The 56,440-nt window shown below is 71.5% G+C and carries 48 protein-coding genes (1 of these 48 running past the window's edge); 26 read left to right on the forward strand and 22 right to left on the reverse strand.

The window, feature by feature from the left end:
* Nucleotides 1–109: 109 nt before the first annotated feature.
* Genes ACWDVB_RS11750 through ACWDVB_RS11760 form a run of 3 tightly spaced genes read right to left on the reverse strand, consistent with a single transcriptional unit; the run spans nt 110 to nt 2,610 of the window.
* Nucleotides 110–1,336, reverse strand: coding sequence for a beta-ketoacyl-[acyl-carrier-protein] synthase family protein (locus ACWDVB_RS11750; RefSeq protein WP_451514492.1), 1,227 nt, complete (start codon nt 1,334–1,336; stop codon nt 110–112).
* Entirely contained in the window at nt 1,333–1,590 is a 258-nt protein-coding gene (locus ACWDVB_RS11755; RefSeq protein WP_451514493.1) for an acyl carrier protein, read from the reverse strand. The genes ACWDVB_RS11750 and ACWDVB_RS11755 overlap by 4 nt, the downstream gene beginning before the upstream one ends.
* 42 nt (nt 1,591–1,632) lie before the next feature.
* The gene (locus tag ACWDVB_RS11760) at nt 1,633–2,610 is read right to left on the reverse strand and encodes a 3-oxoacyl-ACP synthase III family protein (protein ID WP_451514494.1); all 978 of its coding nucleotides are present in this window, start codon (nt 2,608–2,610) and stop codon (nt 1,633–1,635) included.
* Between the two features lie 301 nt (nt 2,611–2,911).
* Here ACWDVB_RS11760 and ACWDVB_RS11765 point away from each other — a divergent pair, with 301 nt between their 5' ends.
* From ACWDVB_RS11765 to ACWDVB_RS11775, 3 genes are read left to right on the forward strand one after another with little or no spacing between them, the layout of a single operon-like run.
* Entirely contained in the window at nt 2,912–3,808 is an 897-nt protein-coding gene (locus ACWDVB_RS11765; protein ID WP_451514495.1) for an SDR family oxidoreductase, read from the forward strand.
* Between the two features lie 57 nt (nt 3,809–3,865).
* Complete coding sequence (locus tag ACWDVB_RS11770; RefSeq protein WP_451514496.1) at nt 3,866–4,105, forward strand: acyl carrier protein; 240 nt, start codon at nt 3,866–3,868, stop codon at nt 4,103–4,105.
* Complete coding sequence (locus tag ACWDVB_RS11775) at nt 4,102–5,334, forward strand: beta-ketoacyl-[acyl-carrier-protein] synthase family protein (RefSeq protein ID WP_451514497.1); 1,233 nt, start codon at nt 4,102–4,104, stop codon at nt 5,332–5,334. The genes ACWDVB_RS11770 and ACWDVB_RS11775 overlap by 4 nt, the downstream gene beginning before the upstream one ends.
* Nucleotides 5,335–5,348: 14 nt before the next feature.
* Here the strand turns inward: ACWDVB_RS11775 and ACWDVB_RS11780 are convergent, their stop codons facing one another.
* Nucleotides 5,349–7,460 (reverse strand): MMPL family transporter, encoded by a 2,112-nt coding sequence (locus tag ACWDVB_RS11780; protein ID WP_451514498.1) that lies wholly within the window; start codon nt 7,458–7,460, stop codon nt 5,349–5,351.
* Between the two features lie 432 nt (nt 7,461–7,892).
* On the opposite strand from ACWDVB_RS11780, the gene ACWDVB_RS11785 reads away from it, so the two are divergent.
* Nucleotides 7,893–9,395 (forward strand): FAD/NAD(P)-binding protein, encoded by a 1,503-nt coding sequence (locus ACWDVB_RS11785; RefSeq protein ID WP_451514499.1) that lies wholly within the window; start codon nt 7,893–7,895, stop codon nt 9,393–9,395.
* On the opposite strand, the gene ACWDVB_RS11790 is transcribed toward ACWDVB_RS11785, so the two are convergent.
* Nucleotides 9,383–12,427 (reverse strand): bifunctional [glutamine synthetase] adenylyltransferase/[glutamine synthetase]-adenylyl-L-tyrosine phosphorylase, encoded by a 3,045-nt coding sequence (locus tag ACWDVB_RS11790; RefSeq protein WP_451514500.1) that lies wholly within the window; start codon nt 12,425–12,427, stop codon nt 9,383–9,385. The two genes, ACWDVB_RS11785 and ACWDVB_RS11790, sit on opposite strands and share 13 nt — an antisense overlap.
* Before the next feature lie 99 nt (nt 12,428–12,526).
* On the opposite strand from ACWDVB_RS11790, the gene ACWDVB_RS11795 reads away from it, so the two are divergent.
* The gene (locus tag ACWDVB_RS11795; RefSeq protein ID WP_451514501.1) at nt 12,527–12,958 is read left to right on the forward strand and encodes a VOC family protein; all 432 of its coding nucleotides are present in this window, start codon (nt 12,527–12,529) and stop codon (nt 12,956–12,958) included.
* A 96-nt stretch (nt 12,959–13,054) separates the two neighbouring features.
* Here ACWDVB_RS11795 and ACWDVB_RS11800 read toward each other — a convergent pair whose 3' ends face one another.
* A complete protein-coding gene (locus ACWDVB_RS11800; protein WP_451514502.1) occupies nt 13,055–14,416 on the reverse strand; it encodes a glutamine synthetase family protein in 1,362 nt (453 codons plus the stop codon).
* Between the two features lie 373 nt (nt 14,417–14,789).
* Between ACWDVB_RS11800 and ACWDVB_RS11805 the strand changes: the two genes are divergently transcribed.
* Together ACWDVB_RS11805 and ACWDVB_RS11810 are read left to right on the forward strand one after the other, a co-directional pair.
* On the forward strand, nt 14,790–15,452 hold the full coding sequence (locus ACWDVB_RS11805; protein ID WP_451514503.1) for a DUF3105 domain-containing protein: 663 nt from the start codon (nt 14,790–14,792) through the stop codon (nt 15,450–15,452).
* Entirely contained in the window at nt 15,449–16,093 is a 645-nt protein-coding gene (locus tag ACWDVB_RS11810) for a DUF305 domain-containing protein (protein WP_451514504.1), read from the forward strand. Before ACWDVB_RS11805 ends, ACWDVB_RS11810 begins: the two co-directional genes overlap by 4 nt.
* A 255-nt stretch (nt 16,094–16,348) precedes the next feature.
* On the opposite strand, the gene ACWDVB_RS11815 is transcribed toward ACWDVB_RS11810, so the two are convergent.
* Nucleotides 16,349–17,350, reverse strand: coding sequence for a hydroxyacid dehydrogenase (locus tag ACWDVB_RS11815; RefSeq protein WP_451514617.1), 1,002 nt, complete (start codon nt 17,348–17,350; stop codon nt 16,349–16,351).
* Nucleotides 17,351–17,703: 353 nt separating this feature from the next.
* Between ACWDVB_RS11815 and ACWDVB_RS11820 the strand changes: the two genes are divergently transcribed.
* The 4 genes from ACWDVB_RS11820 to ACWDVB_RS11835 all read left to right on the forward strand — a co-directional run bounded on the left by ACWDVB_RS11820 (nt 17,704) and on the right by ACWDVB_RS11835 (nt 22,415).
* Nucleotides 17,704–18,558, forward strand: a complete 855-nt coding sequence (locus tag ACWDVB_RS11820; protein WP_451514618.1) for an ABC transporter permease — start codon at nt 17,704–17,706, stop codon at nt 18,556–18,558.
* Between the two features lie 29 nt (nt 18,559–18,587).
* Nucleotides 18,588–19,451: a carbohydrate ABC transporter permease gene (locus tag ACWDVB_RS11825; protein WP_451514619.1), complete on the forward strand. Its 864-nt coding sequence runs from the start codon at nt 18,588–18,590 to the stop codon at nt 19,449–19,451.
* An 87-nt stretch (nt 19,452–19,538) separates the two neighbouring features.
* Nucleotides 19,539–21,176 (forward strand): extracellular solute-binding protein, encoded by a 1,638-nt coding sequence (locus ACWDVB_RS11830; RefSeq protein ID WP_451514505.1) that lies wholly within the window; start codon nt 19,539–19,541, stop codon nt 21,174–21,176.
* Nucleotides 21,177–21,356: 180 nt separating this feature from the next.
* On the forward strand, nt 21,357–22,415 hold the full coding sequence (locus ACWDVB_RS11835; RefSeq protein ID WP_451514506.1) for a LacI family DNA-binding transcriptional regulator: 1,059 nt from the start codon (nt 21,357–21,359) through the stop codon (nt 22,413–22,415).
* A gap of 512 nt (nt 22,416–22,927) precedes the next feature.
* Here ACWDVB_RS11835 and ACWDVB_RS11840 read toward each other — a convergent pair.
* Both ACWDVB_RS11840 and ACWDVB_RS11845 read right to left on the reverse strand, forming a co-directional pair.
* A complete protein-coding gene (locus ACWDVB_RS11840; RefSeq protein WP_451514620.1) occupies nt 22,928–23,731 on the reverse strand; it encodes an alpha/beta fold hydrolase in 804 nt (267 codons plus the stop codon).
* Nucleotides 23,728–24,465 carry a DUF998 domain-containing protein gene (locus tag ACWDVB_RS11845; protein ID WP_451514507.1) on the reverse strand — a complete coding sequence of 246 codons (738 nt, stop codon included), beginning with the start codon at nt 24,463–24,465 and terminating at the stop codon, nt 23,728–23,730. Before ACWDVB_RS11845 ends, ACWDVB_RS11840 begins: the two co-directional genes overlap by 4 nt.
* A gap of 191 nt (nt 24,466–24,656) precedes the next feature.
* On the opposite strand from ACWDVB_RS11845, the gene ACWDVB_RS11850 reads away from it, so the two are divergent.
* The 3 genes from ACWDVB_RS11850 to ACWDVB_RS11860 all read left to right on the forward strand — a co-directional run bounded on the left by ACWDVB_RS11850 (nt 24,657) and on the right by ACWDVB_RS11860 (nt 28,929).
* On the forward strand, nt 24,657–25,082 hold the full coding sequence (locus tag ACWDVB_RS11850; protein WP_451514508.1) for a DUF6153 family protein: 426 nt from the start codon (nt 24,657–24,659) through the stop codon (nt 25,080–25,082).
* Nucleotides 25,083–25,332: 250 nt separating this feature from the next.
* Nucleotides 25,333–27,036: a multicopper oxidase domain-containing protein gene (locus ACWDVB_RS11855; RefSeq protein ID WP_451514621.1), complete on the forward strand. Its 1,704-nt coding sequence runs from the start codon at nt 25,333–25,335 to the stop codon at nt 27,034–27,036.
* Nucleotides 27,037–27,153: 117 nt separating this feature from the next.
* Nucleotides 27,154–28,929 (forward strand): NAD+ synthase, encoded by a 1,776-nt coding sequence (locus ACWDVB_RS11860; protein ID WP_451514509.1) that lies wholly within the window; start codon nt 27,154–27,156, stop codon nt 28,927–28,929.
* A 91-nt stretch (nt 28,930–29,020) separates the two neighbouring features.
* Here the strand turns inward: ACWDVB_RS11860 and ACWDVB_RS11865 are convergent, their stop codons facing one another.
* The 5 genes from ACWDVB_RS11865 to ACWDVB_RS11885 all read right to left on the reverse strand — a co-directional run bounded on the left by ACWDVB_RS11865 (nt 29,021) and on the right by ACWDVB_RS11885 (nt 34,549).
* Nucleotides 29,021–30,238 (reverse strand): MFS transporter, encoded by a 1,218-nt coding sequence (locus tag ACWDVB_RS11865; RefSeq protein ID WP_451514510.1) that lies wholly within the window; start codon nt 30,236–30,238, stop codon nt 29,021–29,023.
* Nucleotides 30,239–30,371: 133 nt separating this feature from the next.
* Nucleotides 30,372–31,400, reverse strand: a complete 1,029-nt coding sequence (locus ACWDVB_RS11870) for an endonuclease/exonuclease/phosphatase family protein (protein WP_451514511.1) — start codon at nt 31,398–31,400, stop codon at nt 30,372–30,374.
* Between the two features lie 232 nt (nt 31,401–31,632).
* Nucleotides 31,633–32,172, reverse strand: a complete 540-nt coding sequence (locus ACWDVB_RS11875; RefSeq protein ID WP_451514512.1) for a DinB family protein — start codon at nt 32,170–32,172, stop codon at nt 31,633–31,635.
* Nucleotides 32,173–32,243: 71 nt separating this feature from the next.
* Complete coding sequence (locus ACWDVB_RS11880; protein WP_451514622.1) at nt 32,244–32,879, reverse strand: TetR/AcrR family transcriptional regulator; 636 nt, start codon at nt 32,877–32,879, stop codon at nt 32,244–32,246.
* Between the two features lie 71 nt (nt 32,880–32,950).
* Complete coding sequence (locus ACWDVB_RS11885; protein ID WP_451514513.1) at nt 32,951–34,549, reverse strand: MFS transporter; 1,599 nt, start codon at nt 34,547–34,549, stop codon at nt 32,951–32,953.
* 216 nt (nt 34,550–34,765) lie between these two features.
* Here ACWDVB_RS11885 and panB point away from each other — a divergent pair, with 216 nt between their 5' ends.
* The 3 genes from panB (at nt 34,766) to ACWDVB_RS11900 (ending at nt 38,174) form a co-directional block, all read left to right on the forward strand.
* On the forward strand, nt 34,766–35,647 hold the full coding sequence (gene panB, locus ACWDVB_RS11890) for a 3-methyl-2-oxobutanoate hydroxymethyltransferase (RefSeq protein WP_451514514.1): 882 nt from the start codon (nt 34,766–34,768) through the stop codon (nt 35,645–35,647).
* A 680-nt stretch (nt 35,648–36,327) separates the two neighbouring features.
* Nucleotides 36,328–37,347, forward strand: coding sequence for an ATP-binding cassette domain-containing protein (locus ACWDVB_RS11895; protein WP_451514515.1), 1,020 nt, complete (start codon nt 36,328–36,330; stop codon nt 37,345–37,347).
* Nucleotides 37,344–38,174: an ABC transporter permease gene (locus tag ACWDVB_RS11900; protein ID WP_451514516.1), complete on the forward strand. Its 831-nt coding sequence runs from the start codon at nt 37,344–37,346 to the stop codon at nt 38,172–38,174. Before ACWDVB_RS11895 ends, ACWDVB_RS11900 begins: the two co-directional genes overlap by 4 nt.
* A gap of 48 nt (nt 38,175–38,222) precedes the next feature.
* Here ACWDVB_RS11900 and ACWDVB_RS11905 read toward each other — a convergent pair whose 3' ends face one another.
* On the reverse strand, nt 38,223–41,504 hold the full coding sequence (locus tag ACWDVB_RS11905) for an ATP-binding protein (RefSeq protein ID WP_451514517.1): 3,282 nt from the start codon (nt 41,502–41,504) through the stop codon (nt 38,223–38,225).
* 198 nt (nt 41,505–41,702) lie between these two features.
* On the opposite strand from ACWDVB_RS11905, the gene ACWDVB_RS11910 reads away from it, so the two are divergent.
* Nucleotides 41,703–42,506 (forward strand): site-2 protease family protein, encoded by an 804-nt coding sequence (locus tag ACWDVB_RS11910; protein ID WP_451514518.1) that lies wholly within the window; start codon nt 41,703–41,705, stop codon nt 42,504–42,506.
* Here ACWDVB_RS11910 and ACWDVB_RS11915 read toward each other — a convergent pair.
* From ACWDVB_RS11915 to ACWDVB_RS11925, 3 genes are all read right to left on the reverse strand, one after another.
* Entirely contained in the window at nt 42,496–42,696 is a 201-nt protein-coding gene (locus ACWDVB_RS11915; RefSeq protein ID WP_451514519.1) for a hypothetical protein, read from the reverse strand. The two genes, ACWDVB_RS11910 and ACWDVB_RS11915, sit on opposite strands and share 11 nt — an antisense overlap.
* 111 nt (nt 42,697–42,807) lie before the next feature.
* A complete protein-coding gene (gene npdG / locus ACWDVB_RS11920) occupies nt 42,808–43,536 on the reverse strand; it encodes an NADPH-dependent F420 reductase (protein ID WP_451514520.1) in 729 nt (242 codons plus the stop codon).
* The gene (locus tag ACWDVB_RS11925; protein WP_451514521.1) at nt 43,533–44,648 is read right to left on the reverse strand and encodes a sialidase family protein; all 1,116 of its coding nucleotides are present in this window, start codon (nt 44,646–44,648) and stop codon (nt 43,533–43,535) included. The genes npdG and ACWDVB_RS11925 overlap by 4 nt, the downstream gene beginning before the upstream one ends.
* Before the next feature lie 79 nt (nt 44,649–44,727).
* Between ACWDVB_RS11925 and ACWDVB_RS11930 the strand changes: the two genes are divergently transcribed.
* On the forward strand, nt 44,728–45,330 hold the full coding sequence (locus ACWDVB_RS11930) for a hypothetical protein (RefSeq protein WP_451514522.1): 603 nt from the start codon (nt 44,728–44,730) through the stop codon (nt 45,328–45,330).
* Between the two features lie 24 nt (nt 45,331–45,354).
* On the opposite strand, the gene ACWDVB_RS11935 is transcribed toward ACWDVB_RS11930, so the two are convergent.
* Nucleotides 45,355–45,582 (reverse strand): hypothetical protein, encoded by a 228-nt coding sequence (locus ACWDVB_RS11935; protein WP_451514523.1) that lies wholly within the window; start codon nt 45,580–45,582, stop codon nt 45,355–45,357.
* Nucleotides 45,583–45,689: 107 nt separating this feature from the next.
* Here ACWDVB_RS11935 and map point away from each other — a divergent pair, with 107 nt between their 5' ends.
* Together map and ACWDVB_RS11945 are read left to right on the forward strand one after the other, a co-directional pair.
* Complete coding sequence (gene map, locus ACWDVB_RS11940) at nt 45,690–46,547, forward strand: type I methionyl aminopeptidase (RefSeq protein WP_451514524.1); 858 nt, start codon at nt 45,690–45,692, stop codon at nt 46,545–46,547.
* Nucleotides 46,548–46,751: 204 nt separating this feature from the next.
* Complete coding sequence (locus tag ACWDVB_RS11945; protein WP_451514525.1) at nt 46,752–47,438, forward strand: biliverdin-producing heme oxygenase; 687 nt, start codon at nt 46,752–46,754, stop codon at nt 47,436–47,438.
* Nucleotides 47,439–47,472: 34 nt separating this feature from the next.
* Here the strand turns inward: ACWDVB_RS11945 and ACWDVB_RS11950 are convergent, their stop codons facing one another.
* From ACWDVB_RS11950 to ACWDVB_RS11960, 3 genes are read right to left on the reverse strand one after another with little or no spacing between them, the layout of a single operon-like run.
* Nucleotides 47,473–48,168 (reverse strand): PhzF family phenazine biosynthesis protein, encoded by a 696-nt coding sequence (locus tag ACWDVB_RS11950; protein ID WP_451514526.1) that lies wholly within the window; start codon nt 48,166–48,168, stop codon nt 47,473–47,475.
* 15 nt (nt 48,169–48,183) lie between these two features.
* Nucleotides 48,184–49,686, reverse strand: a complete 1,503-nt coding sequence (locus tag ACWDVB_RS11955; RefSeq protein ID WP_451514527.1) for an HtaA domain-containing protein — start codon at nt 49,684–49,686, stop codon at nt 48,184–48,186.
* Nucleotides 49,687–49,735: 49 nt separating this feature from the next.
* Nucleotides 49,736–51,247, reverse strand: a complete 1,512-nt coding sequence (locus ACWDVB_RS11960; RefSeq protein WP_451514528.1) for an HtaA domain-containing protein — start codon at nt 51,245–51,247, stop codon at nt 49,736–49,738.
* A gap of 91 nt (nt 51,248–51,338) precedes the next feature.
* Between ACWDVB_RS11960 and ACWDVB_RS11965 the strand changes: the two genes are divergently transcribed.
* The 5 genes from ACWDVB_RS11965 to efeB all read left to right on the forward strand — a co-directional run.
* Nucleotides 51,339–52,388 (forward strand): heme/hemin ABC transporter substrate-binding protein, encoded by a 1,050-nt coding sequence (locus tag ACWDVB_RS11965; protein WP_451514529.1) that lies wholly within the window; start codon nt 51,339–51,341, stop codon nt 52,386–52,388.
* Between the two features lie 5 nt (nt 52,389–52,393).
* Complete coding sequence (locus tag ACWDVB_RS11970; protein WP_451514530.1) at nt 52,394–53,479, forward strand: FecCD family ABC transporter permease; 1,086 nt, start codon at nt 52,394–52,396, stop codon at nt 53,477–53,479.
* The gene (locus tag ACWDVB_RS11975; RefSeq protein WP_451514531.1) at nt 53,476–54,348 is read left to right on the forward strand and encodes a heme ABC transporter ATP-binding protein; all 873 of its coding nucleotides are present in this window, start codon (nt 53,476–53,478) and stop codon (nt 54,346–54,348) included. Before ACWDVB_RS11970 ends, ACWDVB_RS11975 begins: the two co-directional genes overlap by 4 nt.
* Nucleotides 54,349–54,544: 196 nt before the next feature.
* A complete protein-coding gene (gene efeO / locus ACWDVB_RS11980) occupies nt 54,545–55,711 on the forward strand; it encodes an iron uptake system protein EfeO (protein ID WP_451514623.1) in 1,167 nt (388 codons plus the stop codon).
* A 15-nt stretch (nt 55,712–55,726) separates the two neighbouring features.
* Nucleotides 55,727–56,440 carry the 5' portion of an iron uptake transporter deferrochelatase/peroxidase subunit gene (gene efeB, locus ACWDVB_RS11985; RefSeq protein WP_451514532.1) on the forward strand. Its footprint extends 537 nt past the window's final position, so only the first 714 of its 1,251 coding nucleotides appear in the window; its start codon is at nt 55,727–55,729; the stop codon falls past the right edge of the window.

The raw sequence follows: 56,440 nt of genomic DNA on the forward strand, positions 1-56,440 counted from the left end.
AAATATCGGGCGGGTTGCGATTTTATGATGGGTGGGGGCGAATGATGCAACCCCGGGCCACCCATGAGCGTCTAATGTGATATTCGGTGCGCTCGGGCCGATCTCACTGTCAGGCTCGCCGGAACGCTAAAACGGTGTTATGGCCGCCGAAACCGAAAGAATTACTCACCGCTGCGCCGACGGATTGTGCACGGGCGGCACCGATGACCAGGTCGACGTCCATCGAGGGATCGGCGGCGGCGAGATTCGCAAGGGGCGGCGCCAGCGACCGCTCGATCGTCAGCACGGTCAGCGCGGCCTCGACGGCGCCGGCGGCACCGAGCGAGTGCCCAAGGACGCCCTTGGCGGAGGTGACGCTCGGACCGTGCGGCAGCATCCGGCCGATCACTCCGGCCTCCACGGCATCGTTGAGGACGGTCGACGTGCCGTGGGCGTTGACATGGTCGATCTGCGACGCAGTGAGTCCCGCGCCGCGCAACGCGAGCCCCAGTGCCTCCTGCACACCGCGCCCTTCCGGGTGGGGCGCCGTCGGGTGGTGGGCGTCCGTGGTGGAGGCGCATCCGGCCACGACGGCCCGTGGTGTGGCTCCGCGGGCCCGGGCGTCCGCCTCACGTTCGAGGACGAGGACGGCCGCCGCCTCGGAGAGGACGAACCCGTCGCGGTCGGCGGCGAAGGGACGGGAAGCCGCCGCCGGGTCGTCACGGCGTGAAGACAGTGCGCCCATTCGGTGGAAGCCTGCCACCACGGTGGTGCAGTTGACCGCTTCGGCGCCGCCCGCCAGAACGATGTCGCACGCGTCGGCCAGCAGGAGGGCGCGCCCGGTGGCGATGGCGTCGGCGCCCGAGGCGCACGCCGTCGCCGTGGCCATGCTCGGCCCGCGTGCCCCGAGGGCGAGAGCGATCTCGGCGGCCGGCCCGTTCACCATCGTGCGCGGGATAAACACCGGCGAGATCTGCTCGACGCCGTGGTCCCGCAGGCCCAGGGCCGTCGCTTGCCAGGTGGCCGCACCGCCGAAGCTGCACCCCATGACGACGGCGACCCGAGGCCCGTCCCAGACCTCCGGGCGCAGAGCGGCGCTGTCCACCGCTTCCTGCACGGCCGTCAGGGCGAGGATCACATGACGGTCGAGCCGCCAGGCATTCCTCTTCGCGCCCAGCACACGCCGCGTGTCGAAGGGCGGTACGGAGCAGCAGAAGTCGACGGGGAGTCCCTGAAGGTCCGGCCTCGTGGCGGCGGTCGGCAACCCCCTTACGACCGCTTCCCAGGTCTGCTCCGTGCCCACCCCCGCCGGGGTGACCAGGCCGATGCCCGTGACGACGGTCTCGGGCCGGCTCATGGGGCGCCGTGCCGTCGGGAGACGGTCATCCGGTCCTCCAGCACGGCGGCGAGCTGTCTCGTGGACATGGTTGCCGGGACGTCCGCGTCCTGGCACCGCACTCCCAGACGCTGCCCCATGACCAAGGCGAGTTCCGCCCGCGCGAGGCTGTCCAGTTCCATGTCGCGGAAGGTCGCCTGCGGTGTCACACGCTCCTCGGGCACGTCGAAGTGGGCCGTCAAAACGGTGAAGAGCGTTTCATACGGGGGCGTCACGAACGTTCTCTCTCTCGATGGGAAAGCCGAATGAAAGCGGCCCTACAGCCGCACGAGCACGATGCCCAGACTGACGCCGCTGGCCGTGCCGATCAGCGGCACGACATCTCCGGCGCCGACCCGTCCTGACCGCATGGCCGCGGCCAGTTGGAGCGGCAGCGTGGCGGAGGCGGTGTTGCCGTGTTCGGCGATGGTGGTGACGAGCCTGTTCTCGGGAACGCCGGACCGGCCACAGAACAAGGGGATCAGTGAGGTGGCCGCGAGGTGCACGCAGCACAGCGGCGCGTCCCGGGGGTGATGGCCGACGCGGTCGTGCAGTTCGCTCACCACGGACGCGCCGAAGACATCGAAGGCTTCCACGAGTTTCGCGGTGTTCGCTGCCAGCCGCGGCCGACCGCCGCCCGCCTCATCGAGCGGCAGCACCACGGACGCCCAGGCAGCGGAGTTCGAGAGGAACTCCGCTGCCAGGATGCCGGGTTCGGGAGAAGCCTCCAGCAGCATCGCGGCCCCGGCATCCGACATGGTGTTCCCAGCGATCGCCTCAACGAATTCCCGGGGCCCGGCGATGCTCCTGCGGTTCAATCGGGTCAGCTCCTCGCCGGTGCAGACGAGGACGGTGCGATAGGCGCCGCACCGGATGAAGGCGTCGGCGACCTGCACTCCGTTGAGGAAGCTGTTGCAGGCGTTCTTCACGTCCATGACCGGACACACGGCACCCAGCTTGGCGGCGACGATATGGGCGGTGGCCGGTTCGACCACGTCCGTACTGGCAGCCGCGAACACCAGCAGGTCGATGTCGCGCACGGATCTGCCCAGGTCGCCGAGCATGCGCTCGCAGGCCGCGACCGCGAGGTCGGATGCCCGCCAGCCCTCCGGCCGCACATGGCGGCGCTCGACGCCGGTGAGTCTCTGGATGAGCCCTCTCGGCACGTCGAAATGTGGACTGTGTTCTGCGATTTCGTCTTCCAACTCGGCGGTCGAAAGGATCGTCCTGGGCAGGTATGCGTCAATGCCCGCCAACCGTGCGTACGTATGTCCCACGATTTCCCCATGGTGGTTTTGCGGCGCCTCAGTACAGGCGGATTACCCATCTAAGCAGACTCCGGCGAGTATCCGACCAGTACGATAATCACACGGGCCTTGATGACCTTTCATGCCCAACGGCAGGCCGCGAACGCGGAAACGGCGACGTTGCGTATCGAGCGGAAAATAACACGAACGGGTTTTCCGGTAATGCCCGCCGGATTCGCGCCGATAGTGTGCCGCTCATTCCCGGCAAGCATCCGCAGCGAGGCCGGAAACCCGATCGCAGGAGCCACACATGCGCACTGTCGTCGTCACCGGCGCGACCAGCGGTATCGGCATGGCCACCGCATGCGAGTTGGCTGCCGCCGGCTACGAGGTCATCGGTACCGCCCGCACCCCGGCCAAGGCGGACGCGCTCACGGTGGCCGCCGAAGCACGGGGGTGTGCCCTGCGCACCGCCGTGCTGGACGTCACCGACAGCGATGCGTGCGACCGCGCCTTCGCCACCATCGCGGCCATGACGGACGGCGGCCCCTGGGCGCTGGTGAACAACGCCGGCGTGGCCTGTGCCGGAGCCCTGGAGGACGTCTCCGAGGAGGCGGCACGCAGCGCGCTGGAGACCAATCTGCTCGCCCCGGCCCGCCTCTCGCGCCTGGTCCTGCCGGCCATGCGGCGCCGGGGAGAAGGCCGCATCGTGAACATCACCTCCCTCGGCGGGCTGCTGGCCCTGCCCATGAACGGCTGGTACTGCGCGAGCAAGCACGGCCTGGAGGCGCTGACCGACGCGCTGCGGATGGAGACCGCCCGCTTCGGCATCCACGTCTCGCTGGTGGAACCCGGCTTCCACGACACCCCACTGGTGTCCGGATCCGTGGCGGGGTTCCCTTCTCACGGCTCGTCCCCCTACTCCGACGGGTACGCCGCCGTCGAACGCCGTATCAGTGGGTTGAGCCCACTGCCCGGCCCGGAAAAGGTGGCGCACGTCATCCGGCGCGCGCTGTCGACGAGGTCTCCGCGTCGGCGTTACCCGGTCGGCGGGGAGGCCCTGATGACGCGGACCGCCGCCCTTCTCCCGGCGGCGGTCCGCGACCGAGTGCTCCGGACCGCCACCGGTCTCACCGCGGCGCAAAGGTCCGGCACAGCGGTCAGCCGCGACACACACTCCGCGGCCGGAACGCCGCCCCTGGCGTGAAGCCCGTAACCCGCCACCACTCCGACTCCCACAGACTCCCGCCAGGAAGGCCCAAACATGAGCCCGCAGGATTGCCACAACGAACTCGTCACCCATCTGGAAACGCTGTTCCGCGTTCCGGCCGAAGCCGTCACGCCCGACACCACCTTCGCCGACCTCGGCCTCGACTCCGTCGACGTCGTCGAACTGGCGGTTGCCGCAGGGGTCAACTCCGAAGCGGACCTGCTTGCCCACTCGCCCCGTTCCACCGTCGGGGAGATCACGGCCCGCCTGGCGGAAAACCTCCCGGCGTCATGAGCACCCCGGCAGCCGCCGTGGCCGTCACCGGTCTCGGCCTCATCACCCCGGCGGGAGTCGACCGGGACGCGACCTGGGCGGGTCTGTGCGCGGGCGTCAGAGTCGCGGCGAAGGACCCGGTGCTCACCGGGCTTCCGGTCGACTTCTCCTGCGCCGTCCCCGAGTCCGCGCGCGTCACGCCTCTCGTCCCCGGGCAGGCCCGGCGGATGGACCCCTCGTCCCAGCTGGCGGTGCTTGCCGCCCGGGAAGCCGTCGCGGACGCGGGCCTGACGCCGCGCGAGTGGCCCGCCGAGCGCGTGGGCGTCGTCCTGGGAGTCGGCAACAGTTCCATGCTGGCGTGGCCGGACGCCTTCGCCCACTTGAACGCAGGACGCCCTCAACGCATCTCACCGACCGCCCTCCCCCGTTCCATGCCCAATACGCCGGTCGCCGAGGTCACCATCGACTTGGCGGCTCACGGGCCCAGCTTCGCCGTCGCCGGAGCCTGCGCCTCTGGCGGCTACGCGATCGCGGTGGCATCCGATCTGCTGCGCTCCGGCACCTGCGACATCGTGATCACCGGTGGGGCCGAGTCCGCCCGGTCCACCGCCGCCTCGGCCTGCCTGAGCCAGCTGACCGCTCTGTCGCGGCACCGCCACGACCCCGCGGGCGCGTCGCGCCCCTTCGATGCCCACCGGGACGGTTTCGTGCTCGGCGAGGGCGCGGGCATCCTGGTTCTGGAACGGCTGGAACAGGCGCGGGCGCGCCGGGTGACTCCGCGTGCCCTCCTTGCGGGGCACGGCTCTTCCTCGGACGCGCACCACTATGTGTCGCCCGACCCGCAGGGGGCCGGGGCTGAACGCGCCCTGCGTGCCGCGCTGTCCCACGCCGGGCTCACGGCCGACGACATCGACCATGTCAACGCCCACGCCACCTCCACACCCGTGGGGGACCTGGCCGAGGCACGAGCGCTGCGCCGGGTCTTCGGCGACTGCCCTCCCCCGGTCACCGCCGTGAAGAGCGTGATCGGGCACGCGCTCGGTGGCGCCGGCGGTATCGAAGCCGCCGTGACCGTCCTCTCCCTCCAGGAACAGACCGTGCCCCCGACCGTGAATCTTGACCGGCTCGATCCCGAAGTGGACCTCGACATCATCCGGGACGAACGCCGTGCCGTGCGCATGCGGTCGGCGGTCAGCAACTCCTTCGGCTTCGGCGGCCACAACGTCGTACTGGTCTTCAGCACCCCGTGAGTCCTCTCAAGCACTCACTTCCGGTGGGTGCGGATACGGGCGAACAGTCCTGACGGCAACCGGGGCAGCCACCAGTTCGCGCGGCCGGTGAGCGTCATCACGGCAGGGACCAGGATGCCGCGCACCAGGGTGGCGTCGACCACAGTGGCCAGGGCCAGCCCGATTCCGATGACCTTCAGCGGTGTCAGACCGGAAGTCGCCAGGGCGCCCACGGCAGCCGCGAAGGTCAACGCGGCTGCCGTCACCAGGCGCCCGGTGCGCTGCACCCCCGTGGTCACGGCCCGCTCGGTGTCACCGAACACCGCGTACGCCTCGCAGATGCGCGACAACAGGAACATCTCGTAGTCCACCGACAAGGCGTAGGCGATGACCAGGACGAACACCACGATCGTTCCGTCCAGGTCGCCGGTGACGGTGAAGTCGCCCACCAAGGCGCGCAGATGGCCGTCCTGGAAGACGAAGACCAGACATCCCATACAAGCGGCGAGGCTGATCGCGGCGACCACCACCGCCTTCACCGGGATCAACAGGCTGCGGGTGAACAGGGCCAGCAGCACGAAGGTGACGGATGCCACCAGCGTGCAGGCGCCTGGCAGCGCCTGGATCAGCGCCGCCCGGGTGTCGGCCGCGCGGGCCGCCTCGCCGGCCACCGGGCTGCGTCCGGCCGCAGGCAGGTCACGCAGCTCGCGGACCAGCTGCCGCGACATCGGAGTGGCAGGGCCGGTGCTGGAGAAGACCGTCAACAGCGGTCCGCCGGGGGCGAGGTGACGCCGCGCCTGCCGTTCGGGGAGCGGGCCGTGCTCACCTTCTCGGTAGGAGCCGGTGGCGGTACGCACCTCGGCGACGCCCGGCAGAGCCGCGGCCCTGCGGGCGTACACGTTGAGGTCGTGGGCGCCGGTGTCCCGCGGCAGACCGACGGTCAACCGCCGGTCCGGGGCATGCGGGAAGTCCTGGGCGATGGCCCGTGCCACGGCGTGCGGTTCACTGTGTGCGGGCAGCGTCCGGGCGTCGCTGAGGGCGAAGGAGGCATGCGCGAACGGGACGACGCATACTCCGAGCAGCGCGACGGACCCCACGGCCCAGGCAAGCGGACGACGGCAGACCGTGCGGGCCACCCGCCGCCACAGCATTCCCTCCCCGGCCGGGCCGGCCGCGCCGCGCAGCCGCAGGCGCGTGAAGAGGTCGAAGCGGTCCAGGTACGGGGCCAGCACAGTCAGCAGGGCGGGCACGACAAGCACAGTGGAGGCAGCCGACAGCACCACCACGCTGATACCCGCCCAGGCAATGGAATGCAAGAAGCCGAAGGGGAAGAGGAAGAGGGAGCACAGCGACAGCGCCACTACACCGGCGGAGGCCAGAACGGTGCGTCCTGCGGCGGCCGTTCCGTGAACGATGGCCTGTGGCATGGCAAGACCGGTGGCCTGCTCCTCCCGGAACCGGGCAACCGCGAACAGGGCGTAGTCCACGGCGAGCCCGAAGCCCAGGGCGGTGGTGATGTTGGCGGCGTAGACAGACACCTCTGTCACGGAGGTGAGCAGACGAAGTACCGCCAGTGTTCCGGCCACCGCGACGGCGCCTGTCAGCACCGGGATCACGGCTGCTGCCAGAGAGCGGAAGACGAACAGCAAGATGGCGGCCGCCAACGGTACGGCGAGCAGCTCGGCCCGCAGCAGATCCCCTCGGCTTTGGCGCATGACCTCGGTACTCACCCAAGCCGGTCCGGTGGCCGAAACGGTCAGCAGGCCGCTGCGTCCCGTCACTTGCGGCACCAGAGTCTCGGCGGTGCGGCACGCCTGCGCCTCGTCCTCTCCCAGGTCGACTGTCATCAGGGCCGCGCTTCCGTCCCGCGACCGCAGAGAGGCGTCCCCGGTGTTCCAGTACGAGGTCGTGGAGACCACCCCGGGGAACCGTGTGACGCGGCGCTCAAGAACGCGGCTCTGCTCGGCCACCGGCCCGCTGCCGAGACCGCCTGAGGCATCGGCGCGCACCAGCAGCACCAAGTCCGCAGTGCCGCCCGCATGGTGACGCGCAGCGAGAATGCGGTTGTCCCGCTCGGAAACCGAACCCGTCGGTACCAGACCGCTGTTGGTGAGCCGGTCCAGTCCGCCGACGCCGACAGCCGCCATCAGGAGGACCGACACCGCTGTGGCGGCGAGCAGGTGACGAGCTCTGCGGACGCACCAATGAGTCAGCGCCGGAGGGGACGCCTTCCGCGCGGGTGTCCGCTCGGCCGCCCGCCGGCGATGTGGTCGCAAGAGTGCCAAGACCATGTGCCTTCCGGCCGGACGGAGTCCGGCCGACAGACCGGCGTACCGTGCTCCAACTGTCGCGTCCAGCAACCGTCGTGCCGCGGCCAAGGACACGCCGATGAACCACATGTCCCCCATAGTGATGAGCGGAGAAGCCTTCCAGACGATGGTCGACTTATCGTGGTCGCCGCCGTCACCCGCCGGGCCGCAGCCGGCGGATCTCGGCCGCCCCATGACGGGAGCGGACCGCGCCTGCCCTGTGGCGGGAGACGGCCGGTCATCACACCCCACGACCAGGTCAGGGATGCCATGCAACGCATCGTCGTCATCGGCGCGGGCCCCGCGGGCGCGTCCCTGGTGGAGAACCTCGCCGCCCGGCTGCGGGAGCCGTGCGCTCTCACGGTGGTGGACGGCACCAGGCACCTGTGGCGGGGACGGGCCTATCAGCGGGACGACACGCGGGTACTGACGAACATCCCCGCCGCGCACATGTCCGTCCGCGAGGACGACCCCTCACACGCTGAACACTGGCTGGCATCCCAGCACCCGGGTGCGACGGACGCCGACGGGCTCACCGCCCGCGCCCACTACGGCGCCTACCTGGAGAACACCCTTCGAGATACCTGGCAGCGGCTGGCCCGCCGCGGCTGGCGACTACGTCTCGTGCGCGAGCACGCGAGCCGCGTGTCCTGGAACGGTACGCACCTCACCGTATCCACGGCACCAGGCGCCCTGGTGTGCGAACCCGCCGAACACGTGGTGCTGTGCACCGGTCCTCCCGCACCGGCCGACCCGTACCGTCTGTCCGGCATCCCGGACTATGTCGCCGAGCCCTTCCCTCTCGGCCGTAAGCGTGTGCCGCCCGGCTGCCGCGTAGGCGTCATCGGTGCCGGGCTGACCGCCGTGGACATCGTGGCCTGGCTGACCGCACATGGCCATCACGGGCCCATTCGTCTTTTCTCACGCAGCGGACTGCTGCCCGCGGTCCGCAAGCACCCCGCCGACCACCAACTGCGGCATCTGACCTTGGCTCGCCTTGATGCCCTGGCCGGTTCCGACGGAACGGTCTCCGAGCGCCGTCTCATGTCACTGCTCCAGGCGGAGCTGACGGCGGCGGGGGTGGACCAGGCGCGCTTGGTCCGCGAGTTCCTCGCCCCCGACCCCCCCGCCGACCGGCTGCGCCGCCAACTGGCCGCTGCCGACGAGGACAGGGACCTGGGCGAAGCCGTGCTGCACAAGGCGCTGCCGCGCTTCGCCGGCCATGCCTGGAACCTGCTTCCCGACGCCGAGAAGGCGGCCCTGTGGCAGCGCCACCACCGCGCCATCACCAGTCTGTGCTGCCCAATGCCCCGCCACCGGGGCCAACTACTGCTGCGCCTGCTCGACAAGGGTCAGCTGCAGCTGACCGATGGAGTCACGCGCGTCGAGCCCGCACCGGCAGGAGGCTTCACCGTCCGCGCCCGGTCCGCGCGCGTGAGCGTGGACGTGCTGTTCAACGCCGTCGGCCCGGCGACGCATCGGCCGCCACTCCCGGCGGAGCGAGGCGTCGAAACCGAGTTGGCCAGGGACTTTTCCGCTGGGCACCCGCTCGGCGGTCTGCGCACCGACCCGCGTACACACCAGGTGGAGGGCGTTCCGGGCCTCTATGCCCTGGGGCATCCCACACGCGGGGCGGTGATGTTCCACTTCGGCATGCCCAGCCTGGTCCACCAGAGTGGCTTGATCGCCCGGTGTATCGATCACCGCGTCGCGCCGTCAAAGGCGCGAGCAACAATCCGCACGCCCGTGCGTCCGGCGCCCTACCCCCCGTAGAACCGCTCCTCCACCACCGCCCGAGCCCGCCGCGTAATCCGCCGATAGTCGTCCAGCATGTCGCCGACGTGCCCCGCGTCGTACCCCAAGTACCGTCCCACCGCGGCCAGTTCACGCCCCCCGGAGGGAAACGTGTCGCCCGCCCGGCCGCGTACCAGCATCACCGCGTTGCGGACGCGCGTCGCCAGGACCCATGCCTCGTCGAGGGTCGCCGCGTCCTCGGCCGGGATCAGGTCCGCCTCGCGGGCCGCGGCCAGGGCCGCGCGGGTGCGGGTCGTGCGCAGGGACGGCACCGTTCCGCCGTGTTCCAGCTGTATGAGCTGTACGGTCCATTCGACGTCGGAGAGGCCGCCGCGGCCCAGCTTGGCGTGGAGTGTCGGGTCGGCGCCGCGCGGCATCCGCTCCGCCTCCATGCGGGCCTTGAGGCGGCGGATCTCGCGGATCGCGTCCTCGCCGAGTCCTTGCGCCGGGTAGCGCAGTGGGTCGATGAGGTCGATGAAGGCGCGGCCCAACCCCTCGTCCCCGGCGACCGGTTCGGCCCGTAGCAGCGCCTGGGACTCCCAGCCTAGGGACCAGCGGCGGTAGTACGCCTCGTACGACCCCAGCGTGCGGACCAGCGGGCCGCTTCTTCCCTCCGGGCGCAGGTCGGCGTCGATCAGCAACGGCGGGTCGGCGGAGGGGAGTTGGAGGAGCCTGCGCATCTCCGCGACCACCTTCGCGGCCGCCTTCGCCGCCTCCTGCTCGTCGGCGCCCTCGCGCGGCTCGTGCACGAAGAGGACGTCCGCGTCGGAGCCGTAGCCCAGCTCGTGGCCGCCGAAGCGGCCCATGCCGATGACCGCGAAGCGGGTCGGCAGCGTGTCGCCCCAGCCGTCGCGGACGACCGCGCGCAGGGTGCCCGCGATCGTGGCGGCCGTCAGGTCGGAGATCGCGTCGCCCACCCGGTCCACGAGCGCGCCGGGGTCGGCCTCGGCGGGCCGTTCCTCCGTCCCGTACGAGCCGATGATGTCGCCCGCGGCCGTGCGGAACAGCTCACGGCGGCGCACGCCGCGCGCCGCCGTCACCGCCTGTTCCGCGCCGTCCGCGCGGCGCACCGCCGCCAGGGTCTCCTGCTCCAGCTGGGCGCGGCCGCGCGGCACGAGGCCCCGCTCGTCGCCGAGGAGGGCGACCGCCTCGGGGGCGCGCAGGAGCAGGTCGGGGGCGAGGCGTCCGGCGGAGAGGACCCGGGCGAGGTTCTCGGCCGCGGCGCCCTCGTCGCGCAGCAGCCGCAGATACCAGGGGGTCTTGCCGAGCGCGTCGGAGACCTTGCGGAAGTTCAGCAGGCCCGCGTCCGGGTCCGCCGAGTCCGCGAACCAGCCGAGCAGGACGGGCAGCAGCGTGCGCTGGATGGCGGCCTTGCGGGACACGCCCGAGGCGAGCGCCTCCAGGTGGCGCAGGGCGTCGCTCGGGTCCGCGTAGCCGAGCGCGACCAGCCTCTCGCGGGCCGCCTCCGTGCTCAAACGCGCCTCGCCCGGCGCCAGTTGCGCCACCGCGTCGAGCAGCGGGCGGTAGAACAGCTTCTCGTGCAGCCTGCGTACGACGGAGGTGTGCCGCTTCCAGGCGCGGTGCAGCTCGGTGATCGGCTCGGTGCGCATCCCCAGGGAGCGGCCGATGCGGCGCAGGTCCGCGTCGCCCTCGGGCACCAGGTGCGTGCGGCGCAGCTTGTACAGCTGGATGCGGTGCTCCAGGGAGCGCAGGAAGCGGTACGCGTCGTCGAGCTGCGCGGCGTCCACCCGCCCCACGTAGCCGCCCGCGCCGAGCGCGTCCAGGGCCGCGAGTGTCGTCCCGCTGCGGATCGAGCGGTCGCTGCGGCCGTGCACCAGCTGGAGCATCTGTACGGCGAATTCGACGTCCCGCAGCCCGCCGGGGCCGAGCTTCAGCTCCCGCTCGACCTCGCCCGCGGGGATGTTCTCGACGACCCTGCGGCGCATCTTCTGCACGTCGGACACGAAGTTCTCGCGCTCGGCGGCGTGCCAGACCAGCGGCGCGAGCGTGGCGACGTACTCCTCGCCCAGCGCGAGGTCGCCCGCGACCGGGCGGGCCTTGAGCAGCGCCTGGAACTCCCAGGTCTTCGCCCAGCGTTGGTAGTACGCGAGGTGGCTGGAGAGGGTCCGCACCAGCGGGCCGTTCCTGCCCTCGGGGCGGAGGTTGGCGTCGACGGGCCAGATGGTGCCCTCGACGTTCGTCTCGGAGCAGATCCGCATCATGTGCGAGGCGAGCCGGGTCGCGGCCCGCAGCGCCTCGTCCTCGTCGTCCGTGGTGGCACCGGTGCCGTCGGCGGCCTCGGCGGCTCCCGCTGCTTCCGCTGCTGCCGCTGCTTCCGCGACGAAGATGACGTCGACGTCGGAGATGTAGTTCAGCTCGTGGCCACCGCACTTGCCCATCGCGATGACCGCGAGCCTGCACCGCGCGGCGTCGTCGGGGGCCGCCGCGCAGGCCATGGCGAGCGCGGCGCGCAGCGTCGCCGTCGCGAGGTCCGCCAGCTCGGCTGCCGCCTCGGCGACATCGGTGGTGCCGCACACGTCACGGGCGGCGATGGCCAGCAGGCAGCGGCGGTAGGCGACCCGCAGCGAGACGGGGTCGGTGGCGTCGGCCAGGCCGCGCTCGAAGTCCGCGACGCCCGGGTGCAGATCGGCCGACTCGTACGTGGCCAGGGCCCGCCAGTCGCGCGGGTGCCGGGCGAGGTGGTCGGCGAGGGCCTCGGAGGCGCCGAGCACGCCGAGCAGGCGGTCGCGCAGTGGCTTGGCCGTGACCAGGGTGTCGAGCAGCTCGCGCCGGCCGTTCCCGTCCTCCTGCGCCTCCACGAGACGCACCAGGCCGCGCAGCGCCAGGTCGGGGTCGGCGGTGGCGCCCAGCGCGTCCAGGAGCAGCGGGTCGGAGCGGACGGCGCTCAGCTCCGGGGCGTCCAGGAACCGCTCCGCCGCGGACGGGTCGGTGAAACCGTGCCGCAGCAGCCGCGTGAACGTACTGCTCCTGCGCCCTTGCGGCACCGTCATGGTCTCGCGCCTCCGTTCGATCACTCCCGGCCCCGAGCCTACGGCCTGACCGACGCGTTCCGCCCGCGTGACCCCGCCGCACCTGATGTACTGCGGCCCATGGAATACACCCTTGAAGTGATCCCGCTGCCCGTGAGCGACATCGACAGATCCAAGGAGTTCTACCGCGACAAGCTCGGCTTCCACGTCGACATCGACACGGAGGTCATGCCGGGCATGCGCATCGTCCAGCTGACCCCGCCCGGCTCGGGCTGTTCCATCGCCCTCGCCGACACGCTCTGGGAGACGATGGACGGGCCGACGCCGGCCGCGGGCTCCTACCAGGGTCTCCAGCTGTGCGTCGCCGACGCGAAGGCGGCCCACGCCGAGCTGGTCGCCCGCGGCCTGGACGTCACCGAGCCGGTGCAGCACGCGCCGCAGGACGGCGGCACGTTCATGTACTTCAAGGACCCGGACGGCAACGGCTGGGCCATCCAGGAGTATCGGGTGCGGGCGACCACGTCTCTGCGGGACGCGATCGTGCCCTGTTAGGCGCGCGCGGAGGCGTCTGCCGGGTTGCCGAACAGACGCGTCCGCGGCTTTTCTGTGGTTGCTCGCGCAGTTCCCCGCGCCCCTGATGGGGCGCCGCTAGAGCACCGGCAGGTTCTTGCGCAGCTCGAACGCCGTCACCTCTGAGCGGTACTCCTCCCACTCCTGCTTCTTGTTCCGCAGGAAGAAGTCATAGACGTGCTCGCCGAGCGTCTCGGCGACCAGCTCCGACTTCTCCATGAGCGCGATCGCCTCGCCGAGGTTCTGCGGGAGCGGCTCGATCCCCATCGCGCGGCGCTCCGCGTCGGAGAGCGCCCACACGTCGTCGTCGGCGCCCGGCGGAAGCTCGTAACCCTCCTCGATGCCCTTGAGACCGGCGGCGAGCAGCACCGCGTACGTCAGGTAGGGGTTGGCGCCCGAGTCGATCGAGCGGACCTCGACGCGCGCCGAGCCGGTCTTGCCCGGCTTGTACATGGGCACGCGGATCAGCGCCGAGCGGTTGTTGTGGCCCCAGCAGATGTACGAGGGTGCCTCGCCGCCCGCGCCGGCCGTGCGCTCGGAGCCGCCCCAGATGCGCTTGTAGGAGTTCACCCACTGGTTGGTGACGGCCGAGATCTCCGCGGCGTGCGTGAGCAGGCCCGCGATGAAGGAGCGGCCGACCTTGGAGAGCTGGTACTCGGCGCCCGACTCGTAGAACGCGTTGCGGTCGCCCTCGAAGAGGGAGAGGTGCGTGTGCATGCCCGAGCCGGGGTGTTCGGAGAACGGTTTCGGCATGAACGTCGCCTGGACGCCCTGCTCCAGGGCGACCTGCTTCATGACCAGGCGGAACGTCATGATGTTGTCCGCCGTGGAGAGCGCGTCCGCGTAGCGGAGGTCGATCTCCTGCTGGCCGGGGGCGCCCTCGTGGTGGCTGAACTCGACCGAGATGCCCATGGATTCGAGCATGGTGATCGCCTGGCGGCGGAAGTCCATGCCCACGTTCTGCGGGGTGTGGTCGAAGTAGCCGGAGTTGTCGGCGGGCGTGGGCCGCGAGCCGTCCAGCGGCTTGTCCTTCAGGAGGAAGAACTCGATCTCGGGGTGGGTGTAGAAGGTGAAGCCGAGGTCGGAGGTCTTCGCCAGGGCCCTCTTCAGTACGTAGCGGGGGTCCGCGAAGGACGGGGAGCCGTCCGGCATCAGGATGTCGCAGAACATGCGGGCCGTGCCCGGGGCCTCCGCGCGCCAGGGCAGTACCTGGAAGGTGGAGGGGTCCGGCTTGGCGATCATGTCCGACTCGTACACCCGGGCGAATCCTTCGATCGCCGAGCCGTCGAAGCCGATGCCCTCGTCGAAGGCCTGTTCCAGCTCGGCCGGGGCCACGGCCACCGACTTCAGGAAGCCGAGGACATCCGTGAACCACAGGCGTACGAACCGGATGTCGCGCTCCTCCAACGTACGGAGCACGAATTCCTGCTGCTTGTCCATCTTCCGCTTCCACCCATCCTTGCTGGTCAGGCCGCCTGCTCCCGCGCCACGGGACAGCTTGGGGCGCCTCGGGCTCACGAGCATCCCATCACCCGGTTTCGAACGCGTTGCGGACCCCGTGCCGCCGGGTTCCGAGCCGTGCCGGGTTCCGAGCCGTGCCGCGCGCCGCTCTGTGCCCATAGTGCCTGCTGATCGGCTCCTCCGTAACAGCGGGCCGCCCCCGGGACCGCCCTTGTCCTGTCCCGCCTCCTCGCGTCCGCAGGCCGTTACGGGGACTGGAAGACACCCTGTGGTCCGGGCTGTCCTCGCCTTACGATCAGCGGACTCGTTCGTCGTCCCGTACGTCCCTTTCTTAGTCTTAGAAGGACACATCATGGGTTCCGCCAAGAACAAGAGCAACGCGTCCCGCAAGGCCCGGATAGAGGAGATGCGCCAGGCCGACCGCGCCCGGGAACGCCGGGGCCGCGCCCTGGCCATCACGGTCGGCGCGATCGTCGTCGCGGCGCTCGGCGTGGGCGGCTTCCTCCTCTTCTCCAATGCCTCGGACGACTCCTCCGACACGAAGGCGGGCTCGGGAGCCTGGCCCAAGTACAAGGTGGCCGAGGACGGCGAGAAGGTCTGGGGAAAGCTCGGGCGTACGCACGTCGCCGAGAAGGTCGACTACCCGATGACTCCCCCGGTGGGCGGCGACCACGACCAGGCCTGGATGAACTGCAACGGCGACGTCTACGAGAAGGAGCTCCCGGAGGTGAACGCCGTGCACTCCCTGGAGCACGGCGCCGTCTGGGTCACGTACAACGACAAGGCGGACCCCGCCGACCTGAAGAAGCTCGCGGCGAAGGTCAAGGCGACGCCGTACTCGCTGATGAGCCCCGTCAAGGAACAGAAGGACCCCGTCATGCTGACGGCGTGGGCGCACCAGCGGACGGTGACCGGCGCGGACGACCCGAAGGTCAAGGAGTTCTTCGCCAAGTACGTGCAGGGCAAGCAGACCCCTGAGCGCGGCGCCGCGTGCACCGGCGGGCTGGCTCAGTGAGGGTTCCGACCGGCCGGTGCCGCACGAACTGGGCCGTCGGCGCCGTCGCGGCGGCCGCCGTCGTCGCGGGCGGCATCACGGCGGCGGTCGCCGCGACGCACACCGGCTCGGGGGGCGCCGACACTCCGGCGAACTCGTCGGCCGACGCGGGGTTCGCCCGCGACATGGCCGTCCACCACCAGCAGGCCGTCGAGATATCGTACATCGTGCGGGACCGGACCGACGACGAGGACGTGCGGCGGCTCGCGTACGACATCGCCCAGACGCAGGCCAATCAGCGGGGCATGCTGCTGGGCTGGCTGGACCTGTGGGAGCTGCCGAAGGTGCCCGACGGGGCGCCGATGGAGTGGATGGGCATGGACGACGTGCCGCCGGGCAAGGACGGCGCGCTGATGCCGGGAATGGCGACGAACACGGAGCTGGCGCGGCTGGGGAAGCTGAAGGGGCGGGAGGCGGAGGTGCTGTATCTGCGGTTGATGACGCGGCACCACCGGGGTGGGGTACATATGGCGGAGGGCTGTGTGGAGCGGTGCGAGGTGCCTGTGGAGCGGAGGCTGGCCCGGGGCATGGCCGAGTCGCAGTCCTCGGAGATCTCGCTGATGGAGGGACTGCTGAAGGCCCGCGGTGCGGGGAAGCCGTGACGTCGGCCTCGCCTGGGCTGGCCCTGACCTGGGCTGGGCTGGGCTGGCCTGGGTCGGCCTGGACCGGACCGGCCTGGGCCGGTGCGGGGCACGGCAGGGCGGGGCGCGGCAGGGCGGGGCTGGGCCCATCCCTCCGGACACCAGACTTCTCGCTCCCGCCGACGGCGTGCCCGCCGTCCTCCCGGGCCGCCTCCACGAAGCTCCGCCTGATGAACCGGTACGGCGTACTGACGGCCCGGACCCGACCAGAAGGGCCTAGGCCAGGCGGGCGAGGTCCGCACGGAGGAGGCGGCCGCGGAGGGGTGCTCCGGCGACGTGCCGTTCGACCTCGGCGACCGCGTACGCGCCGAGCCGCCGCACCTCGTCGCCCTGCGCCCCCGCGATGTGCGGGGTGACGAGGACGTTCGGGAGGTGCAGCAGCGCGTGGTCCGCGGGCAGCGGCTCGGGGTCCGTGACGTCCAGGAACGCGTCGAGGCGGCCCGTGCCGCACTCCCGCGCCAGCGCCTCCGTGTCGACCAGTGAGCCCCGGGCCGTGTTGATGACGGAGCCGCCGTCCGGGATCAGTCTCAGCATGGCCTCGCTCAGGAGGCCACGGGTTTCAGGGAGTTGGGGCGCGTGCACCGTGACGATGCTGCTGCGGGCGCACAGTTCGGGGAGCCCGACCAGTTCCGCGCCGAGCGACTCGGCTTCGGCGGGCGTCACGTAGGGGTCCGTGAGCAGCACGCGGTACCCCGCGTCGGAGGCCCGCAGAGCGGTGATCACGCGGCGCCCGATGCGGGACGCCCCGATGACCCCGATGGCGCGCGCGTCGCCCCCGGTGCGCTCGGTGAACGACGGCCACCCGGCCGCGTACCCCGCGGCGGTCCGCAACGCCCCCTTCGCCGCGAACGTGATCGCCGCCAGGGTGAACGCCACGACAGGGCCCGCGTTGGCGTCCGCCGCCGAGGAGACGGCGATGCCCCGCTCCCACACCGCCTCCGTCACCATCGTCTTGACCGAGCCCGCCGCGTGGACGACCGCCCGCAGGCGGGGCGCGTGGGCAAGGACCTCGGGTGTCAGCGGTGGGCACCCCCAGCCCGTGATCAGCACTTCCGTCGAGGCCAGGACCGCACGTGACGCCACGGTGGTGAGCGGTGCGGACAGGACCGAGGGCGCCAACTCCACGCACGCCGCGAGCCGTTCGCGCAGATCCGGCGTGAAGACGCGGTCCGCGACCTCGGCGCCCATCGCCAGGGCCGCCATCGGCAGGGCCGCCATGGGTGGACCACCGGCCCGCCCCGCCCGCTGTGTCCGGTCTGTCTGATCTGCCACGCGTGACCGTCCCTCGTAGTAACCGGTTACTCACCAGCGTCTGGAGGCTAGGACCATCTGGGGACAGTGGTCAAGAGATCGCCTGACAGAGGGGGTTGACCGAGGACAGTAACCGCTTTAGATTCCGGGCACCTTATTCCGACGACGGAGGGGTTGCCGTGCCGACGGTGACGAAGGACCGGGCGGAAACCGAGGCGGTGAAGCCGCCCGGCAGGCGCGACAGCGGGTCAAGCGGCGGGAGAACGGGGCGCGACACGCTGTGGAAACGGTTTCAGCGCACCCGCTTCCTGGTCCTGCTCATGGCGCCGGGGCTGGCGTACTTCCTGGTCTTCCACTACGGCGCCTTCATCGCCAACGCGGTGGCCTTCAAGGAGTACGTCCCCTTCGACGGCCTGTGGGCAAGCCCCTGGGTCGGCGTCGCGAATTTCGAGCGGATGTTCGGCGACCCGGACTTCTGGCACGCGACGTGGAACACCTTGTTCATCGCGGTGCTCCAGCTCGTCTTCTTCTTCCCGGCGCCGCTCGCCATCGCCCTGCTCCTGCACAGCCTGACCTCGGACCTGCTGCGCCGCTTCACACAGTCCGTGATCTATCTGCCGCACTTCCTGTCGTGGGTCGTCGTCGTCGCGCTCTTCCAGCAGGTGCTGGGTGACACCGGCCTGCTGAACACGACGCTCAGCGACTCCGGACTGCACACCGTCGACATCATCGGCAACCCGGACGCGTACAAGCCGCTCGTCGTCATCGAGGTGGTCTGGAAGGACGCCGGCTGGGGGACCATCATCTTCCTCGCCGCGCTGATGCAGGTCGACGAGCAGCTGTACGAGGCGTCGGCCATCGACGGGGCCGGGCCCTGGCGGCGCTTCTGGCACGTCACGCTGCCCAGCATCCGGCCCATCATCATCCTGCTGCTGATCATGCGGCTCGGCGACATCCTCTCCGTCGGCTTCGAACAGATGCTGCTGCAGCGGCAATCGGTCGGCCCGGAGGTCGGCGAGGTCCTCGACACCTTCGTCTTCTGGCAGGGCATCGTCGGCGGTGACACCGGATACGCGGCGGCCGCCGGTCTCTTCAAGGGCGTCGTCGGCGCGGCGCTCGTCTACACCGCCAACCGGGTCGCCCACCGGCTCGGCGAGCAGGGGGTCTACAAGTGAGTGCCGGACACGTCACCAGGCCCGCCTGGATGGAGAAGCCCCGGTTCGCGACCAAGGCCGCCAAAGGGGTGGCGGTCGTCGTGGTTCTCGCGCTCGTCCTGATCCCCTTCCTCGTCATCGTCTCGACCTCGCTCGCCTCCAACCGCGAGGTCGTGGACAACGGCGGCTGGGTGCTGTGGCCGGGCGATCCGACGCTGCGCGCCTACCGGACCATCCTCAGCGGCGGCATCGTCACCAAGGCGCTCGGCGTGAGCGTCGGTCTCACGGTCCTCGGCACCCTCTTCTCACTCGCGTGCACCACCTTCCTCGCGTACGCCCTGGCCCGCCCCGGCGTCTTCGGCGGCAAGCCCGTCCTCCTGCTGATCCTCTTCACGTTCCTCTTCCCGCCCGGCATGATCCCCGCGTTCCTACTGGTCAAGGGCATGGGGATGATGGATACGTATGCCGCGCTCATCGCCCCCGTCCTCATCAACGTCTTCAATCTGATCGTGCTGCGCGGCTTCTTCCAGGGCATACCCGAGGAGCTGTACGAGGCGGCCCGGCTCGACGGCGCGGGCGACTGGCACATCCTGTGGCGGATCGTGCTCCCGCTGTCGAAGGCGGCTCTCGCCGTGGTCTCCCTCTTCTACGCCGTGAGCTACTGGAACGCCTGGTTCCATGCCTCGATCTACATGGAGTCGGACCATTGGCCGCTCTCCCAGGTCCTGCGTACGTACGTCATCGGCGGCTCCCAGATCGCCGACACGGGCCTGAGCGAGGCCGGCATGGTCTCCGCCCCGCAGACGACGCAGATGGCCGTCCTGGTGATCGCCACCGTGCCGATCCTGGTCGTCTATCCCTTCCTGCAGAAGTACTTCACCAAGGGCGTGCTCACCGGCGCCATCAAGAGCTGACCTCACTGACCTCACTGAGCTTGCCGAGCCAACCGAGCTTTCCCCAACCGTCGTACAGAAGGGCTCATTCACGTGTCCGGTTCCTCGATGTCGCGGCGTACGCTGCTCCGCTCCATAACCGTCGGCGGCGCCGCGCTGGCCGCCCCGTCCGTCCTCACCGCCTGCTCGACCGGCTCCGGCGGCGGTGGCAACGTATCCAACGCGGGCAAGAAGGCGGCGCCCTGGCCGACGTACACCCCCGCCAAGGGTCCCGCCCCCGACCTGGCACCGACCACCGGGGGCGTGCAGCCCGGCTACACGAAGTACCCCGAGAAGCTCACCCGGGCGACGGCCGAGAAGCCGGGCGACGGCAAGCAGAAGATCAGGGTCATGACCATCACCTACGGCACGCCGCCGAAGCCGGTCGGCCGGAACAAGTACTGGCAGGCGGTGAACGAGGCGCTGGGCGTGGAGATCGAGTTCAGCGTCGTGCCCGACGCGGACTTCCGCGCCAAGATGTCCACGCTGATGTCGGGCGACGACCTGCCCGACATGATCAACTTCGGTGGCGGGTACGTCCTGCCGCGCGAGTCGCAGTTCGTGAAGTCCCGGTGCGCCGACCTGAGCGAGCACCTGTCGGGCGACGCCGTCAAGGACTACCCCAACCTCGCCAACATCCCCACGTACGCCTGGGAAGGCATGGGCCGCATCGCCGGACGCATCTACGGGCTGCCCGTCGAGCGCGCCAAGGTGCAGGGCGCGATGTTCATCAACCGCGACGCCTTCGACAAGGCCGGCTACCGGCCCGGCATGTCCGCCCCCGACTTCCGGGCGATGGCCGAGGAGGCCTCACAGGGCAGGAGGTCCGCTCTCGGCGCCTCCACGGTGGGCTACTTCGGCTACCTCTACCACGCGATGTGGCACGGCGCCCCCAACCAGTGGCAGATCAAGGACGGCAAGGTCACCGACATGTACGGGACCGACGCGTTCAAGGCCGCGCTGGAGTACATGGCCGAGCTGCGCCAGGACGGCTCGTACAACCCCGACGCCACCTCGCTCTCCCAGGTGGACCTGAAGACGCAGTTCTACAACGGAACCGTCCGCTCGATGACGGACGGCTGGGGCGCCGCCATCTCCAACGCCCAGGGCATCAAGGGCGAGTTCACCCTGGACGTCGCCGAGCCCTACGCGGTCGACGGCGTCACGCCCGTCTACCAGCAGAACCGCGGCTGCTTCGGCTACACCGTCATCAAGAAGGCCTCCAAGGACCGCGTCAAGCTGATGCTGCGCGTACTGAACTGGCTCGCCTCGCCGTTCGGATCGAAGGAGTACGAGCTGATGCACTACGGCGTCGAGGACACCCACTTCGCGTACGACAACGCGGGCGACCCGGTCGCCACGGAGCTGGGCCTCGTCGACTCGCGGACCAACCTGCCCTTCCCCTACCTCATGGACGCGCCGCAGCCGCTGTACTACGCCGGCTTCCCCGACCTCACCGAGCGGCTGCACGCCTGGCAGAAGAAGGTCGTGCCGATGCTGGTGCCCGACGACCACTGGGGCCTGATGTCGACCACGTACAACCGGCAGAGCGCCACGATGGACCAGATCATCACGGACGGCGTCATGGCGGTCGTCGCAGGCCGCAAGAGGCTCTCCGACTGGGACGGCATCTACAAGAAGTGGCGGTCCCAGGGCGGGGAGCGGTCGGCCGAGGAGTTCCTGGAGGAGTACGAGGCGGGGCGCTGAGGCGGGGGTTGGGGTTGGGGGTCGGGGTCGGGGGTTGCGGGATGGGCACGGGATGATGGGTCCGGGGCGGTGGTGGTCGTGGGGAGGGCAACTCCGCTCGGGGTCGGCGCTGTTGGCGTCCGGTCGGATACCAGGTGGGCGCCAGTGGCGTTCTGTTGGGTGCTATGCGAGGGAGAGACAGTGGGTGAGCGGGTCACCATCCGCGATGTGGCCGCGCGCGCGGGGGTGTCGGTAGCGACCGTCTCGCGGGTCCTGGCGGGCAACTACCCGACGTCCACGGCGTCACGCGCCAAGGTGCTGCGCGCGGTCAAGGACCTGGACTACGTCGCCAACGCGCACGCGCGCGCGTTGGCGGGCGCCGGACGCAAGACGATCGCGGTGCTCATGTACGACGTGGTGGGCGCGTTCTACGCGCAGGTCGCGCAGGGCGTGGAGATGGAGGCCGCCCAGCACGGCCGCCTCACGCTCGTCTCGTCCACGGGCAGCGACCCCGCCCGCGAGCTGGCCCTGGTCCAGATGATGCGCGAGCAGGCAGCCGAGGCCGTGGTGCTGGTGGGCGGCGTCACGCAGGACGACGAGTACCGGCAGCGGATGGCCCACTACGCGGAGGCCCTCGCGGCGGCGGGCTCCCGGCTCGTCCTGTGCGGCCGGCCGGCGCCGGCGCCCGACGTGCCCGCGCTGGTCGTCGAGTACGACAACGAAGCGGGCGCCCACGCCGTCACCAGCCACCTCCTGGGCGCCGGACACCAGCGGATCGCGCTGCTCGGCTACCAGCCGGGGAACACGACCGGCGAGGACCGCCTGGCCGGTTACCTCCGTGCGCTCGCCGACCACGGGGTGCCGCGCGGCGACGCCATCCTCCACGGGGTCGGCTTCGGGCAGAACCACGGCTACCGGGCGATGCGGGACCTGCTCGAAGCGGCGGACGGCCGGCCGGAGTTCACGGCGGTCTTCGCGGGGGACGACCGGGCGGCGGCGGCGGCGATCATCGCGTTGCGGGAGTACGGGTTGCGGGTCCCGGAGGACATGTCGGTCGTCGGCTACAACGACGACCCCGTGGCCGCGGACATCACTCCCGGTCTGACGACCGTGCGCATCCCCGCCGAGGAAATGGGCCGCACGGCGGTCCGCCGCGCCTTGGCCGGCGGGCCGCGCACGGGCCAGGAACGTCACCTTTTGGGCACGCACATTGTGATCCGCGACAGCGTACGGGTTGTGCGGGGCGGCCCTCTTGGGTGAGGGGGCTTCTCCCTGCGGGGCGGGGCTGAGCCTGCGCCGGTCGGCGGGGCCGGGCGGGGTTTACGCCGGTCGGCGGGGCGGGGCCGAGCGAGGCCGGTCGTTGGGCTGGGGGCTGAGCTACGCCGGTCGGCTGGGCCGGGGCTGGGCGGTACCGCCGGGCTGGCCGGTGGGCGGGCTGGGCGGTTTCTGCGACTGACGACCGGCCGGTCCGTCCAAGCCCGCCGCTTCGCGGCGGATCTGTGCCACCCACCCGCCCGTTTACCCGGCACCGAGCAGGCACCGTAGGACGGCAGACGGCTGCCCCTACGGTCCCTGCCCGATGCGGGGTGAACGGGCGGGTGGGTGGGAGACATCCGCCGCGAAGCGGCGGGAACGAGTAACCCCATCGCCCGACAACCGGCAGACCAACCCGCAGCCCCTACGGTCCCCGCCCCATGCGGGGCAAACGGGCGAGTGGGTGGGAGACGATCGCCGCGAAGCGGCGGGGTTCCGCCCCGGCAAAGCCAGGCCGCTCACCCGCCCCCGAGCCCCGCGAGAACCGCCCCCGCCACATCCCCCGGCCGATCCCACATCGGCAGATGGCCCGAAGGCCGCGCCACGCGAAACCCCCCGCCGAGGCCGAAGGCCAGCCCCCGCTGACGACCGAGCCACTTCCCCGAACCCCCCGCGTAAGCGGCAAGCACGGTCACAGGCACCCCACCAGGCAGAGGAAGGGCCCGCCGCAGCCCCGCCAGCTCCACCGCGAGGTCGCCATACGTCGCGTACTCCATGAGCGCCGCCCGCCACACCCTCCCGGCCCCGTACACCCCGGCCCACGGAGTCGGCGCCACCCGCCCCCGCAGCGCGGGCCCCACCGCCCGCGGCACCCCCACCGCGCACAGAAACGCCCCGCACGCGCGCGTGCCCGCCACCCGCGCCCCGCGAGACACCCGCACCCGGGGCCGCTCCTCGACGCTGGAGTCGACGAGGACGAGCCCCGCCGTACGTTCCGGATACAGCCGCGCGAACGCCTCCACATGGAACCCGGCAAGCGAGTGCCCGACCACCGTGACCTTCTCCCCGCCGAAACCGACCCCGTCCAGCACCCGCAGAATCCGTTCCGCCTCACCGCGCAACGTGGGCGCCACGCGCGCGTGCCCGCTGAGTCCAAGCCCGGGGCGGTCGAAGCGGACGACGGTCCGGTGCGGCGCGAGCAGCGGCACCACCGGGTCCCAGTCGAACCAGCCGAGCCCGAGCCCGGCGCTGAGCACGCAGACCGGCCCGTTCCCGGTCACCTCGACGTGGTGCGGCACTCCTCGGATGCGTACGAAGGTCATCCGCGCCGCACAGCCGACGACGCGGCGGCGGCGGCCACCAGGGACCACGCGAGGACCACGATCCAGACCGCGATGAACAGCACCTGGAGCCGTTGCCCGACCCCGAGCCCCCACGTCCCCCGCCCCGCCTCCAACGCGGCGACGGACGCCAGCGTCCACCCGGAGGCGGCCACTTCGAGGACGACGAGGACCGGGCCGGTACGCGCGAGGGCGGGCCACGCGCCGACACCGCGCCGCGCCGCGAGGGTGAGCAGCACCATGCCGAGCAACGCCCCGCCGACCGCAAGGCTGCTGCTGACGGCGTGCGCGGAGTGCGTCCAGGGCACGGCGCCCGCCGCCTCCCGCGCGGCGCACCCGGCGTCGGCGGTCGGCGCGCAGCTCAGCGGCAGCCGCGAGTCGGCCGCTGTGGCCGCCCCGAACAGGGCGATCCCGGCCCAGCCCGCCACGGCCGGGCCTCGACACGGCAGCCACACCAGCGCGCCCACCGCGCCCGCGAGGACGAGGAGCCCCGCCAGCAGGTCGGCGGTACGGAAGAACATCCCGTACGGCTGGTCATGGGCGGCGAGTTCACTGACGTACGCCTGGAGGGGTGAGAGGCCGGTCGGCAGGAACGCCTCGATGGTCCAGGTGGTGTACAGGAGCGTGCCGAGCAGCAGCAGGGCAGGGACGACGGCGTGGGCGACGACGGGCCGCCGGCGACCGCTGCCGTGCGGGTGCGTCGGCCGTGGAGGCATGGAGGCGTCCGCCATCGTGGAGGGTGAGCTCGGGGGACACACGCTAGGCAGCCGATCGTGACGGCCGCTGATCGGGGTGGAAGCCGCACGGCTCGCCGAACGCCTCGTCCGTAGTCGTCATACGTTCATGATCACTGCAGCGGTGGCAGCCCGCATGTCGTCGGATACCCGGCGGGGGTAGGGTCTGCCTCATGGTGAGGACGAGCGGCCGCGGGGGCTATGGGCAGTTGCTACTGCTCGCCGCGCTGCTCTTCGGGATCGTCACCATGCATACGTTGGGGCATCCCTCGGACGGCCACGGAGCCGGAGCTTCCGCATCTGCCGAACCGGCGGCCATGGGGCACGGCGCCCATTCCGGGCAAGGCGTCCACGCCGGGCCCGCGTCGGAGTCCACGTCGGAGCCGCACGGCATGACTGGCATGGGGATGGATCCGCTGTCCGTGTGTCTGGCGGTTCTGGGAGCCTTCACGCTCGTACTACTGGTGCGGGCGGGGCTGCTGAGGCTGGGCGGAACGCTCGCCCGCGCCCCCGCGACCGGGCATCTTCCCAACGCCCCGCGGCCCGAGGCGCCGCCGCCCCGCGTTCTGCTCGCCCGTCTGTCGGTGCTGCGCATTTAGACCGCGCCCCGGCTGCTTCGCGCTGCCCGGAGGACTCGTGCTGTTCCGGTGGGAACCCATGGGCGTCGAGCGGTGTACCAGAAGCAGCGGACGCGCCCGATTCGCACGCACCACCACGACGAGGTGTCACCCAACCATGCGCCACCAGACCCCGCGCACCACTCCTACTACCCCACTCACCCTTCCGACTTCACCCACCCTTTCGACCCCACTCGCCCATTCGACCCCGCACTCCCCTTCGCGCCGCGCCCTGCTCGGCGCCGCCGCTGCTGTCGCCGGGACAGGAATACTGACGGCCTGTTCCGGTTCGGGTTCGGATTCGGATTCGGGCTCAGGCGGGCACGGCGGCAGCCATGGCCGGGCCGGCGGCGCGTCCGGCACCGAGGGATACGTGGACCCGGCGGGCCCGGAGGTCACCGCCGCCGAGAAGAAGAGGGACCACGGCGGCCGGGTTCGTGAAGTGAAGCTGATGGCCATGGAGACCAAGCTCGACCTGGGCGGCCCCACGGTCAGGACGTGGGCGTACGGGGAGGGGCTGCCCGGCAAGGAGGTCCGCGTCACCGCGGGCGACACCCTCGCCCTGACCCTCGCCAACCACCTCCCCCAGGCCACGTCCCTCCACTGGCACGGCATCGCCTTGCGCAACGACATGGACGGCGTCCCCGGCCTCACCCAGCAGGACATCAAGCCGGGGGCGGACTTCACCTACCGGTTCGCGGTGCCGGACCCGGGGACGTACTGGTTCCATCCGCACTCCGGCACCCAACAGGACCGCGGGTTGTACGCGCCCTTGATCGTCGAGGACCCGAAGGAGCCGTTGAAGTACGACAAGGAGTGGGTGATCGTCCTCGACGACTGGGTCGACGGGGTGGACGGCTCGACCCCGGACGGCGTGCTCGCGGAACTGAGCAAGGGCATGGCCGACCACGACATGGGCGGGAACGCAGACCCGGACGAGGACGAGGGCGGCTCCTCAGGCGGCGAGAACCACGGCGGCCACGACATGTCGAACATGTCTCACGCGGCGGCACGGACCGCACCCTCCCCGAAGCTGAAGTCAAGGCCGAAGCCGGAGCCGGAGCCGGAGCGGACCGGCCCCGGCCCCGGCCCCGGCCCCGGCCCCTCCCGGATGATGATGGGCGCCAAGAGCGACCTGCTGGGGGGCGACGCGGGCGACGTCGCGTACCCGCACTACCTGATCAACGGCCGTACGGCGACGTCGCCCTCCCAGTTCCGGGCCCGCCCCGGAGACCGCATCCGGCTGCGCATCATCAACGCCGGCGGGGACACGGCCTTCCGCGTCGCGCTCGGCGGCCACGAGATGACGGTGACGCACACGGACGGCTTCCCCGTGGAGCACGCGACGACGGACGCGCTGCTGCTCGGCATGGGCGAGCGGTACGACGTCCTGGTCACCGCCAAGGACGGCGCCTTTCCGCTGACCGCGGTGGCCGAGGGCAAGAAGGCGGCGGCGCTCGCGGTGCTGCGTACGGGCGGCGGGGCCGCGCCGTCCGCGTCGGCCCGCCCCATGGAGCTGAAGGGCCGCCTCCTGACGGCGGACAAGCTGAGGTCGCACGAGTCCGTCGCCCTGCCCTCCCGCAAGCCGGACCGCACGATCAGGCTCCAGCTGACGGGCGGCATGGCCAAGTACGACTGGGCCTTCGACAAGAAGCCCTACTCCCCCGGCCGGCGCCATCCGCTGCGCGCGGGCGAGCGGGTCCGCCTGGTCTTCGCCAACTCCACCTCGATGTGGCACCCCGTGCACCTCCACGGCCACACCTTCGCCCTGGCGAACGTGGTGAACGGCCCCCGCAAGGACACCGCGATCATCCTGCCGAACGGCACCCTGACGGTGGACTTCGAGGCGGACAACCCGGGCCTGTGGATGGTCCACTGCCACAACGTCTACCACTCGGAGGCCGGAATGATGACGGTGCTCGGCTACCGCGCCTGACGGCAGCGGCCGCCAGGACGGAGTCGCCAAGCCGCCCCTCCCGGACCGCCGCCGTCCGGGAGGGGCGTCACCCCGGGCCGCCGGGCATCGCGTCGCTCTGACGATTACACTGGGCGCGTGCCTCAACTACGTCTCGCCCTGAACCAGATCGACTCGACCGTCGGCGATCTCGCCGGGAACGCCGAGGCGATCGTCCACTGGACCCGGCACTCCGCCGAACAGGGGGCGCATCTCGTCGCGTTCCCCGAGATGGTGCTGACCGGGTACCCCGTCGAGGACCTCGCCCTGCGGTCGTCCTTCGTCCAGGCCTCGCGGGACGCGCTGCACGCGCTCGCCGCCCGGCTGGGCGACGAGGGCTTCGGCGAGCTGCCGGTCGTCGTCGGCTATCTCGACCGCACCGAGGAGGCCAAGCCCCGGTTCGGCCAGCCCGCGGGAGCGCCGCGCAACGCGGGCGCCGTGCTGCACCGGGGCGAGGTCGCGCTGACCTTCTCCAAGCACCACCTGCCCAACTACGGAGTCTTCGACGAGTTCCGTTACTTCGTGCCGGGCGAGACGTTGCCGGTCGTGCGCGTGCACGGCGTCGACGTCGCGCTGGCCATCTGCGAGGACCTCTGGCAGGACGGCGGCCGCGTCCCGGCCACCCGCAGCGCGGGGGCGGGGCTGCTGCTCTCCATCAACGCGTCGCCGTACGAGCAGAAGAAGGACGACCAGCGGCTCGAACTGGTCCGCAAGCGCGCCCAGGAGGCCGGCTGCACCACCGCGTACCTCGCGATGATCGGCGGGCAGGACGAGCTGGTCTTCGACGGTGACTCGATCGTCGTCGACCAGGACGGTGAAGTCATCGCGCGGGCGCCGCAGTTCGCGGAGGGCTGCGTGGTCCTGGACCTCGAACTGCCCGCCGCCGCTCCCGTGCCGCCGTCGGGCGTCGTGGACGACGGGCTGCGCATCGAGCACGTCACGCTCTCCGAGGAGCCCCTTCCCGCGTACGAGGCGGAGCTCACGGGCGGGTACGCCGAGCGGCTCGACGACGACGAGGAGGTGTACTCGGCGCTGGTCGTGGGGCTGCGGGCGTACGCCGCGAAGAACGGTTTCAGCAGCGTCCTGATCGGGCTCTCCGGCGGCATCGACTCGGCGCTGGTGGCGGCCATCGCCTGCGACGCGCTGGGCGCGGGGAACGTGTACGGGGTCGCCATGCCGTCCCGTTACTCGTCCGAGCACTCCATCGGCGACGCGGAGGAACTGGCGCGGCGCACCGGGCTCAACTTCCGCACCGTGTCGATCGCCCCGATGTTCGACGCGTACATGGGCTCGCTCGGTCTCACCGGGCTCGCCGAGGAGAACCTCCAGTCGCGGCTGCGCGGCACGATGCTGATGGCGATCTCCAACCAGGAGGGGCACATCGTGCTGGCGCCGGGCAACAAGTCCGAGCTGGCGGTGGGGTATTCCACGCTGTACGGCGACTCCGTGGGCGCGTACGGCCCCATCAAGGACGTCTACAAGACGTCGATCTTCCGGCTCGCGCGGTGGCGCAACCGTGCGGCGCAGGAGCGGGGGCAGACGCCGCCGATCCCGGAGAACTCCATCAGCAAGCCGCCGAGCGCGGAGCTCCGGCCCGACCAGGTCGACACGGACTCGCTCCCCGACTATCCGGTCCTCGACGGGATCCTGGAGCTCTACGTCGACCGGGACCAGGGGGCCGAGGCGATCGTGGCCGCGGGCTTCGACCGGGCCCTGGTGACGAAGACGCTGCGGATGGTGGACACGGCGGAGTACAAGCGGCGGCAGTACCCGCCGGGCACGAAGATCTCCGCCAAGGGCTTCGGCAAGGACCGCCGCCTGCCCATCACCAACCGCTGGCGGGAGTCGGCCGCCGGCGAGCCCGCCGCGGGCTGACGTGAGCGGCCTTGTCGCGCCCGCACCCACCACTGGGTGCGGGCGTTCCCGCTTCCCGGGCCGTTCTCCGGCGCTGGAGGCGCCCGCCCGGTCAGTGGTGGGAGGGCTCCCGGTGGCCCGCGGTGCCCGAGGCGACCAGGCGTTCGGCGCCCGGCGCCGGCGTGCCGCGGCGGTCGACCACGTAGGCCGCCCCGGCCACGGCGAGGCCGAGCACCGCGAGGACCGCGCCCGTCAGCGCCGGAGACGTCACCCCGAAGCCCGCCGCCAGGGCGAGCCCACCGATCCAGGCACCGCCCGCGTTGGCGAGGTTGAACGCCGCCTGGTTGGCGGAGGAGGCCAGGGACGGGGCCGCCGACGCCTTCTCCATGACCATCAGCTGCAGCGGCGACCCCGTGGTGAACGCCGCCATGCCGAGCAGCGTGACCGCGAGCGCCGCGCTCCAGCCGGTGCTCATGAGGAGCGGGAAGAGCGCGAGGACGGCGGCCAGCGCGGTGAGGCCGCCGAAGAGCGTGCCCCGCAGGGAGTGGTCGGCGAGGCGACCGCCGAGGAGGTTGCCCGCCGTGGCGCCCACACCGAACAGCGCCAGGAGCAACGTCACGCTGGATTCGGCGTAGCCGGCCGCGTCCGTCAGCATCGGCGTGATGTAGCTGTACGCCGAGAAGAGCGCTCCGAAGCCCGCGACGGTCGTACCGAGCGCGAGCCAGACCGGCACGCTGCCGAGCGCCCGCAGCTCGCCGCGCAGACCGACCCCGTCACCGTGCCCGTGGTCGGCGGGGACGAGAAGGGCGAGCGCGGCGATGGCGAAGAGGCCGATCGCGCTGACCGCGAGGAACGTGGCGCGCCAGCCGAGCTGCTGCCCCATCGCCGTGGCCACCGGCACACCCACGATGTTGGCGACGGTCAGGCCGAGGAACATCAGGGAGACCGAGCGGGCCTTGCGCTCGGGGGCGACGAGCCCGGTGGCGACGACCGCGCCGACGCCGAAGAAGGCGCCGTGCGGCAGACCGCTGAGGAAGCGGGCGGCCAGCAGCGAGGCGTTGTCGGGGGCCACCGCCGACAGCGCGTTGCCGACGACGAACAGCACCATCAGGCCGATCAGGACGCGGCGGCGCGGCAGCTTCGCGGTGACGGCGGCGAGCAGCGGGGCGCCGATGACGACGCCGAGCGCGTACGCGGAGACGAGATGTCCGGCGGTGGGGATGGATATGTGCAGGTCGTCGGCGACGTTGGGCAGCAGGCCCATCATCACGAACTCGGTCGTGCCGATGCCGAAGGCGCCCACGGCGAGGGCGAGCAGGGCCAGGGGCATGAAGAAGTACCTTCCACGGAAGCAGAGGACGGGCCGGCGCCGGGCGTGACCGACGGCGGGCCGGGAGGGTGAGCGGGAATCCGTAAGTTTACGTACGGAACAAAGTCACGCGTACCCAGTATTCCGTGAAGTCCTACGACGTCAGGTCGACCCGCGCCGCGATCGGCAGATGGTCGCTGTCCGTCTCCGGGAGCGTCCAGGAGGAGACCGGCTCGACGCCCTTGACCATGATCTGGTCGATCCGCGCCATCGGGAACGACGCGGGCCAGCTGAAGCCGAAGCCGTTGCCCGCCGCACCCTGCGTGGACCGCATCTGGGAGGTGACCGCGTTCAGGGCGCGGTCGTTCATCGTGCCGTTGAGGTCACCGAGCAGGACGACCTTGTCGAGCTGCTCGTCGGCGATGGCCTCGCCGAGCGCGTCGGCGCTGTTGTCGCGCTGGTTGGCGGTGAAGCCCGCGTCGAGCTTGACGCGCACCGACGGCAGGTGGGCGACGTAGACGGCGACCTCGCCCTTCGGCGTGTCGACCGTCGTACGCATCGCGCGGGTCCAGCCCAGCTTGATGTCGACGGGCCGGGTGTCGGCGAGCGGGTACTTGCTCCACAGACCGACGGTGCCCTCCACCGAGTGGTACTTGTACAGACCCGACAGGGCCTTCTCGTACGTGGGGACGGCGTCCGCGGTGAGTTCCTCAAGGGCGATCACGTCGGCGCCGGACGCGGCGACGTCCTGGGCGGTGCCGGTCGGGTCGGAGTTCTCCGCGTTGACGTTGTGCGTGGCCACGGTGAGGTCGCCGCCGGTCCCCGACTTGTCGCTGATCAGGCCGCCGAACGAGTTGAGCCAGATGATCACCGGAAGGAGCAGGGCGATCAGCGCGGTGGCGGACTTGCGGACCACGGCGATGACGAGCAGCACCGGGACGAGGACGCCGAGCCACGGCAGGAACGTCTCGGTCAGGCTGCCGAGGTTCCCGATGTCGTTGGGGATCTGCGCGTGGAAGAGCATCACCAGCGCGATGAGGACCGCGGCGCCCGCCGTGACCAGCCCGCGCTTCCAGATGCCCGGGTCGCCGCGCCAGCCGTCGAGCAGGCGCCGGAACCGGGACCCGGGACGCTCGGGCCCCGAGCCGCCGCTGCCCGTCTCCGTCATATACGCCTGCGCCATACCGTCGTCGCCTCACTGCCTGCTGCCGTGCACACCGTTGGTCCGCCCCTGGAAACACTAGGGGATGAACGGTGTCCTCCCTGCCGTCCACGACGGCCGTACAGGCACCAGGACGATCGGGGCGGCGCGGCAGGTTCCTGAACAGCCCATCATGGCGCCCGCTGTGACGAAACGCGCATACTCACGGCGCGGCGTCCGCGCGGCGCGTACCCCGCACCGCCGCACCGCCGCGCTAGCCCATGCTCTTGGCGCCGTCCAGGGACTCGCGGACGATGTCGGCGTGGCCCGCGTGCTGAGCGGTCTCGGTGACGATGTGCATCAGCACCCGGCGGGCCGACCACCGCCCGCCCGGCTCGAACCACGGGGCCTCGGGCAGCGGCCACGTACTTCCCAGGTCGGGCAGCGTGGTCACCAGGTCGTCGGTGCGGCGGGCCGCTTCCTCGTACGCGGCCAGCGCACCGGCCAGCGTCTCGCCGGGCAGCAAGCGGAACTCGTCCTGCCGACGGGCCCAGTCGGCCTCGGTCATCGCCGTGAAGTCCGGCATCGCCGACGGTCCGCGCAGGATGAAGTCCGCCCAGAACCGCTCGACCGCGGTGACGTGCTTGATGAGACCGCCCAGGCACAACTCGCTCGCGGTCGTCCGCAGGCGGGCCTGCTCGTCGGTGAGCTCACGCGTGGTGAGGCGCAGGAAGTGCCGCTGCTTGGCCAGCGCCTCAAGCCACTCGGCGCGCTCACCGGTCATGTTCTCGTCCGTCACGGTCGTGTCCGTCATGGTCTCCGCCTTCGCGTGCTGTTGCGTGCTCTTCCGTCGGTCAGGAGCACACACGCTAGAGGCCATATAGGTCAGATTCTGTCCGCGGGGCGCAGCCCTTCGAGCACGGTGTCGACGATCCGCTCGGGCAGGTCGTCGCCGAGCGGGGCGTCGGGCCGCATGATCGTGCGCAGCAGCATCGGCCCGACGAGGAGGTCGTTCGCCATCTCGATGTCGACGTCCCCGCGCAGCTCACCGCCCGCGACGCCCCGCCGCAGCACGTCGTAGGTGAGGCGGCGGCGGGGGTCCACGACCGTGGCGTGGTAGGCCTCCCACAGCTTGGGCAGCGCCTTCATCTGCGCGAAGACGTTGTGCAGCATCGCCGAGGAGCGCATGTTCAGGCCGCGCCGCCGCAGCCCCTCCAGGAGGCAGACGAGGTCGTCGCGCATCGAGGTGCCGGGCAGCTCCGGGTCGGGCTCCTCGAAGACGCGCAGGACATCGACGAAGAGGGCTTCCTTGCCGTCCCAGCGCCGGTAGATGGTGGCCTTGCCGACGCCGGCGGTCCGGGCGATCCGCTCGATGGAGAGTTCGGTGAGCGGCACGCCGTCCTCAAGGAGCCGCACCACGCCGTCGATGATGGCCTGCTCCACGGCCTCGCTGCGGGGGCGGCCCCGGCCGCCCTTGGCGAGCGGCACCCCGTTCGCGGCGTGCGCGCGCCCCTTGGCGATGTGGACCACGTCGTCTCCGTCCCGTCTGTCTCCGCGCCGGCCGGCGGACCGGCTGCCGGGCCGATTGTCCCTCAGCGCCCGGCGGCGCCCACCGGCTCGGCCTCCTTCTCCTCAGGGCCCGCCTCCGGCGGCGTACGTCCCGGCAGGAACAGGAAGACGACCACCGAGCCGATCACGGCGACGCCCGCGCCCCACAGGGCCGTGACGTGCATGGCGTGCAGGAACGAGTCGTTGGCGGCGGCCACCAGGGGCTCGCCCCGGGGGCCGAGCTTCGCGGCGACGCCGAGGGTGGCCTCGATGGACTCGCCCGCGGTGTGCCGGGCGCTCTCGGGGAGCAGGGTCAGCTTGTCCTCGACGCCGTTGCGGTACGCGGTGGACAGCACCGAGCCGAGGACCGCGATGCCGAGCGCGCCGCCGACCTGCCGGAAGGTGTTGCTGAGCGCGGAGGCGGAACCGGCCTTCTCGCGCGGCAGGGCCTGCATGATCACGACGCTGGTGGGCGTCATGATGTGCGCCATGCCGGTGCCCATCAGGAAGAAGATGACCTCCAGGATCCAGATCGGCGTATCGGCGTCGAGGGTCGTGAAGGACGCCAGCGTCGCCATCACCAGGAGCAGGCCGCCGGTGCACACGGCCCGTACGCCGAAACGGTCGACGACCAGGCGGGCGCGCGGCGCGAAGATGAGCTGGGCCGCGGCCAGCGGCAGCATCAGCAGGCCGGTCTGCAGCGGCGAGTAGCCCCGCACGCTCTGGGTGTAGAAGACCGAGAAGAAGGTCACGCCCATCAGCGCGAAGAAGACGAGCGCGATGGCGCTGATCGCCGCCGAGAAGACCCGGTTCTTGAAGTACGAGATGTCGACGGACGGGTGGTCGCAGCGCTTCTCGTACAGCACGAAGGCGACGAGGACGGCGAGGCCCGCGAGAACGGTGCCGAGGACGGCCGGGTCGGTGAAGTCGGCGAGCTGTCCGCCCTTGATGATGCCGTAGACGAGCAGGACGAGGCCGACGACGGAGAGCGCGACGCCGACGAGGTCGATGCGCCCGGGCCTGGGATCGCGCGAGTCGGGCACCAGCCAGACCATCAGGGCGACCGCGATGATCACGATCGGTACGTTGATGAGGAAGACCGAGCCCCACCAGAAGTGGTCGAGCAGCACGCCGCCGGTGATGGGGCCGATCGCGATGGCGAGGCCGACACCGCCCGCCCAGATGCCGATGGCCTTGGGCTGCTCGTCGCGTTCGAAGACGTTCATCAGGACGGCGAGCGTGGCCGGCATGACGAAGGCCGCGCCGAGGCCCATCAGCGCGCGGAACGAGATGAGCTCGACGGGCGAGCCGGACTGCGCGGCGAACGCCGAGCCGATGCCGAAGACGACGAGCCCCGCGAGCAGGACCTTCTTGCGGCCGAGCCGGTCGCCGAGCAGGCCCGCGGTGAAGAGCAGCCCCGCGAAGACGAGCGTATAGGCGTTGATCGCCCACTCCAGCTCGCCCTGGGTCGCGCCGATGCCGGTCGGTTCCGGGGTGGAGATCGTCTTGATGGCGACGTTCAGGATGGAGTTGTCGAGTACGACGATCAGCAGGCTCAGCATCAGCACGCCGAGGATCGCCCAGCGGCGCCGGTGCACGGCTTCCGGGATGCGGGGAGGGGTGGGTATGGCGGGAGTTGACATGTGATCCAGCGTAGGCCCATTTCGATACGAGACCGTCTCGTATTGTAATTTCTTTACCCGGCTGCCGGCTGCTCGGCTCCTCGACTGCTCGGCTGCTCGACTGCTGGGTGGCTCGTCCTGGAGGGCCACTAGCCTCCGGGCGGTACCTGGTGCCACCATGGGAGTGATCCGGGGACGCCGTCAGGGCGCCTCGAGATGACAGAAGGAGCCGTTGCGATGACGCAGCTTCCGGCTGCCCAGAAGAGCGCCGACGCCCAGCGAAGCCCCGACAGCAGCAAGGCGCTGTACGGCGGCAAGGGCACACGGCGCATCACTGTGCGTGACATCACCGCCGCCAAGGAGCGCGGCGAGAAATGGCCGATGCTCACCGCCTACGACGCGATGACCGCGTCCGTCTTCGACGAGGCGGGCATTCCCGTCATGCTCGTCGGCGACTCGGCGGGCAACTGCCACCTCGGGTACGAGACGACCGTGCCCGTCACCCTCGACGAGATGACCATGCTGTCGGCGGCGGTCGTACGGGGCACGAGCCGTGCCCTGATCGTCGGCGACCTGCCGTTCGGCTCGTACCAGGAAGGCGCCGTGCAGGCGCTGCGCTCGGCGACCCGCCTGGTGAAGGACGCGGGCGTCGGCGCGGTGAAGCTGGAGGGCGGCGAGCGTTCGCTGGCCCAGACCGAACTCCTGGTCCAGTCCGGCATCCCCGTCATGTCCCACCTCGGTCTGACCCCGCAGTCCGTGAACACGATGGGCTACCGCGTGCAGGGCCGCGGCGAGGAGGCGGCCCAGCGGTTGCTGAACGACGCCAAGGCCGCGCAGGACGCCGGCGCCTTCGCCGTCGTCCTCGAACTGGTCCCCGCGGAACTGGCCGCCGAGGTCACCCGCTCCCTCCACATCCCGACCGTCGGCATCGGCGCGGGCGCCGAGTGCGACGCGCAGGTCCTCGTCTGGACGGACATGCTGGGCCTCACCGGAGGCAAGATGCCGCGCTTCGTCAAGCAGTACGCGGACCTGCGGGGCGTCATGACGAACGCGGCGAAGGCGTTCGCGGACGATGTGGTGGGCGGGGGGTTTCCGGCGGAGGAGCATGCGGTTCGGTAGCCGGCGTTTGCCGGTGGCGCTTGGGCGGCGACGTCGCTCTGCCTGGGCGGCGCCTTTGCCTGGCGGCGCTTGGGCGGTGACGGTGCCCTGGCCGGGGCGGCGCCTCTGCCTGGCGGCGCTTGGGCGGTGACGGTGCCCTGGCCGGGGCGGCGGCGCCTCTGCCTGGCGGCGCTTAGGCGGTGACGGTGCCCTGGCCGGGGCGGCGCTTGAACCGTGACGTCGCTCTGCCCGGGCGGCGCCTCTGCCTGGCGGCGCTTGGGCGGTGACGGTGCGCTGGCCGGGGCGGCGCATGAACCGTGTCGGTGCCCTGGCCGGGGCGGCGCCTCTGCCTCGCGGCGCATGAACCGTGACGGTGCCCTGGCCGGGGCGGCGCTTGAACCGTGACGGTGCCCTAGCCAGGCGGTATATGGACCAATGCGGCACCATGGCAGCCCGTCGATCTTCCCCCGTCGGCGGGCTGCCCCTTTCTCGCCCCTGGGCGTCGGGCGGGCTTCGGCTGTCGGCCGGTTCGCCCGCCTGTCGCGCCGCTTCGCGGCGGGTTCTCTCACACCCGCCCGCCGGTTACCCCGCATCGGGTGGCGGCCGGGCGTAGCCGGAGAGAGAGCCCGCCGGAGGCGGGATGTCAGGGCTGTCGGTGGGATGTCGGTGGTTTGTCGGTGGCGGATGGCACTGTCTACCCCATGAAGCGAATCGACAAGAACCCCGGCGGCGCAGGGAGCGCGGTCACCGTAAGGGGACTGGTCAAGCACTACGGCGAGACCAAGGCACTGGACGGCGTGGACCTGAACGTACGCGAGGGCACCGTCCTCGGCGTGCTCGGACCCAACGGCGCCGGCAAGACCACCCTCGTGCGCTGTCTGTCCACCCTGATCACCCCGGACGCGGGCACCGCCTTCGTCGCCGGTTACGACGTGGTCCGCCAGCCCCGCCAGCTCCGCCGGGTGATAGGCCTGACCGGCCAGTACGCCTCGGTGGACGAGAAGCTCTCGGGCCGCGAGAACCTGTACATGATCGGGCGCCTGCTCGACCTGTCCCGCAAGGAGGCCAGGTCCCGGGCCGACGGCCTGCTGGAGCGGTTCTCCCTCACGGAGGCCGCCAAGCGCCCCGCCAACACGTACTCCGGCGGTATGCGCCGCCGCCTCGACCTGGCCGCGTCGATGATCGGCAGCCCGGCCGTCCTCTATCTGGACGAGCCGACGACCGGCCTCGACCCCCGTACCCGCAACGAGGTGTGGGCCGAGGTCAAGCGCATGGTCGGCGACGGCGTCACCGTGCTGCTCACCACGCAGTACATGGAGGAGGCCGAGCAGCTGGCGTCCGAGCTGACGGTCATAGACCGCGGCAAGGTCATCGCCAGTGGCGGCATCGACGAGCTGAAGGCGAAGGTCGGCGGCCGCACGCTGCGGGTCCGCCCGGCCGACCCGCTGGAGCTGCGCCCGCTGGCAAACGCCCTGGACGACCTGGGTCTGACCGGCCTCGCCACGTCGACGGTGGACATCGAGTCCGGCACGGTCCTGGTGCCGATCCTCAGCGACGAGCAGCTGACGGCCGTGGTCGGCGCGGTCACCGCGCGCGGCATCACGATCGGCTCGATAGCCACCGAACTGCCCAGCCTGGACGAGGTGTTCCTCTCCATCACCGGCCAGAAGGCGAGCGCCCCGCAGGACGTCCGCCCCGAACTCGAGGAGGTTGCCGTATGAGCAGCACCACTCTCACGCCGCCCCTCGCCAAGGGGCAGAAGGACGACGCCCGCATCGGCCTGCGCGGCCACGTGCGTCACACCAGCGCGCTGGTCCGCCGCAATCTGCTGTGGATCCGCCAGGACCCGGAGTCGATGTTCGACGCGGTCCTGATGCCGATCGTCTTCACACTCCTGTTCGTGTACGTCTTCGGCGGCTCGATCGGGCAGGCGCTCGGCGGCGGTCAGGACCAGTACGTGCAGTACGTGGTCCCGGGCATGATGGCGATGATGAGCATGAACATCGCCATGGCGGTCGGCACCGGCTTCAACCAGGACTTCCAGAACGGCATCATGGACCGCTTCCGGACCCTGCCGATCGGCCAGGGCTCGGTCCTCTTCGCCAAGATCGTGGTGGAGGTGATGCGGCTGCTCATCGCGACGACGATCATGATGATCGTCGGTGTCCTCGTGGGCTTCGACATCACGAACTGGGGCGGCCTGTTCGCCGCTGTGGGCCTCTCCGCGCTCTTCGGCACGTCCATCATGTGGATCTTCCTGGTCCTCGGTGTCTCGATGAAGAGCGCCCAGTCGGTGCAGGCGATGGGCTTCCTGGTCCTGATGCCGCTGCAGTTCGGCTCGTCGATCTTCGCGCCGACGCAGTCCATGCCGGGCTGGCTCCAGGGCTTCACCGATTACAACCCGCTCTCCTCGCTCGCGGACTCCGCGCGCGGCCTGATGGTCGGCGGTCCCGTCGCGCACGACGTGTGGGTGACGGTCGGCTGGTCGGTGGTGCTCACGCTGGTGATGGCGCCGATCGCGATCCACAAGTTCCGCACCAAGAGCTGACCACCGGGTTCATACGGATTCAGCTGGGTTCGTACGGATACAGCCGGTTCATACGGTGCACAGGGCGGCGGCCTCGTCGAGAGTGAGGCCGCCGCCCTCGGCGTACGCGGCCTCGTACGCGGCGTCGCCGAGCGCGGCGCGGGCGAGCCGGGCGGCGTCCTCGTGGATCTCCCGCTCCATCGCGTTGGGGAAGTGGCCCGCGGGATGTTCGCGTTCGGCGACCGCGAGGAGCCGGGCGGCGTCCTGCGCGCGGCTGCCGCCGTCGAATCCGGCCAGGGCGCGTGCCGCGATCCGCAGCTGGACGGCGACGCCCTGCGGCGCGACCACCAATGACAGGGGCGCGCGGGATTCCTCGATGGCGGCGCGCGCGGCGATGAGGCCATCGGCGCATCGGCCGTCCAGCGTGTCGAGCCAGGCCTGGAGACCGAGTACGAAGCTGTCGAAGACCACGTAGCCCACCACGGTGAACTCCTCGCGCAGCCGCCGGACGTGCTCGCTCGCCTCGTCGAGGCGGCCGGTGCGGCCGAGCACTCCGATGAGGAAGAGCCGGGCGGCGGGCACGGCCTCGCCGGTGTGCGCGCGGCCGCTGCCCGCGAGGACGTCGCGGAGGATCGCCTCGCCCCGGTCGAAGCCGTCCGGCGATTCCGTCAGGACCGAGCCGAGGCGGGCCTTGAGCACGGCCACCTGGCTCTGGGCGCCGAGCCGTTCGGCGTAGGTGACGGCGGCCTCGAAGTCCTCGGCGGCGAGGGCGAACTCGCCGCACCGCTCCCGTGACTCGCCGCGCGCGGAGAGCGCCTCGGCGATGCCCCACGCGTCACCGAGCCGCTCGAAGCCCCGCAGCGCCTCGTCCGCGTCGCGGCTCGCCTCCCCCGCCCAGTCGGCGTGGTGGGCGAGGACGTTGGCGCGCATCTGCAGGGCCGAGGCCAGCTCCCAGGCGTAGCCGAGGTCACGGCAGGTGCGGACGGTCTCGTCGAGGGTGGCGCGCAGCAGGTCCGCGTCGCCGCCGAGCATCACGGCGAAGAACCAGAGGCTGCCCGGCATGCGGCAGGTCTGCGGGAGGCCGGGGCGGTAGGCGTTCCTGATGCCGCGCAGCCGCTCCTCGCCCTGACCCGTCTGCCACGCCTCCATGTCCATGTCCATGCAGGCGAGATCGAGCAGGCGCACTCCGCGGCGCGCCTCTTCGAGGACGTCGGGTCGCATCGGCGGAGGTGCGGCGGTGCACGCCTCGTACAGCGGTGGCACGGGGGCGACGGGCGGGGTGAAGGGGTCGGGGCCGAGGGCCATGACGTCGCGGGACCAGGCGCGGGTCTCCAGGCGCAGGCCGCGGATCTCCCAGAACCAGCACAGGGACAGGACGAGGCAGAGCGCTTCCTGTTCGTCCTTGGCGGCCACGGCGTGCCGCAGGGCGGTGCGCAGGTTCTCGTACTCGACTTCGAGGCGTGCGACGGCGGTGAGCTGTCCGTGCCCGCGCAGTTGGGGGTCGGTGGTCCTGGCGGTCTCGCGGTAGTGCACGAGGTGCGCGCGCTCGGCCCCGGGCCGGTCCCCGGCCTCGTCGAGCCGTTCGGCCGCGTACTCGGCGACGGTTTCAAGGAGCCGGTAGCGCATGCCCGCGCCGGTCACGGGTGACGGGGCGGCGACGACGAGGGACTTGTCGACCAGAGAGCCGAGCGAGTCGGCTATGTCGTACGAAGAGCTGTCCCTGCCCGCGCAGACGGCTTCCGCCGCCGCGAGGTCGCAGCCGCCCGCGAAGACGGAGAGGCGCCGCAGGACGGCGCGTTCGGGTCCGTCGAGCAGGTCCCAGGACCAGTCGACGACGGCCCGCAGGGTCTGCTGGCGGGGCAGGACCGTGCGGGCACCGTTGGTGAGCAGCCGGAAGCGGTCGTCGAGGCGGTCGGCTATCTGGCGCGGGGTGAGCATCCGCAGACGGGCGGCGGCCAGTTCGATGGCGAGCGGCAGGCCGTCGAGGCGCCGGCAGATCTCGGCCGCGGCTGCCGGGTCGTCGTCGACGCTGAACCCCGGCCTCGCGGCGGCTCCGCGTTCGGCGAGCAGGCGCACGGCGACCGGTTCGGGCAGCGGCTCGACGGGGCGGAGCAGTTCGCCCGGCACGTTGAGGGGTTCGCGGCTGGTGGCGAGGACCGTCAGGTCCGGGCAGCGGGCGAGGAGTTCGTCGGCGAGGCGGGCGGCGGCCTCCACGACGTGTTCGCAGTTGTCGAGGATGACCAGCATGCGGCGGGCGGCGCAGTGTTCGACGAGACGGACGAGGGGGTCCTCGCCGTGCCGCTCCGACATGGCGCGCATCTCCTCGGCGCCCGCGCCGCGCAGCACGGTCTCGCGGGCGCCGAGCGCGGTGAGCACGGCTTCGGGTACGTCGTCGGGGCCCTCGACGGGGGCGAGTTCGGCCAGCCACACGCCGTCCGGGAAGCCCGTGCCGACGCTCTCGGCGGCCTCCTGCGAGAGCCGCGTCTTCCCGGCGCCGCCGGGTCCGAGCAGCGTGACGAGCCGGGTCCGCGCGAGGTCGCCCCGCAGCGCGTCGATGTCGGCCTCGCGCCCGACGAAGGAGGTGAGGCGGGCGCGGAGGTTGCCGCGTACGCGGGGCACCCGCCCGTCCGGCGGCACGCGCAGCAGCTCCTCGTGCAGGGCGCGCAGTTCCTCCCCCGGGTCGGTCCCGAGCCGGTCCGCGATGTCGCGTCGTACGCCTTCGTACGCGGCGAGCGCCTCCGCCGGGCGGCCGGCGTCCCGCAGCGCGCGCAGCCGCAGGGCCTGCAGCGGCTCGTCGAGGGGGTGGGTGTCGCAGAGCGCGGTCAGTTCGGGCAGGGACTGTTCCGCCTGCCCCAGGGCGAGGGCCGCGGTCAGTCCGGCGCGGCGGGCGTCGAGGCGGCGCGCATGCCAGCGGGCGGCGTCCGCCGTGCGGTCCGGCAGGTCGGCGAGAGGCTCACCGCCCCACAGGGCGAGCGCGTCGTCCAGCAGGGCGGCCGCCTTCGCCGGGTCGCCGTCGGCGAGGGCGCGGCTGCCCTCGCCCGTGAGCCGGTCGAAGCGGAACACGTCTATGTCGTCGGGGCCCGCGCGGAGCCGGTAGCCGCCGTCCACCGAGACGACGGCGTCCGCCCCGAGGATTCTGCGGAGCCGGCCGACCAGCGCCTGCAGGGCGCCGGCCGCGTCGGCGGGCGGCTCGGCGGCCCATACGTCGTCGACCAGGACCGGCGCGGGCACCGCGCGGCCCGCCCGCAGGGCGAGCGCCGCAAGCAGGGCGCGGAGGCGTGCGCCGCCGACGGGAACGGGGCTCCCATCGGGACGGACAGCTCGGGCCGGCCCCAGAACGCGGTAACGCACCGCCCCATTGTCCCCGCTCCCGACGCGAACGCCCCGCCCGGCCCCCGGCCGACCGGGAGCAAAGCCGGTGAAGCTCCCCTACTCTCCGGAACTCGGCGGCACGTGCGAGACGTTCCCGGCATACGCCCACTACGGTCGGGCACACCGCACACTCCGTACAACCCGCACGACCCGCGGCACAAGCACCCCAGGAGACCCATGACCACCGCCCCCCTCCGCGGCAGCGACCGGCGGATCAGTCCCGTGTTTCTCGGGATCGCCGCCGTCACGGCGGTCTCCGGCTGGGCCACCTGGAGCGGCTTCGCGGACTTTCCCGGCCTCGCCGTCTTCTTCTTCGTGACGGGCGCCTGGATCGTCTCACTCTGCCTGCACGAGTACGCGCACGCCCGCACCGCCCTGCACAGCGGCGACATCACGATCGGCGCGAAGGGCTATCTGACCCTGAACCCGCTGAAGTACACGCACGCCCTGCTCAGCATCGTGCTGCCCGTACTGTTCGTGATCATGGGCGGTATCGGGCTGCCCGGCGGCGCGGTCTTCATCGAGCGGGGCCGGATCCGGGGCCGCTGGAAACACAGCATGATCTCGGCGGCGGGCCCCCTGACGAACGTGCTGTTCGCGGTGGTCTGCACGGCGCCGTTCTGGCTGGACGCGCTGGACGGCGTGCCGCCCGCGTTCCGCTACGCGCTCGCGTTCCTCGCCCTGCTCCAGGTGACCGCGGCGATCCTGAACTTCCTGCCGGTCCCGGGCCTGGACGGCTACGGCGTGATCGAGCCCTGGCTCTCCCACAAGATCCGCCGCCAGGTGGAGCCGTTCGCGCCGTTCGGGCTGCTTGCGGTCTTCGCGGTGCTGTGGATCCCGGAGGTCAACCACGCGTTCTTCGACGCGATCGACGCGGTCCTGCGCGCCCTCGGCGTCAGCGACTGGGACAGCTACTGGGGCCGGGACCTGTACCGCTTCTGGGACGGCTCGCAGGAGGCCCCGCCGGCGCTCAGCTCGTAGGCACGGCCCCGTCGCGCCCCGCGTCCCGCCGCATCTTGGCGCGCCGCAGGTAGAACCACGCCATGTTCGACGAGAGGCCCGCGAGCAGCACCCACACGATGCCGAGCCAGCTGCCCTGCGCGAAGGAGATCACGGCGGCGGCGACGGCGAGCGCGCAGACCACGAGGGCGTACAGAGCGAGGCGGGGCATGGGGGTCGGCTCCTGTCCGGGTGAAGCGTCTGTGACGTACCCGTCCAGTGTCCCCCATGCCCACGCCCGCCCGCGCACGCCCTCGACCGTCCTGGCCCGTCCTGGCCCGCCCTACACGTCGGTGACCCGGAGCCCCGCGTGCGCCTTGTAGCGGCGGTTGACGGAGATCAGGTTGGCGACGAGGGACTCCACCTGGTGGGCGTTGCGCAGCCGGCCCGCGAAGACGCCGCGCATGCCGGGGATGCGGGCGGCGAGCGCCTGCACCACGTCCGTGTCGGCGCGCTTCTCGCCGAGGACCATGACGTCGGTGTCGATCTCCTCGACGTCGGGGTCCTGGAGCAGCACGGCCGACAGATGGTGGAAGGCGGCCGTGACCCGGGAGTCGGGCAGCAGGGCGGCGGCCTGCTCGGCGGCGCTGCCCTCCTCGGGCTTGAGTGCGTACGCGCCCTTCTTGTCGAAGCCGAGCGGGTTGACGCAGTCGATGACGAGCTTGCCGCTCAGCTCCTCGCGCAGGGATTCGAGGGTCTTGCCGTGGCCCTCCCACGGCACGGCGACGATCACGATGTCGCTGCGCCGCGCGCACTCCGCGTTCTCGGCGCCCTCGACGCCGAGACCCAGCTCGTCGGCGGCGGCCACGGCCCGCTCCGCCGCACGGGAGCCGATGATCACCTTCTGTCCGGCGCGGGCCAGGCGGTAGGCGAGGCCGCGGCCCTGGTCGCCGGTGCCGCCGAGGACACCGACGACGAGCCCGGACACGTCGGGCAGCTCCCAGGGGTCCTTGGCGGGGGCCTTGGCGGGGGCGTCTGCGGAGGTGTTCTGCGCACTGTCTGTAGAGGTCATGGGGCGACCTTAGGCGGTTGCAGAAGTTCCCCCAACGGGATCCGCCGGAAGGTGATCGTCTCGTACGCGCTGAAGTCCCCCGTCTCGTAGAGGAGCCCGACGCTCTGCTCGTCGAGGCGTACGAGATCGGAGTAGGCGGCCGGGAGTCCGTCGACCGTGTGGACGGGCTGCCAGGTGGTGCCGCCGTCGGTGCTGCGGCGCACGGTCATCAGGGCGCGGAAGCCCGGGTCGGCGGGGCCGGAGAAGAGGAGCAGGTCGGGGTCGCGCAGCTGCAGGACGCTGCCCTCGACGACGGGGCCGGTGAGGGACGCCTGCGGGCGGAAGGGCCGGACGAGGCTCCGGCCGCCGTCGCGCGAGTGGGCGTCGGCGCGGTTGCCCGGTGCCGGGGAGTCGTTGCGGGTGTTGAAGTAGAGGCGGCCGTCGGGGAGTTCGGCGGCGGTGGTCTCGTTCACGTTGATGTAGCCGTTGACGTTGTCGTCGATGTAGCCGATGCGCCAGGTGGCGCCGGAGTCGTCGCTGAGCAGGCAGTGGCCGCCGTTGTACTTGCCCTCGGTGCCGTTGTCGGTGCCGGTGGGCGGCAGCGAGTGGTTGGCGGGGACGACGACGCGGCCGCCGGTCAGCTGGACGGCGTGCCCGGGTGTGGTCGCGTACCACCGCCAGCCCGGCTTCTTCACCGAGCCGGTGATCTCGCGCGGGGCGGACCAGGTGAGGCCGTCGTCGTCGCTGTGCCGCACCCACACGCGCCGTCCGGCGGCCGCGGAGACCTTGCCGCGGCGGATGGCGTCCTCGGTGGCCGCGGCGGCGTTCCTGACGTGGACGAGGAGGATCCGGCCGCTGTCCAGGACGACGGGGGCGGGGTTGCCCGCGAGGTCGGAGCCGTTCTTGCCGACGATCTGGAGCGGGCCCCAGGTGCGGCCGCCGTCGGCGGAGCGCTTGAGGACGATGTCGATGTTGCCGAAGTCCTCCTGTGATCCGACGCGGCCCTCGCAGAAGGCGAGGACGGTGCCGGGGGCGGTGGAGCCGGGGGCGGCGGTGGTGACGACGGCCGGTATGCGGAAGCTCGCGTATCCCTCGCGGCCCGCGCGGAAGGGAACAGACGTCTCATAAGTCATCCTTCGCCCTTCCCCACCCAGGGGGAAATCCGGGTGAACTCCCGGTGTCGATTGGCACGTTCGGGCAGGATGCGGCGCCATGGACGCCGTACGGGTGGCGCTGCTGCGCGAAGTGCTCGCAGGGACCGAGTGGCTCGGGGCCACGCGCCGCTTCGCGGGGGCCCTGCGTTCGTCCGTGGTGCCGCACGGCGGCGGGCTGCTGCTTGTGGGCACGCGGGCGTACGAACCCTGGCATCTGACCGCGCACCTGGTGGACGAGGCGGCCTGGTCGGGCACGCCGGAGCTGACACCTACGCTCGTACGGCACCGGGTCCTCGCCTCGGACCCCGCGCACCTGTCGACCGGGCTCGGCCGGATCGAGGCCGTGCGGCGCGGCGAGACGCTGCTGGTCGTGGCGCCGGGCGCGCCGGACGCGGAGCTGCTCACGCGCGTGCATGACGCGCGGCGGGCCGGGGCGACGGTGCTGGCGCTCGGCTCCGGGGACCGCGACCTGAGCGCTCTGTCGCACGAGGCGCTGGCGGCGCCCGTGGGGTCCGAGCTCGACCTGGACACGGTGCAGCACCTGGTGAGCGCGGCGGCCGGGGAGAACGCGCTGCCCGCGACGCGCGGGCGCCGCCGCTTCCGTGACCGGCTCTCACGCCTCGCCGATCAGCTGACGGCACCGCCGCCGATGCGGTGGTGACGCGGCCGGTGCCGAGACCCGCCGCTACCCCTCGTCGCTTCGCGGGGCCGCGTCATGCCAGCGAGGGTCGTTCTCCCACTCAAGATTCCGCTCCGCGGCCGTCCGCATCGCGTGCTCCGCGTCCGCACGCGAGCCATAGGGCCCCATCCGGTCCTTGCCGGGACACTCGGGGCCTTCCTCCACCGTCCGGTGCTCCAGGCAGTAGTACCACTCGCCCGGCTTGCCGACCGTCCGCTTCTTGAACAGTGCCATGACCGCCGCTCCTCTCGTCCCCGGTTCTCGTTTCCGGTTCTCGTCCCCGGTCCGGTCCCGCTCTCTGACGCCATGCTGCCCCACGACGGCTGGCTAGACTCGCTGGTATGTCTGGCCAGTCACTGCTCGTTCCAGGGGAGCTCTCCCCCATCCGTTCCGTACCCGGCAACATCAGGCGCCCGGAGTACGTGGGAAAACCCGCCCCCACCCCGTACACGGGGCCCGAGGTGCAGACCCCCGAGACCATCGAGCTGATGCGCACCGCGGGCCGCATCGCCGCCCGCGCCATGGAAGAGGCCGCGAAGCACATCGCACCCGGTGTCACCACCGATGAGCTGGACCGTGTCGCGCACGAGTACATGTGCGACCACGGCGCCTACCCCTCCACGCTGGGCTACCGCGGCTTCCCGAAGTCGCTGTGCAGCTCGGTCAACGAGGTCATCTGCCACGGGATCCCCGACTCCACCGTCCTCAACGACGGCGACATCATCAACCTCGACGTCACGGCGTACATCGGCGGCGTGCACGGCGACAACAACGCCACCTATCTCGTCGGCGACGTCGACGAGGAGTCGAAGCTGCTCGTCGAGCGGACCCGCGAGTCCCTCAACCGCGCCATCAAGGCCGTCAGGCCCGGCCGCCAGATCAACATCATCGGCCGCGTCATCGAGTCGTACGCCAAGCGCTTCGGCTACGGCGTGGTCCGTGACTTCACCGGTCACGGCATCAACTCGTCCTTCCACTCCGGACTGATCGTCCCCCACTACGACAGCCCGCACGCGACGACCACCATCCAGCCCGGCATGACGTTCACGATCGAGCCGATGCTGACGCTCGGCACGCACGAGTACGACATGTGGGAGGACGGCTGGACCGTCGTCACCAAGGACAGGAAGCGGACCGCGCAGTTCGAGCACACGCTGGTGGTGACGGAGAGCGGGGCGGAGATCCTCACGCTGCCCTGAGGCACAGCTCTGAGGTGCAGCTCTGAGGTGCAGCTCTGAGGTGCCCTGGACGCAGCGATGGTTGCTTGATCCGGGAGCGGGTAGCGTTTTTACCGACAGGACGTCGGGAACCAGTTGACTTAGGTAAGCCTAACTTGCCATGATCTGCCCACGGGTCGCACTGGTTCCCGCCATCCCGTCCCCCCGGCTCCCTGGAGGTCCCTCATGGACACGCCGCTCACGCCGCTCACCTCGTCCACGCCGTTCTCGACAGTCATCCGCACCGCGTCACACGAGCAGCACACCGAGGCCGAGACCTCGACCTTCATGAGCGACCTGCTCGGCGGCAGGCTCGGCGTCGACGCCTACGCGCGCTACACGGAACAGCTGTGGTTCGTGTACCGCGCCCTGGAGGACGGGGCCGAGGCCCTCGGCGGCGACCCCGTCGCGGGGCCGTTCATACGGCCCGAGCTGCTGCGCGTGAGCGAGCTGGAGCGCGACCTCGCGCATCTGCGGGGCGCGGACTGGCGCGAGGGACTCACGCCGCTGCCCGCCACGGCGGCGTACGCGGCACGGGTCGAGGAGTGCGCGCGCACCTGGCCCGGCGGCTATGTCGCCCACCACTACACCCGCTACCTCGGCGACCTCTCCGGCGGCCAGATCATCCGTGGCAAGGCCGAGCAGACCTGGGGCTTCGCGCGCAAGGGTGACGGCGTGCGGTTCTACGTCTTCGAGGGGATCTCCAACCCGGCCGCGTTCAAGCGCGGCTACCGCGAGCTGCTCGACGGGGTCGACCTGGTCGTCACGGACGAGCTGGAGAGGAAGCGGATCGTGGACGAATGCAAGCGCGCTTTCGCTTTGAATACGGCGGTCTTCCGGGAGCTCGGGCAGGAATTCCCGCTGAGCGCGTGACTGGGCCGAGGGTGCGGGCACGGACTCCCGCTCCTCAAACGCCGGAGGGGCTGGATCCCTGTTCGAGGCGGACCCTTCCGCCCACCTCGATCGAGCCGTCCGGGCCCGGTGCCGTCAGGATCTGTGAGCCCCGGCCCTGCGTGATGTTGAGGGCCCTGCCCAGTTCGTGGGTGAGCAGGAGCGCCGCCGCGCCCGTCGCCTCGTCCTCGTCGATGCCGTCGTCCCGGCCGGGGAAGGCCCTCGCGCGGACCCGCCCGGCGGCCTCGTCCTCCCACGCCCAGGCGTAGACCCACTCCCCCGGAGGCGGCACGTCGAGCGCGTCCACCTCCGCCGCCGTCCCGTACCTCCGCAGCGTCCTCGGCGGCGCCCACTCGGGGCGCGCCGTGATCCAGCTGAACTCGCCGTCCTGGCGGGCCTCGGCCACCCCCGCCCGCGTGACGAGTTCGGGCACATCGAGCAGCCAGGCCGTGCCGACGCAGGGGTGGCCCGCGAAGGGCAGGCGCAGCGTCGGGGTGTAGATGTCGATGACGCCCCGCTCGGGGTCGTCGACGAACACCGTCTCGCTGAAGCCGAGTTTGCCCGCGAACGCCTGGCGGTCCTCCGTGGCACGCATGCGGGCCCCGTCGCGCACGACACCGAGCTCGTTGCCGTGCCGACCGTCGGGCCCGCAGAAAACACGCAGTACGTCGAGTACGTCGAGTACGTCCGGAGCGGCGAGTGGTTCAGTCACTCCCGCATTGAAGCATCAGATCGCTTCGGCGCCCTGCCTGCGCCGCGCGACGTACACCGCGCCCGCGCCCGCCGCGATGGCCGCGCCCGCCGCGCCGAACAGCGCGGCCGAGGGGACGTCGGAGCCGGTGGCCGCCAGTGAGCCGGCGTCGTCGGCCGAACCGCCGACCGAGCCTCCGCCCACGGAGCCGGAACCGGTGGTGCCGGTGCCGCCGTCCGCGTCGTCGCCGTTCCGGCCGCCGTCGGTCGAGAGTCCGGCGCCCTCGGAGAAGGAGAGGGCGACCGTCACCGGGTCGAGCTTCTGGCCCGGCTTGTAGATGGAGCCGACGGCGCCGTTGGCGAACTGCTTCGCGCCGGCCGCCGTGAAGACCGCGGGGACCTTGTCGAGCCGTACGACATCGCCCTTCGCCCCGTACGAGGCCCTGGAGAGGTCGAGCGTCGCGAACTTCACGTCGTTGTTGGTGCCCTTGGGCGTGGTGACGTCGACGATCAGGGTGCCCTTGGAGCCGTTCGCCCGCACCTTGAAGTCGCTGAACCTCATGTCGATGCCGTGCGCCTTGTACGCGAAGCGGACGCTGCCTCCGAAGGACGCGTCGATCTTCTTGGCGTCGGAGTCCACGTCCGCCTTGGTGTGGGGGAACGTATAGCCGCCGGAGACCTTCTTGGCGCCGCCCGCGACGGTCACCTTGCCGCCGCTGGAGATGTAGGTGCGGAAGGTCTTCTTCAGGCCCCAGGAGAGGGTGCCGTCGACGACGTCGCCCGCGGGCCGCTCCGTGCCGGGCTCACGAGTGGGGGTGTCGGTCGGCTTCGGGGTCGCGTCGGGCTTCTGGGTCGGCTTCTGGGTCGGCTTGTCCGTGGGCTTGTCGGTCGGCTTGTCCGTCGGCTCCCCGGGGAGCGGCGCGCCCGCCTTCACCGTGAGCGTGGCCGGGTCGAGCTTGTCGCCTTCCTTGTACATGCCGTTGAACGCCTTGGCGCCGTCCGCCGTGAGCGTCGCCGGGATGTCCTTGAACGCCATCGCGCCGCCCTCCCCCTGGCCGGGCCTGATCCCGGTCAGGTCGAGGGCGGCGAGGTCGATGTCGTTCTGGACGGCGCCGTTGAGCGTGACGTCGGCCCGGATGGCGCCGGCGTTGCCCTCGGTGCGGACCTTCACGTCGGTGACGCCGATGTCGAAGCGGTGGGCCGTGGAGGTGAAGCGGACGCTGCCCTTGAAGGCGGTGTCGGTGGCGTGTGTGCCGGTGTCGTATGTCCCCTTGCCGTCGGAGAACGTGAACACCCCGTTGTCCGCGGCCTGCTGGGCGCCGTCCTTGGCCTCGATCCTGCCGTGGGCCATGCCCACGACGTACTTGCGGAAGGACTCCTTCAAGCCCCACTGCAGCGTGCCGTCCTTGAGCTCCAGCTTCGGCGGGGCGGCCTTGCCGGTGTCGGCGGCGACCGCCGGCAGCGTGAGGGCGCCCGCGCCGAGTGCGACGGCGGTCGCGACGGCTGCCGCGAGAGTGGTGGGACGACGGGTGGCGGCCATGATCAGGCTTCTCCTTGGGGATGAGGGATGGGGGGTGAGGGACGAGCGGTCAGGAGCTTGTGGAGGTGGACGTGGAGCTGGCGGTGTCCTTCGCCGCGCGCTTCTTGCGTACGACTCCGAAGGCGACCGCCGCGGCGAGCAGCACCGCGACACCCGCGCCGACACCGATCGGCACGGCGTTCGACGTGGAGCCGGAGGAGTCGGAGGAGTTGGCAGAGCGGGAGGAGTTGGAGGAGTCCGCGGCGTTCCCGGTCCCGCGCTGTGCGGACCCCGCCTGCTTCGGGTCCGGCTCCGCGGACGAACCGAGATCGGGCAGCGCGGGCAGCTTCGCGTCGGTGTCGAGGGCGACGGCGAGCGAGAGCGGGTCCATGGCGGAGCCCGCCCTGTACATGCCGCCGAACGCCTTGGCCCCGTCGGCGGTGAGCTTCGACGGCACCTCGGTGAGGGAGACGAGGCCGTCCTCCGGCCTCATGTCACGTGCGGGGAAGGTGATCAGCGGGGCGTTCTTCAGGGTGGTGCCGCGGTCGCCCTTGCTGTCGACGTCCGCCGTGAGCGTGCCCTTGCCGTTCCGCACCTCGACGGCGATCCCGGTGAGCGTCAGGTCGAGGCCGTGCTCGCCGGTGAAGCGGACGGATCCCGCGAAGTCCGCGGCGAGGGTCCGCTTCTTCTCGTCGTACGTCCCCTTGCCCCGGGGGAAACGGAAGAGCGCGCCCCCGTCCTGGGCACCGGCGGACAGTTTCCACTCGCCCTTGGCGATGGATCCGGTGACGTACTCGCGGAAGGTGCGCCGCACGCCCCAGTCGACGGCGGCGTCCTCGATGCGGCCCGCCTTCGCCTCTCTCCCGCCGCCGGACTCCTCGCGCTCACCCGGCCGAGCGGCCTTGTCCTTCCGGGTGCCCTTGTCCTTCCGGGTGCCCTGGTCCTTCCGGGTACCCTTGCCGACGAGGTCCGTCGACAGGCTCACCGGGTCGAGCGCGGTGCCCGCCGTGTAGTACCCGGCGAAGGCCCTGGCGCCCTGCGAAGTGAGCGTCGCGGGGAGGTTGTTGAGGGCGATGGGCCCGGCGCCGCCCTTCATGTTGATGCCGCTGACATTGAGCGAGGCCAGCGGCACCTGCGCCTTCGTGGTGACCTCGCCGCTGCCCTTCTCCTTGCTGACCATGTCGGCGTAGAGCGTGCCGGAGCCGCCGGAGACCTTGACCGTGGGGCGGCTGATCGTCAGGTCGAGCTCGTACGAGCCGCCCTTCTTGTGTCCGGTGAACCGCACGCCTCCGGAGAAGCCCGCGCTGAACGTCCCGCTCTCGGGGTCGTACGAGCCCTTCGCCGAGTGGAAGCGGAACTGGCTGCCGCCGACCGTGGCGGCCCCGCCCCGCAGGGTCGATGCGCCGTGGGCGATGGGCCCGGTGACGTAGCTCTGGAAGGAGGACTTGATGCCCCAGTCGAGCCGCCCGCCCTGGACCGTGCGGTCATCGGCGTGCGCGGTGGCCGCCGGGAGCAGTGCTCCGACGAGTGCGGTGAGCATGGCCGCTGCTCCGACGTGGGCGGTGGCGCGTGACGACGGCATGGGGGGACCCCTCCAGGGCTAGCCAGTTAGGTAAGGCTAACCTAAACTAAGATCACCCAACAGGACGACAGGACGGTGGATTTCGGTGCGTATGCCGCGCTCACTCCGTATCGCCGGCGCGTGGGCCGCCGTTCTCGCCCTCGGCCTCACGGGATGCGGAACATCGGACGGCGACACGAACGCACGGCCGCAGAAGGCCACGACACGGGCCGCCCCGCCCGACCGGGTCGAGCCACTGAAGAGTCGGCCGGAGAGCGCACGGAACGGCGGCGCGTCCCCCACGCTGCCCGCCACGGTCACCTCGGCCGACGGCCACAAGGTGACCGTGCAGGACACCAGCCGCATCGTGCCGCTCACCGGCAGCCTCAATGAGATCGTCTTCACCCTCGGGCTCGGCGAGAACGTCGTCGCGCGCGACATCACCGCCACCTTCGAGCAGGCGAAGAAGCTGCCGGTGGTGACACGCGCCCACGACGTCTCGGCGGAGAGCGTGCTCTCGCTCAGGCCGACGGTCGTCCTCGCCGACACCACCACCGGCCCCGCCGAGGCCATCGACCAGATCCGTGACGCGGGCGTCCCCCTCGTCGTATTCGACCCTGCGAAGGGTCTCGGCGACGTGAGCCCGCGGATCGAGGCGGTCGCCAAGACCCTGGGCGTCGGGAAGGCGGGCGCCGAGCTGACGGAGCGTACGGAGCGGCGGATCGCCGCCGTCCGCGCCGACATCCCCGCCGGGGCCCGGAAGAAGAAGCTGCGGGTCGCCTTCCTCTATCTGCGCGGCTCGGCCTCCGTCTATCTGCTCGGCGGCCGTGAGTCGGGGGCAAGTTCGCTCCTGGAGGCGGCGGGCGCGGTCGACGCGGGCAAGGAGTCGGGGCTGAAGAAGGACTTCACGGCGATCACCAGCGAGGCGCTCGCCAAGGCCGCGCCCGACGCGATCCTCGTGATGACGAAGGGCCTGGAGTCGGTGGACGGCGTCGACGGGCTCCTGAAGGTCCCGGGCGTCGCCGAGACCCCGGCCGGCCTGGACCGCCGCGTCGTCTCGGTCGACGACGGCGTGCTCCTCAACTACGGGCCGCGCACCGACCAGGTCCTGAAGTCCCTGGTGGAGCAGTTGTACGGGGAGACGCACGGGGACGCCAAGTGAGCCTGATGACCAAGTCCGCCGGCCGGATCGCCCCCGAGACCCCGGACGGAGCGGCCCCGCGCCGCCCCGGCACCACCCTCCCCCTGACCGCCGGGCTCCTCGCCGCACTCGCCCTCCTCTGCCTCCTCTCCGCAGGCATCGGCGCGTACGACATTCCCCTCGGGGATGTCGTCTCCTCCGTCCAGCACCGCATGGGGCTCGGCGGGTCCGCGCTGGACCGGGTCGGCGAGAGCGTGCTGTGGAACGTGCGGCTGCCGCGCGTGGTGCTCGCGCTCCTCGTCGGCGCCTCGCTGGGGTGCGCGGGCGCGCTGATGCAGGGCGTGTTCGGCAACCCGCTCGCCGAGCCCGGCGTCATCGGGATCTCCTCGGGCGCGGCGGTCGGCGCGGTCGCCTCCATCGCGCTCGGTCTGAGCTTCTTCGGGAACTGGACCATCACCGTCTGCGCGTTCGTCGCCGGGCTCGTGACCGTCCTTCTCGTGTACGTGATGTCGCGCGAGGGGGGCCGTACGGAAGTCGTCACGCTGATCCTCACCGGCATCGCGGTGAACGCCTTCGCGGGGGCGCTCATCGGCCTGTGCGTCTTCTTCGCGGACAACGCGCAGATCAGCCAGATCACCTTCTGGCAGCTGGGTTCGCTCGCGGGGGCGACCTGGCCGAAGGTGCTCGCGGTGCTGCCGTGCGCGCTGCTGGGCCTGGCCGTCGCCCCCTTCCACGCACGGAAGTTGGATCTGCTCGCCCTCGGTGAGCGGCCCGCCCGGCATCTGGGCGTGGACGTGGAGCGGCTGCGGCTGGTGCTCGTCCTCGTGGTGGCGCTGCTGACGGCGGCCGCCGTGGCCGTCGCCGGGATCATCACTTTCGTAGGTCTTCTCGTGCCGCATCTGCTGCGGATGGCCGCGGGGCCCGGGCACCGCTTCCTGGTGCCCGGCAGCGCGCTCGGCGGGGCGCTGGTGCTGGTCGCGGCCGACCTGGCCGCGCGTACGGTGGCCGCGCCCGCCGAGCTGCCGCTGGGTGTGCTCACCGCTCTCTTCGGCAGCCCGTTCTTCTTCTGGCTGCTGCGCAGGACCCGTCGTAGGCAAGGTGGTTGGGCGTGAACGTGATCGGGCGGGTGGGCAGGAGGCTTTTCGCGGGGCGTGAGCGGGTGGTGCCGGGGCCGAGCGCCGCCGGTGACGTGCTCGCCGAGGCCGAGGAGCTGCGGGTGCGGCTCGGCGGGCGGGAGGCCCTCGCGGGGGTGTCGGTGGCGGCCCGCGCGGGCGAGGTGCTGGCCCTGGTCGGCCCGAACGGAGCGGGGAAGTCGACGCTGCTGGCGGCGCTCGCCGCGGATCTGCCGGCCGACGCGGGCGTCGTACGCGTCTGCGGGCGCCCGGCGGGCGACTGGCCGGCGCCCGACCTCGCCCTGCGCCGGGCGGTGTTGCCGCAGTCCGCGGCGCTGTCCTTCCCCTTCCCGGTCGAGGACGTCGTACGGATGGGCCGGGCGCCCTGGGCGGGGACGCGCCTCGCGGACGACGACGACCGGGTGGTGCGCGAGTCGATGGCGGCCACCGAGGTGAGCGGGTTCGCCGTACGTCCCTTCTCGGCGCTCAGCGGTGGCGAGCGGGCCCGGGTCGCGCTGGCCCGCGTCCTCGCCCAGCGTGCCCCGCTGCTGCTGCTCGACGAGCCGACGGCCGCGCTCGACCTGCGCCACCAGGAGCTGGTCCTGCGGATCTGCCGGGAGCGGGCCGCCGCCGGTGACGCGGTCGTGGTGGTCCTGCACGACCTGGGCCTCGCGGCGGCGTACGCGGACCGGGTCGCGGTGCTGCGGGGCGGGGCCCTCGCGGCGGAGGGAGCGCCCGGCGACGTGTTCGAGGAGGGTCTCCTTTCGGAGGTGTACCGGCAGCCGGTGGAGGTCTTCCCGCATCCGCGTACCGGAGCGCCTGTGGTCACTCCGCTCAGGGGCGCGCCTGTGCCGCACACCCCTGCTTGACCGGTGCTTTACCCGGTCATGGGCGGTCCATCAGCCGCCCGTGATCGGTCCGTGAGCGGTGGCCCCGCTTGAGAGCTGAATCACGGAACGGGCGGGTATCGCCGAGGTAAGGGTCGGTTAAGTTAGGTCCGCCTCACCGGGCTGTGTGGGGTTCGATGCCCGTCAGCGACCCGTCTTGGAGCCCTCTATGCGACCCGTGCGACCTGCCCGCCTGTCCGTCGTCACCGCTGTCGCCACCGCGGCGGCCCTGACCGCCGTCACGGGCTGCACGGAGAAGAGCGACGCCAAGGGCGGCGGCGCGAACAGCGTGAGCGTGACCGCCACCGACGACACGTGCGAGGTCTCCAAGAAGGAGCTGACCGCCGGGCACGTCGAGCTGGCCATCGAGAACAAGGGTTCCAAGGTCACCGAGGTCTACATCCTCTTCCCCGACGACCGCATCGTCAGCGAGCGCGAGAACATCGGCCCGGGCACGAAGCAGAAGCTCACCGCCGAGGTGAAGGCCGGTTCGTACGAGATCGCCTGCAAGCCCGGCATGAAGGGCGACGGCATCCGCCAGAAGGTCACGGTCACCGGCGGCGACAGGACCGCGAAGCGCGACCCGCGCCTGGACAAGGCCGTCGCCGCCTACCGCGCCTACGTCCAGGCGCAGGCCGACGAGACGCTGCCCAAGACGAAGACCTTCACCGACGCCGTGCGCGAGGGCGACCTGGAGGCCGCGAAGAAGGCGTACGCCGACTCCCGCATCGGCTGGGAGCGCACCGAGCCGGTCGCCGAGTCCTTCGGTGACATCGACCCGAAGGTCGACGTCCGCGAGGACGGCCTGGAGAGCGGTCAGGACGAGGAGAAGGACTGGACGGGCTGGCACCGTCTGGAGCGGGCCCTGTGGAAGGACAAGAAGATCGGCAAGCGGGAGAAGGAGCTCGCCACCCTTCTCGACAAGGACCTCAAGGACTGGCAGAACCGGGTCGGCAAGGCCGTGATCACCCCGACGTCCATGGCCAACGGCGCCAAGGAGCTGCTCGACGAGGTCGCCACCGGCAAGGTCACCGGCGAGGAGGAGCGCTACTCCCACACCGACCTGGTCGACTTCAAGGCCAACGTCGAGGGCGCCGAGAAGTCGTACGAGCTGCTGAAGCCCGTCGCCGCCGAGAACGACCCGAAGCTCACCAAGGAGCTCGACAAGCAGTTCGCGGCCCTGCACGAGCACCTGGAGAAGTACCGCGAGGGCGGCGAGGACTCCTACGAGTTCACGTCGTACGACAAGGTCGGCAAGGCGGACCAGAAGGTGCTGTCCGACGGTGTGAACGCGCTCGCGGAGCCGCTGTCGAAGCTCGCCGCGGCCGTCGTGACGGCCAAGTAGCGGCAAGGGGGAACGATGGCAGACGACGACAACGCCCGTCCGCCGTCCCGGCGTTCGCTGCTCGGCTGGGGCGGTGCCGGGCTCGCGCTCGGCGCGGCGGCGGCCGGCGGCGCGGTGGCGATGACCCGCTCCGGCGACGAGGTGGCGCCCGCCGGGGACGCGGGGGCCGCCGTGCCGTTCCACGGCGCGCACCAGGCCGGCATCGCGACCGCCGTGCAGGACCGGCTGCACTTCGCGGCGTTCGACGTGAAGACGGACGACCGCGAGGAGTTCGTCCAGCTCCTCAAGGACTGGACGGAGGCCGCCGTGCGGATGACGGCGGGGCACACGGTCGGCGAGGGCGCGCACGGCGGGCTCGCCGAGGCGCCGCCGGACGACACCGGTGAGGCGCTCGGTCTCAAGCCGTCGCGGCTGACACTGACGATCGGCTTCGGGCCTTCCCTCTTCGAGAGGTTCGACCTGTCCGGCAGGCGCCCCGAGGCCCTGGTGGAGCTGCCGAAGTTCCCCGGTGACAACCTCGACAAGGCCCGCGGCGGTGGCGACCTGTGTGTGCAGGCCTGCGCGGACGACCCGCAGGTCGCGGTGCACGCCATCCGCAACCTCGCCCGCATCGGCTTCGGCAAGGTCGCCGTGCGCTGGTCGCAGCTCGGCTTCGGCAAGACCTCGTCGACGACGCCGGACGCGCAGACCCCTCGTAACCTCTTCGGTTTCAAGGACGGCACGCGCAAC

It is taken from the genome of Streptomyces sp. NPDC003379, from assembly GCF_053589195.1.

Bases quoted from the DNA above. Each gene is read 5' to 3' on its own strand.
- ACWDVB_RS11870 (WP_451514511.1), bottom strand. From the start codon at position 31,400: ATGGCGCAGGCGTATATGACGGAGACGGGCAGCGGCGGCTCGGGGCCC.
- ACWDVB_RS11750 (WP_451514492.1), bottom strand. From the start codon at position 1,336: ATGAGCCGGCCCGAGACCGTCGTCACGGGCATCGGCCTGGTCACCCCG.
- ACWDVB_RS11815 (WP_451514617.1), bottom strand. From the start codon at position 17,350: ATGGCGGCCCTGCCGATGGCGGCCCTGGCGATGGGCGCCGAGGTCGCG.
- ACWDVB_RS11795 (WP_451514501.1), top strand. From the start codon at position 12,527: ATGGAATACACCCTTGAAGTGATCCCGCTGCCCGTGAGCGACATCGAC.
- ACWDVB_RS11805 (WP_451514503.1), top strand. From the start codon at position 14,790: ATGGGTTCCGCCAAGAACAAGAGCAACGCGTCCCGCAAGGCCCGGATA.
- ACWDVB_RS11825 (WP_451514619.1), top strand. From the start codon at position 18,588: ATGGAGAAGCCCCGGTTCGCGACCAAGGCCGCCAAAGGGGTGGCGGTC.
- ACWDVB_RS11875 (WP_451514512.1), bottom strand. From the start codon at position 32,172: ATGACGGACACGACCGTGACGGACGAGAACATGACCGGTGAGCGCGCC.
- ACWDVB_RS11915 (WP_451514519.1), bottom strand. From the start codon at position 42,696: ATGCCCCGCCTCGCTCTGTACGCCCTCGTGGTCTGCGCGCTCGCCGTC.
- ACWDVB_RS11790 (WP_451514500.1), bottom strand. From the start codon at position 12,427: ATGACGGTGCCGCAAGGGCGCAGGAGCAGTACGTTCACGCGGCTGCTG.
- ACWDVB_RS11800 (WP_451514502.1), bottom strand. From the start codon at position 14,416: ATGGACAAGCAGCAGGAATTCGTGCTCCGTACGTTGGAGGAGCGCGAC.
- ACWDVB_RS11785 (WP_451514499.1), top strand. From the start codon at position 7,893: ATGCAACGCATCGTCGTCATCGGCGCGGGCCCCGCGGGCGCGTCCCTG.
- ACWDVB_RS11885 (WP_451514513.1), bottom strand. From the start codon at position 34,549: ATGTCAACTCCCGCCATACCCACCCCTCCCCGCATCCCGGAAGCCGTG.
- ACWDVB_RS11965 (WP_451514529.1), top strand. From the start codon at position 51,339: ATGCCGCGCTCACTCCGTATCGCCGGCGCGTGGGCCGCCGTTCTCGCC.
- ACWDVB_RS11925 (WP_451514521.1), bottom strand. From the start codon at position 44,648: ATGACTTATGAGACGTCTGTTCCCTTCCGCGCGGGCCGCGAGGGATAC.
- ACWDVB_RS11935 (WP_451514523.1), bottom strand. From the start codon at position 45,582: ATGGCACTGTTCAAGAAGCGGACGGTCGGCAAGCCGGGCGAGTGGTAC.
- ACWDVB_RS11820 (WP_451514618.1), top strand. From the start codon at position 17,704: ATGGCGCCGGGGCTGGCGTACTTCCTGGTCTTCCACTACGGCGCCTTC.
- ACWDVB_RS11775 (WP_451514497.1), top strand. From the start codon at position 4,102: ATGAGCACCCCGGCAGCCGCCGTGGCCGTCACCGGTCTCGGCCTCATC.
- ACWDVB_RS11780 (WP_451514498.1), bottom strand. From the start codon at position 7,460: ATGGCGGCTGTCGGCGTCGGCGGACTGGACCGGCTCACCAACAGCGGT.
- ACWDVB_RS11930 (WP_451514522.1), top strand. From the start codon at position 44,728: ATGGACGCCGTACGGGTGGCGCTGCTGCGCGAAGTGCTCGCAGGGACC.
- ACWDVB_RS11895 (WP_451514515.1), top strand. From the start codon at position 36,328: ATGAAGCGAATCGACAAGAACCCCGGCGGCGCAGGGAGCGCGGTCACC.
- ACWDVB_RS11770 (WP_451514496.1), top strand. From the start codon at position 3,866: ATGAGCCCGCAGGATTGCCACAACGAACTCGTCACCCATCTGGAAACG.
- ACWDVB_RS11960 (WP_451514528.1), bottom strand. From the start codon at position 51,247: ATGCCGTCGTCACGCGCCACCGCCCACGTCGGAGCAGCGGCCATGCTC.
- ACWDVB_RS11830 (WP_451514505.1), top strand. From the start codon at position 19,539: ATGTCGCGGCGTACGCTGCTCCGCTCCATAACCGTCGGCGGCGCCGCG.
- ACWDVB_RS11910 (WP_451514518.1), top strand. From the start codon at position 41,703: ATGACCACCGCCCCCCTCCGCGGCAGCGACCGGCGGATCAGTCCCGTG.
- ACWDVB_RS11865 (WP_451514510.1), bottom strand. From the start codon at position 30,238: ATGCCCCTGGCCCTGCTCGCCCTCGCCGTGGGCGCCTTCGGCATCGGC.
- npdG (WP_451514520.1), bottom strand. From the start codon at position 43,536: ATGACCTCTACAGACAGTGCGCAGAACACCTCCGCAGACGCCCCCGCC.
- ACWDVB_RS11945 (WP_451514525.1), top strand. From the start codon at position 46,752: ATGGACACGCCGCTCACGCCGCTCACCTCGTCCACGCCGTTCTCGACA.
- ACWDVB_RS11765 (WP_451514495.1), top strand. From the start codon at position 2,912: ATGCGCACTGTCGTCGTCACCGGCGCGACCAGCGGTATCGGCATGGCC.
- ACWDVB_RS11845 (WP_451514507.1), bottom strand. From the start codon at position 24,465: ATGCCTCCACGGCCGACGCACCCGCACGGCAGCGGTCGCCGGCGGCCC.
- panB (WP_451514514.1), top strand. From the start codon at position 34,766: ATGACGCAGCTTCCGGCTGCCCAGAAGAGCGCCGACGCCCAGCGAAGC.
- ACWDVB_RS11955 (WP_451514527.1), bottom strand. From the start codon at position 49,686: ATGGCCGCCACCCGTCGTCCCACCACTCTCGCGGCAGCCGTCGCGACC.
- ACWDVB_RS11850 (WP_451514508.1), top strand. From the start codon at position 24,657: ATGGTGAGGACGAGCGGCCGCGGGGGCTATGGGCAGTTGCTACTGCTC.
- ACWDVB_RS11970 (WP_451514530.1), top strand. From the start codon at position 52,394: ATGACCAAGTCCGCCGGCCGGATCGCCCCCGAGACCCCGGACGGAGCG.
- ACWDVB_RS11840 (WP_451514620.1), bottom strand. From the start codon at position 23,731: ATGACCTTCGTACGCATCCGAGGAGTGCCGCACCACGTCGAGGTGACC.
- map (WP_451514524.1), top strand. From the start codon at position 45,690: ATGTCTGGCCAGTCACTGCTCGTTCCAGGGGAGCTCTCCCCCATCCGT.
- ACWDVB_RS11900 (WP_451514516.1), top strand. From the start codon at position 37,344: ATGAGCAGCACCACTCTCACGCCGCCCCTCGCCAAGGGGCAGAAGGAC.